Below are 57,671 nucleotides of genomic sequence, written 5' to 3'. Positions count from 1 at the left end.
CGGTGTCCTGGTCGGGCCGTTGCAGGAAGTTATTGCGACCGGTCAGAAAGTAAATTTCGTCGTCTCCTCCTTGGCCGATGTCGAAAATCATGCCGACCCCGAAATAGAATATGCCGAGGCTTTGCATCTGCCCGTTATCCCGGTAGCCGATTTGTTCATCTCCCTTACCGAGAACAAGGCCCTTGTCGTCGAGAGCAATCCGCGTTTTCCCAATCGTATCCTTTCCATTATTTGGCATATACTGCAATCACAGAAACGTAATTGCGATTATCTGACAAAGACTTTTATGCAAGGGCTTTCGCGCAAAGTCGTATTCTCGGAGAATACCCGCATCTGTCTCCTCGACGGTGATTTGTTGCTCCATACCGAAAGCCGCAATTACAAGTCGAATATTCTGATTCTCTCTTCACTCTTGTGGAAAGAGTCTCCCCAATATCCTACCTTTGAGGCTTATCTCGATGTATGGCACAAGGCGGTCAATTCCATCGACCGCGACGGCATACTCATATACAATCAGGCTGTTACCGTGTTTCAGGAGTGGGCCGAGAATGTGCGCGAAGACATTACGGCCATACCTTTCAAGGCACACCCTTATCGCAAGGAGGGCGATGCCTGTTTCTTGACAGGTACAAAAACCGAAATCGCCTTGCCCTATCCCTGCGATGAAGAGTTGCTGTGCGACATCAATGCCGCCCGCTTGGTGTGCCGCCAGTTGGGTGTCGCCGACAAAACATTCTATCAAGTGATTGCTTCGGCCGATTTTCTGAAAAAAAACTGATTCTTCCATGATTATTGCCCGACAGAAGAAACAAGAAAATATCGCCGAATATCTTCTATACATGTGGCAAATCGAAGATATCATACGGGCATTCCATGGCGACATCGATACGATACAGAAACAGATTATCGACGGTTATCGTGACCAGTCGCCCGAGACCCTCAAAGAGATACGCGAGTGGTATGACAACCTGTGCGAAATGATGCGTCTCGAAGGCGTTTTGGAGAAAGGACATTTGCAAATCAACAAAAATGTCTTGATTGACCTTACCGATTTGCACCAGCGCCTGTTGAAATCGACACGAGAACCGTTCTACGGAGCCACCTTTTTCAAAACCTTGCCCTATATCGTGGAGTTGAGAGCCCGCTCGGGAAATACCGAGGCCGGAGAACTCGAAACCTGTTTCAATGCCCTTTATGGCATTCTCCTGTTGAGGTTGCAGAAAAAGGAAATATCGCCCGAGACCGAAAAAGCCGTGCATCAAATCTCCCGGTTCCTTGCTCTCCTCTCGGAAAAATACAAGCAAGAGAAGGCCGGAGAACTCGAATTATAAATCTCCAATCATTCACAACCATGACTACAATTCTTGTTACCGGAGCAAACGGGCAGTTGGGCAATGAAATGCGCAACATGGCCCGAGTCGACCAGACTCGTCGCTATATCTTTACCGATGTGCAGGAACTCGATATTACCGATTTGGCACAGGTGCAGAAATTCCTGACTGAAAATCCTGTCGATTTTGTCGTGAATTGCGCTGCTTATACGGCTGTGGATAAGGCGGAAAGCGAAATTGAGCTGTGTCGTAAAATCAATGCTTGTGCCGTAGAAAATCTTGCCAAAGCCTCAGCGGCGATAGGCGCGAAAATGATACATGTCTCGACCGATTATGTATATAGTGGCACGCATTACATGCCCTATGTCGAGACCGATGCCGTCGCACCGACCTCGGTTTATGGCGTTACCAAGCTCGAAGGCGAGCAGTTGTTGCTGGCCTCCAATCCCGCTTCGGTGATATTGCGCACGTCGTGGTTGTATTCACCCTACGGCAACAATTTCGTAAAGACCATGTTGCGATTGGGGCGGGAAAGAGAAAAACTCTCTGTCGTTTTCGACCAGGTGGGAACACCTACCTATGCGGCCGACCTGGCTGCGGCCATCGTTGCCGTGCTTGGCGCGCCCGAGTTCAAGCCGGGCATCTATAATTTTTCCGATGAGGGAGTGTGCAGTTGGTACGACTTCACGGTGACGATACACCGCTTGGCCGGCATCGATACCTGCCGGGTATCACCCATCAACACGTCCGAGTATCCGACGGCTGCCACACGGCCTTTTTACAGCGTGATGAACAAGAAAAAGATAAAAGAGGCATATCAAGTGGCCATTCCTCATTGGGAAGAGAGCTTACGGAAATGCATCGACATATTGCAGAAACAAAATTAGATAGTACCCACATCATTAAATAATACCCACGCCTCGTGAGCACATTGACCGAAGAAATTCAGAAACGACGCACATTTGCCATTATCAGCCACCCCGATGCGGGTAAAACGACCCTTACCGAGAAACTTTTGCTTTTCGGTGGCGCCATACACGTCGCCGGTGCCGTGAAATCGAACAAGATAAAGAAAACGGCTACCTCGGACTGGATGGAAATCGAGAAACAAAGAGGTATCTCGGTAGCCACTTCGGTGATGGGATTTAACTACGGCGACTACAAAATCAACATTCTCGATACGCCCGGTCACCAGGATTTTGCCGAAGATACCTATCGCACCCTTACGGCCGTCGATAGTGTCATTATTGTGATAGATGTGGCAAAAGGCGTTGAGGCTCAGACGCGTAAGCTGATGGAGGTGTGCCGCATGCGCAAGACTCCGGTCATTGTCTTCGTCAACAAGCTCGACCGCGAAGGGCAGGACCCCTTCGACCTGCTCGACGAGATAGAGTCGGAACTCAAAATCTCCGTGCGTCCCCTCAGTTGGCCCATCAACATCGGTCAACGCTTCAAGGGGGTTTACAACATCTACGAGAAAAATCTCAACCTTTATACTCCCAGCAAGCAGGTTGTGACCGAGGCCATCGAGTTTCGCGACATCGACAGTCCCGAGCTCGAAAAGCATATCGGGGAGGCCGACGCCGCCAAGTTGCGTGCCGACCTTGAATTGATTTCCGGGGTTTATCCCGACTTCGATGTAGAACAATATCTCGCAGGTGATTTGGCTCCCGTCTTTTTCGGCTCGGCGCTCAACAATTTTGGCGTGCGGGAGTTGCTCGACTGCTTTGTCGAGATAGCTCCGTCGCCCCGTCCCGTCCAGGCGATAGAGCGTGTCGTGCGCCCCGAGGAAGAGGCTTTTTCGGGGTTTGTGTTCAAGATACACGCCAACATGGACCCCAACCATCGCAGTTGCATCGCTTTCGTGAAAGTGTGCTCGGGAGTCTTTGTCCGTAACGAAAACTACAAGCACATACGTTTGGGCAAGATGATGCGCTTTTCGAGCCCCACGGCCTTCATGGCGCAGCGCAAGTCGACCGTCGATGATGCCTATCCCGGCGATATTGTGGGATTGCCCGATACCGGAAACTTCAAAATCGGCGATACCCTCACGGCCGGAGAGGAGCTTCACTACAAAGGGCTGCCCAGTTTCTCGCCCGAGATGTTCAAGTATATCGAGAATACCGACCCGATGAAAACCAAACAGCTGAACAAGGGTCTCGACCAGTTGATGGGAGAGGGCGTGGCTCAGATGTTTGTCAACCAGTTCAATGGCCGTAAAATCATAGGCACTGTCGGGCAGTTGCAGTTCGAGGTCATACAATATCGTCTTCTCCACGAGTATGGAGCCCAGTGCCGCTGGGAACCCATCAGCCTCTATAAGGCTTGCTGGATAGAAAGTGACGATGCCGAGGCTCTTGAAAACTTCAAAAAGCGCAAATACCAGTTTATGGCCAAAGACCGCGACGACCGCGATGTGTTCCTGGCCGACTCGGGGTATGTGTTGCAGATGGCCCAGAGTGATTTCCCGAAAATCCGGTTCCATTTCACGTCGGAGTTCTGAGGCTTGCCACCCGGAGCAAACATTTGTGCATGTGCGACAATATGATTATATTTGTCCAACTATCCAATCCTTGCCGAACAAACTTATCTTAAAATATATGCAAGAAAAAATCATCATTCTCGATTTCGGCTCGCAGACGACGCAGCTCATCGGTCGTCGCGTGCGGGAGCTCGACACCTATTGCGAGATAGTGCCTTACAATAAATTCCCGCATGACGACGAGAGCATCAAGGGCGTCATACTCTCGGGCAGTCCCTTCTCGGTATATGACAGCAAGGCTTTCAAGGCCGACTTGTCGCAGATACGCGGTAAATATCCCATCTTGGGTATCTGCTATGGTGCCCAGTTTTTGGCATACAGCAACGGCGGAAAAGTAGAACCCGCCCAAAGCCGTGAATACGGCCGGGCGCATCTCTCGCGTTTCTGCAAAGAAAATCCGCTTTTCAAGGGCGTGCGTGAGAACACTCAGGTGTGGATGTCGCATGGCGATACCATCACGGCTGTCCCCGAAAACTTCAAGACCATAGCCTCGACCGATGAGGTGGCCATTGCGGCATATCAGATAGAAGGCGAGAAGGTGTGGGGCGTGCAGTTCCACCCCGAGGTTTTCCATACCGAAGACGGTACCCAAATTTTGCGCAACTTCGTTGCCGATATTTGCGGGTGCAAGCAAGACTGGTCGCCCGCATCGTTTATCGAGACGACCGTGGCTCACCTCAGGGAGCAACTGGGCGATGACAAAGTCGTGCTTGGTCTCTCGGGAGGTGTCGATTCTTCGGTCGCTGCCGTGTTGCTCAACAAGGCCATCGGGAAAAACCTTACCTGTATCTTTGTCGACCACGGACTGTTGCGCAAGAACGAGTTCGAGAACGTGATGCACGACTACGAACACCTTGGCCTCAACGTTATCGGAGTCAATGCCAAAGACAAATTTTACAGTGAGCTCGCCGGCGTGAAAGAGCCCGAGCGCAAACGCAAAATCATCGGCAAGGGCTTTATCGACGTCTTCGACGAAGAGGCCCGCAAGATAAAAGACGTGAAGTGGCTGGCGCAGGGAACGATATATCCCGACGTCATCGAGTCGCTCTCCATCACCGGTACGGTCATCAAGAGCCACCACAATGTGGGCGGTCTCCCCGAGAAGATGAACCTCAAACTTTGCGAGCCGTTGCGGCTCCTCTTCAAAGACGAGGTGCGTCGCGTAGGACGTGAGTTGGGCATGATGGAACGTCTCATCAACCGCCACCCCTTCCCGGGTCCGGGCTTGGCCGTGCGCATTTTGGGCGACATTACCCCCGAGAAGGTGCGCATACTCCAAGATGCCGACGACATATTCATTCAGGGATTGCGCGACTGGGGCCTCTACGACAAGGTATGGCAGGCCGGCACCATTCTGCTGCCCGTGCAGTCGGTCGGTGTCATGGGCGATGAGCGCACCTATGAGAATGCCGTCGCTTTGCGGGCCGTTACCTCGACCGATGCTATGACGGCCGACTGGGCACACCTGCCGTATGAGTTCCTCGGGAAAATATCGAATGAAATCATCAACAAGGTCAAGGGCGTGAACCGCGTAACCTACGACATCAGTTCAAAACCGCCTTCGACCATCGAGTGGGAATAACACTCACTTTTGCAGATACGCCGGGCGGAGCCTCTACAACAATGGAGGCTCCGCCTTTTTTGTCGCAACCGCTTTCCCGGTCTCGCGTTAGCCTCATTTTTGCCCCATGGAAGTGGGAGAAGAGTTGCCTTTCATGAAAAGAGATGGGAATCGATTCTGCCGCTTTATTGTCCCTCTGTGCTTTGCCCGATTGCCCCGTGGAACTGTGGGCCCGAAGGCTCGATAGGTATCCAAGAAGTTCCCGTGGCAGCTTGTGGGGTTCGGCACGTTCCGGTACCGTTTTTTTGTTATCAACACAAATGCGTATTTTATGAGTCGGGGGCATTTCCTTTGTGAAAAATATATTATATTTGCTTCTTCATAGGGGCGGCTCGTTTCGGGTTGCCGTGGAACTTGCAACAACATAAAAAACTACACATATATGAAATTTGTCGTATCAAGCACCTTGCTGCTCTCGCACCTGCAAACCGTAGGTCGGGTCATCAACTCCAAAAATTCCATGCCTATTCTCGACAACTTCCTTTTCTCGCTCGACGGGAAACAGTTGACGATTACGGCATCTGACCAGGAAACCACCATGACCACCACCATCGAGCTCATCGAAGCCGAAGGCACCGGTCTTTTTGCCGTGTCGGCCAAGATTCTTCTCGACCCGTTGCGTGAGTTGCCCGAGCAGCCATTGACCTTCCAGGTGAATGATGAGAATTTGGAAATCTTCCTCTACTACCAAAATGGAAAATACAATTTTGTGGGTGTGAACGGCAACGAATATCCCCAACGTCCGCCCATGAGCGAAAATGCCACCCGTTTCACGATGCCCGCTTCGGTATTGCTCAACGGGGTCACCCGCAGCCTTTTTGCCGCAGCCAATGACGAGTTGCGTCCGGTCATGAACGGCGTGTGCATGGACATTCACCCCGATGATATCGTCTTTGTCGCTTCTGACGGATATATCTTGGTGCGTTGCCGGAATACGTCGGTAAAATCGGGAATCGAGTCAACCGTCATTCTGCCCAAGAAACCGGCGTCGTTGTTGAAGAATATCCTTGCCAAGGAGGCCGGCGACATCACCGTGGAGTTCGACGAGAAGAATATCTGTTTCCATCTATCCAATTTCGTCCTCGTGTGCCGTCTTATCGAAGGTCGTTATCCCAACTACATGTCGGTTATCCCGCAAAACAATACCAACCGTCTCATCATCGACCGCACCTTGTTCATCAGTGTGTTGCGGCGTATATCGGTCTTCTCCGACCCGGCCAATTCGCTTGTACGTCTCGATTTGAGCCCCAATCGTCTGGTGGTTTCGGCCCAATATGCCGGCCTCTCCACTGCCGCCGATGAGAGCCTTACCTGCAACTATATCGGCGACACGATGTGCATCGGGTTCAGCGCCACCCAGTTGGTCGAGATTCTCAACAACATCAGTTCGCAAGAAGTCTGCGTCGACTTGGCCGATCCCGGTCGTGCCGGCATTCTTCTCCCCGGAGAGAATGAGCCCGACGAAGACCTTCTGATGTTGCTCATGCCCATGATGTTGAAAGACTAAGCAGTCGCCCCATGCAGTTGAATCTTAAAAATCCGTTGGTCTTTTTCGACCTCGAAACAACCGGCATCAACATCTCGACCGACCGTATCGTGGAAATCAGTTATCTGAAAGTCTTCCCCGACGGACGCGAAGAGTCGAAGACGATGCGCATCAACCCTGGCCGGCCCATACCTCCCGAGGCAACCGCCGTGCACAAGATTACCGATGCCGATGTAGCCGACTGTCCCACCTTCAAGGAGGTGGCCAAGACCATTGCCGCCGACCTCGAAGGGTGCGACTTGGCCGGGTACAATTCCAATCGTTTCGATGTGCCTCTGCTGGTCGAGGAGTTGTTGCGAGCCGGAGTCTCCATCGACATCTCCCGGCGCAAACTCATCGACGTGCAGGCCATATTCCACAAGATGGAGCAACGTACCCTCTCGGCCGCTTATAAGTTTTATTGCGACAAGGACCTCAACGATGCGCATGCGGCCGAGGCCGATACACGAGCCACTTATGAGGTGCTCAAAGCGCAGCTCGACCGTTATCCGCAACTCAAAAACGATGTGGCCTCCCTGGCCGATTTTACGACCTATACCCGCAATGTCGATTTGGCCGGGCGTATCGTTTACAACGAGCAAGGGGTAGAGGTATTCAATTTTGGAAAGTACAAGGGCCGTTCGGTCGCCGAAGTATTCAAGGTCGACACCGGCTATTACGGCTGGATGATGCAGGGCGAGTTCCCTCTCAACACCAAAAATGTGATAACCAACATCAAGTTGCGTTCGTTCAACCAGAAATAAAAACCCTCCGGAACGGCAAGACAGTTTACACGTCTTGCCGTTCCGCCCAAACGAAGTTCTCATGTTGCAGGGAAAGAAAATCATACTCGGTATCACGGGAAGCATTGCCGCATACAAGGCGGCGTATCTCACCCGGGCCCTGATAAAGAAAGGGGCCGAAGTGCAAATTGTCATTACGCCTGCGGGAAAGGAATTTATCACGCCCGTGACCTTGTCGGCACTTACCGGCAAGCCCGTGGTGAGTGAGTTCTTCTCGGCGAACGACGGGACGTGGCACAGCCATGTCGACCTCGGTCTGTGGGCCGACCTCCTGTTGATAGCCCCCGCTACCGCCTCCACGATAGGCAAGATGGCCAACGGTATTGCCGACAATATGCTCATCACCACCTATCTCTCGGCCAAGGCTCCGGTTTTTGTCGCTCCGGCCATGGACCTCGACATGTATGCCCACCCCACGACCCAACACAATCTCGAAAAGTTGCGCTCTTATGGCAATCACATCATCGAGCCGACAACCGGCGAGTTGGCCAGCCATCTCGAAGGAAAAGGCCGCATGGAGGAACCCGACCGCATCGTGGAGCGCATCGAGGCATTCTTTGCTTCCCGTCAATCGTTGAAGGGCCGCAAGATTGTCATTACCGCGGGCCCCACTTACGAAAAAATCGACCCTGTGCGTTTCATTGGCAACTACTCTTCGGGGAAAATGGGATTTTCGTTGGCTCGGGTCTGTGCCGAACGCGGAGCACGCGTCGTGCTTGTCACCGGCCCCGTCACCCTGCCCACTCCTTGTGCCTCGATACGGCGCATCGACGTGGAGACCGCCGAGGAGATGTATCGTGCCGCCATGGCCGAATATGCCGATGCCGATGCCGCCATCTGCTGCGCCGCCGTGGCCGATTATGCTCCTGCCGAATATCACGAGACCAAGATGAAACGCAATGCCGACGACCTGACTATTGTGTTGAAGCCCAACAAAGACATTGCTGCCGAGCTGGGCAAGATAAAACGGGACGGACAGCGCCTGGTGGGTTTTGCCCTCGAAACCGACCATGAGGCCGAAAATGCGCAGGCGAAAATGCAGCGTAAGAATTTCGACTTTATCGTTCTCAATTCGTTGCGCGATTCCGGCGCCGGTTTTCGGGGAGATACCAACAAGGTCACGATATGGCACCGCGACGGGCATTCGGTCGAGTATCCGGTAAAAAGCAAGCTCGAAGTGGCTGCCGATATTGTCGATGCATTGACCGCTTGTCTCGACCGGAAATAAAATAAATAACGGTTTTGCCCGTATATAAAAGAAAACTCGCAAGATGAAAAAATGGGGCTTGTTGCTTTTGCTCATACTTTGTCCGGCATGGGTTGTGCCGGCACAGGAACTCTCGTGCCGCGTACAGGTCAACAGTGATAAGATACAAGGCACCAACAAGCAGGTATTCAATACCTTGCAACAGGCAATTACCGAGTATATCAACACACGCAAGTGGAGCGAGGCACAGATTGCCGCCAACGAGAAAATCGATTGCAGCATACTCATCATTGTCAATTCGGTGACCGACACGCGTTACTCCTGCGAGATACAGGTGCAGTCGCGACGTCCCGTCTACAACTCTTCCTACACCACCACGATGCTCAATTTCAGGGATACCGAGTTTGAGTTTACCTATCAGGAGTATGACCCTTTGGTGCACAATGAGATGACGATGGAAAACAACCTTACCGGGGTGCTCGATTTTTATGTCTATATGATTCTCGGCATCGATTTCGACAGCTTTTCACCCAAAGGCGGGGAATATTTCTTCCGGCAGGCCGAGAACTTGGTGACGATGGGGCAGTCGACCCAGGAAATCGGGTGGACGGGATTTGGCAGCAACCGCAACCGGCACGCCCTCATGTCGGCCTTTATCGAGACCCGCAATGAACCGTTCAGGGAATTGTGGTACACCTATCACCGGCTGGGACTCGACGAAATGGCCCTCAGTGTCGACAAGGGACGTGCCAAGGTGTCCGAAGCCCTCAAAAAGTTGGTCGAGGTGTATGAACTCTCCTCGACATCGGTGTTGCTGCCCCTCTTCAACGACAGCAAACTCGATGAGGTGGTCAACATCTATTCCGAAGCTCCCCGGCAGGAAAAAGACGAAGTCTATAAAATCCTCAACCGGCTTTATCCCACCGAGACCAGCCGCATCGAGTCGTTACGCAAATAATCCTTTTGACGAAGGTTTATGATACAAAAACTATTTATCCGTAATTACGCCCTTATCGATTCACTGGAAATCGATTTGCGTCCCGGTTTTACCGTGCTGACCGGAGAAACAGGAGCCGGAAAATCCATCATCATGGGGGCTCTCTCTCTCATTCTCGGACAGCGTGCCGATACCAAAGCCGTCAAGGACTTGACGCAAAAGACGGTGATAGAAGGGACGTTCGATATATCGTCGTATGCGATGCGGCCTTTTTTTGAGGAGAATGATTTGGACTACGATGATTCGGGGCTGTGTGTGTTGCGACGTGAACTTACCCCGGCGGGAAAGAGCCGGGCTTTTGTCAACGACACACCCGTCTCGCTTTCACTCCTCAAAGAACTGGGTGAACAGTTGATCGACATACATTCGCAACATCAGAATCTTCTTCTCGGCGATAACCGTTTCCAGTTGCGCATGATTGACGTCTGGGCCGATGATGATGCACTGCTGACTCAATACCGGACCGAGTACAAGCGCTATCGCGAACTGGGCGACGCACTGCTCCGCCTGCGTCGTGAGAGTGAAGAGAAACGCAAAGAAGAAGACTATCTCCGTTTCCAGTATGAGCAACTGTGCGATGCCCATTTGCAGCCGGGTGAACAATCGGCTCTCGAAGAGGAGCAGGAGATGCTCACCCATGCCGAGGAGATAAAGACGGCACTCTATTCGGTGTCGTGCTCTTTGGGCGACGATGAAGGTGGCCTTCTTTCCAAAATGAAAGAATCCCTCTCGACGTTGCGTTCGTTGCAACGCATCTATCCGGCGGTGGAGCCGCTGGGCGAACGCCTCGACTCTGCCTATATCGAGATGAAAGACATACTCTCCGAGGTCGACGACCGTCAGGAGTCGGTATCGGTCGACCCCGCGCGGTTGCAGCAAGTCGAGGAGCGTCTCGACCTGCTCTATGGCTTGCAGCAGAAACATCGGCTTGCCAATCTCGAAGAGTTGCTGGCCTTGCAGGACGACCTCAAAGAGCGACTCGATGAAATCGACCACTCCGACGAGCAGTTGGCCTTGTTGCAAAAGCAACTCTCTCTCCGGGAAGAGTCGTTGCGCGCGCTGGCCGCCCGGCTTTCAGCGGTGCGCCATGAAGCCTCCGGCCGCTTTACCGAGAAACTCATCGAGCGGGCGCGTCCGCTGGGCATGCCTCATTTGCGGTTTGAAGTCGAATGGCTTCCCAAAGAGGCTTTCGATGCCGACGGGACAGAGTCGGTGAGGTATCTCTTCTCGGCCAATAAAAATCGGCCGTTGGAGTCGGTGGCCGACATCGCATCGGGTGGGGAAATATCCCGTCTCATGCTCACCATCAAGTCGCTGGCGGCCGATGCGACAGCCCTGCCCACCATCATTTTTGATGAAATCGATACCGGCGTGTCGGGCGAGATTGCCGACAAGATGGGCGAAATCATGGCCGGTATGGCCCGTTATATGCAGGTCATCGCCATCACACACTTGCCGCAGGTCGCTTCGCGTGGAAAGACTCATTACCGAATCTATAAAGATGAGGACGGGGAGACTACGCAGACCCGCATCGAACTTCTCGACGACAATCGACGTGTGCAGGAGGTGGCCCGCATGTTGAGCGGTAGCCAGCTTACCGACGCCGCCATGAAAAACGCCCGTGAATTATTGAACCGGAAATAATACATCACACACTCATTTTATATGGAACAAAACAACCTCGTTTTCGGCATCAGGGCTGTCATCGAAGCCATCAAGGCCGGAAAAGAAATCGACAAGATACTTATCAAGAAAGAGTTGCAAGGCGATTTGGTACAAGAACTCTTGAATGAGATAAAAGGTACCAATATTTTTGTGCAGCGTGTACCGATTGAGAAAATCAACCGCATCACCCGCAAGAACCACCAGGGGGTCATTGCCTTTATATCGCCGGTTGCTTATATGCGTCTCGAAGACATTGTGCCGACGCTTTATGAGGAGGGGAAGATGCCTTTCCTGGTATTGCTCGACGGGCTTACCGATGTGCGCAACTTCGGTGCCATAGCCCGCACCTGCGAGTGTGCCGGCGTCGATGCCATTGTCATTCCCGAGCGTGGTAGCGTGTCGGTTACGCCCGACGCGGTGAAGACTTCGGCCGGGGCCCTTTTGCATCTGCCCGTGTGTCGCGAACGCTCCATTGCAGAGGCTTTGCATTACCTCCACAACAGCGGCGTGAAAATCGTGGCAGCCTCGGAGAAGGCGCAAGAATTATATACCGCACCCGATTACACGGGGCCTGTGGCCGTGGTCATGGGCGCCGAAGATGTGGGGCTTTCGCCGCAAACGCTTCGCTATTGCGATACGCAGGTGGCATTGCCCCAAGTGGGGCGCATCGGGTCGCTCAATGTGTCGGTGGCGGCCGGTGTCATGATATATGAAGTGGTGCGTCAGCGCATGCAATAGTCGTTGTCCGCTGTGCCGGAGATGGAAAACATCGAGGCATACCCTTCTTCAAGGGTATGCCTCGATTGCTTATATGCGAAACGCGGTGCATTAAAATTCCGACACCGTTTCTTTCCAGTCGAGCCATGCCGCCATGTTCAGCACGAGAAGATTCCAATTTTGGAAACCCTTATTCAGAACCGGTTCGCCGTTATCGGGCAGATAATATTCGTGCAAGGCGCCGAATCGCTCATAGTCCCGTCCCAGCAGAAGTATGGTTTTCTCGGCCAATTCCCGGGCCTCTTCGGTGTAACCATAATGCAAGAGACCTTTGAAAACAAGGCATTTTTCAATGTTTTCGGGAGTTCGTTCGGGCATTTGCGCCATGGAGGGGAGGAGCAGCAGTACTCCGGCTACAACGAGGCAAAGTCTTTTAAGATTCATGGCATTAAATGATGATGTGCGATAAAGATATGAGAAATAAACGGCATGCCAAAGGAATACACGATGTCGGGTACTTTTTTATCCCGACTCGAACGCTTGCAACGTGTGTGATTGATACCGGTGAAAAATAACAACTCCGGCAGAAGAAAATTCTGTCGGAGTTGTTATTTTATCTATGAGGGAATAAATTCCCGTAACCTTATGAAAAGATAGTGGTAGATAAAACGAAGATTGACTGCATATGTACTCGACATAAAGATGAGAACCTTCTTGTGGGCGAACCAAATGTCGCCGGGGTGTTTTTCAAGTATGAAATGAGGTGAACGAGATTGGGAGGCATATGCCTCTTATTTTTTGCGAAGCAAAGTTAAACTTTAAATTCGAAACACAAAGCATAAAATCAAAAAAAGAAGTGTTTCGCCCTCGTTTTTTATGATAAACCGCTTTTTTGAGAAAGGAAATCGCTCTTTGGCGAAGGCTGTTGAGGAAGGTTCGAGAAAATATCACTAATTTAGTCCCGCCAAAATAGAACTCTGATATATGATAAATCTGCAAATCGAGGGACTCTCCAAGTCGTTTGGTGACCGGGTCCTTTTTTCCGACATAGCCTTTGGCCTTTCCGAGGGGGAACGGGTGGGGCTTGTCGCCAAAAACGGTACCGGCAAGACGACCCTGCTCAATATCATTGCCGGCGATGAAAGTTACGATGCCGGTACCATTACTTTCCGCAACGACATTCGGGTGGGTTATTTGCGACAATTGCCTGTTTTTCAGCCCGAAATGACTGTTTTGCAAGCCTGCTTTGCAGCCGATAGTGGAGTGACTCGCACCATACGGGACTACGAGTTGGCCATGGCGCACAACAACGTGTCGGAGCTTGACCGGTTGATGGCTCGTATGGAGCAATACAAAGCCTGGGATTATGAACAACGGGTGAAGCAAATCCTGTCCCGGCTGAAAATCAACGATTACGAGCAGCCTATGGGGCAACTCTCCGGAGGACAACAAAAACGGGTCGCCTTGGCCAATGTGCTGATTTCGGAGCCCGACTTGCTTATTCTCGACGAACCCACCAACCACCTCGATCTCGAAATGACCGAATGGCTCGAAGATTATCTTTCACATAGCCGGGTGAGTCTGCTCATGGTGACACATGACCGCTATTTTCTCGACCGGGTATGCAATCGCATCATCGAAATCGATTCGCGGGCATTGTATTCATATAAAGGAAATTACAGCTATTATATCGAAAAACGGCAAGAGCGCATCGAGGCCCGGAATGCCGAGATAGACCGTGCCAACAACCTCCTGCGCACCGAGCTCGACTGGATACGTCGCCAACCTCAGGCTCGGGGGACCAAGGCCAAATATCGCATCGATGCCTTTCATGACCTCGAACAGAAAGCGCGTCGGGAAAAGGTCGAGGATAATGTCACTTTGGCTGTGAAATCCTCATATATTGGTTCGAAGATATTCGAAATCAAACATTTGTCGAAACACTTCGATGACAAAAAAATCATTGAGGACTTTTCCTATACGTTTGCCCGGTATGAGAAGGTGGGCATCGTGGGAAACAATGGCGCCGGAAAATCGACCTTCATAAAATTGCTTATCGGGCAGATTGCGCCCGACGGCGGAACGATAGATGTCGGGGAAACGGTTCGATTTGGATATTACAGTCAAGAAGGCATACAGTTCGACAACCAGAAGAAAGTCATCGATGCCGTGCGGGACATTGCCGAAGAAATATCATTGGGTGACGGGAAAAAACTCTCGGCCTCACAATTCCTGCAACATTTCCTTTTCACGCCCGAGACCCAGTATAACTATATTTACAAATTGAGCGGGGGAGAGAAACGCCGCCTCTATCTCTGTACGGTACTCATGAACAACCCCAATTTCCTGGTGCTCGACGAGCCCACCAATGACCTCGACATTGTCACCCTCAATTTGCTCGAAGATTATCTGGCCCATTTCAAGGGGTGTGTCATTGTCGTCTCGCATGACCGTTATTTTGTCGATAAAGTGGTCGACCATGTATGGGCCTTTGAAGGGGAGGGGAAAATCAGGGATTTCCCCGGCAATTATTCCGATTACCGACGTTGGAAAGCCGAACGGGAGAACGAAGAGAAACGGATTGCGGCCGCCAAATCCGCAGAGAAACCGGCGGCAAAACCCGCCCGTCCGGCCAATGCCGATGCCCCGACACAGCGTCGCCGGCTTACGTTCAAGGAGAAAAAAGAGTATGACGAACTCGATGAGGCCATACCTCGTCTCGAAGCTGAGAAAGCCGCCATAGAGAACGCATTGTCGTCGGGAACGCTATCGGCCACGGAATTACAGGAGAAATCTTTGGCCCTGAGCCGTCTCATCGAGGAGCTCGACGAGAAGTCGATGCGCTGGCTCGAATTGGGGGAGTGGATATAATCCGTCCCTGCAACAAGACGTCTTATCGTTCCCGGTATGCCCACCAATAAAGCCCGCCGACAAAAAAGGCTCCTCCCACGATATTGCCGAGCGTAGCGGGAATGAGGTTGTGCAGCACAAAGTCGGCGACACTCACGTCGGCTCCCTGCAACATGCCCAATGGGATAAAGAACATGTTGGCGATGCTGTGTTCATAGCCAAGGGCGACGAAGCACATGACGGGGAACCAAAGCCCGATGAATTTTCCGGCCGCGCTGCGACAAGCAAATCCCAACCATACGGCCAGGCACACAAACCAGTTGGCTCCGATACCTTTTATAAAAATCGTTCCCCAGGGGAGGCTCGTTTTGGCTTCGGCAATTTGTCTGATGGCCGAGTGCCAAGGCTCTGCATCGACGATGCCGGCCGTGTGTGCCATGAGGTAAACAAAGAAGAAGGCTCCGATGAAATTGCCCACATACACCCACAACCAGTTGCGCAAAAGTGGCCAAATGCCATATTTCCGGTTGCAGAGCCCGGGAATTAGCACCGCATTGTTGCCGGTAAACAATTCCGCACCGGCAAAGACCACCAAGATAAGTCCCAGCGGGAACATGGCTCCCGACAAGAGCCGTTGCAGGCCGGGATTGTGGGCCGTGATTCCGGGAAATCCATATCCGATGATGAGCGACAGCAGACCGCCCATGGCGATGTAGATGCCGGCCAGGATAGCCAGAATCAACGTCTTGCGTAAACGAAAAGATATTTTTTGTAATGCGGCGTTCTCGGCCGTAGCGAGAACTTCGGAGGGAGACAATACACTCATAGCCAGGGGAAAGAAGATTTTCAGTACGAGGCAAAGATACTTTTTTTTATTCACTCCTGACAAAAAAAGTGCACGAACAACAAAGTGTCGGCGAACAAATCGGCCGGCACTTTGTTTTATAGACAGAAATGCAACTCAAAAGCGTTTGAGTTTCCTATCAAAACAGTCAAGAAGACATATTCTCGTTTTTGTGTGTTTCATTGGTATTTATCCTACTTATTCTCAATAGAATAAGACTATCCTCTTTCTTGTTTTTGATATATTTCAAGCTCTGGGAAGGTTGGCTCGTGAGAGTCGGGACCTTCTTTTTTTATTTTTTCTCAGCAATGTTTTTGATATATTCCATGACTTCACCAATGCCGTTGGTAAATTTGTCAAAATCTTTGGGATAGAGGAAGATTTTGTGTTTTTCAAATTGAACCATTTGGCTTTCTTCGTTTGTCATGATGCGTTTGCTTTCGGTAATCGCCAAAAATAAATCCCCATTGTTGTTTTTCTTAACGTCGAAATAATAAATGCGCCTACCGGCTTTGATGCTTCTTGAAAAAATAATGTCGTTTTCAAGTGGTGTAACTAATTCATCGTCCATATATTAATGCAATAAATGATAAAGGCAGAACTCCCAATAATTAACAACTGACATCACAAATAACGTGAATAAATTTTTATCGAACAACCTTATAAATATGAAAATTTACTAAAATGTGTCTATTTTCTTGTCATGTTACGCATTACAGAAAAAAAGAATAGGGGGTTGATTGGGAAACTTCAAAAATATTGTACCTTTACGGCCGAAAAATAAATTTGGTGAAATGATCAATCGTGCTTTGATACGGACAAAAGTGGTGCAAATCGTCTATTCCTATCTTATAGACGGTGAAAAAAGTATTGATGTGGCCGAGAAAGAACTCTTTGCGAGTCTTGACAAATCATACGAGTTGTATCATTTGCTGCTGCTTATTCCCGTAGAGCTGACACGCCTTCAACGCTTGCGTCTCGAAAATGCCCGTAGCAAATTTACCGCTACTCCCGAAGAAAAAATGCCCAATACCCGACTGGTCGACAACCGTTTCGTTGCCCAGTTGGAAAGTGACAAGGCATTTGCAAAATATGTGGAGGAGCGTCCGTTGGTATGGAGCGACGACAGCAACTACCTGCGCTCTTTGCTCGACCGCATTCTCTCGTCGGAGATGTATGCCCAATATCTGCAAGCCGAGGATTCCTACGAAAACGACCGCACGTTTTGGAAAAACGTTTATCGCCATTTGATTTTTACCGATGACAATCTGGGAGACATCTTGGAGTCCCAAAGCCTTTATTGGAACGACGATATGCCCATAATCTCGACCTTCGTCCTCAAAACCGTCAAACGTTTCGACGAGTCGGCCGGTGCCGACCAAGAACTTTTGCCCATGTTCAAGGACGAAGACGACCGTGCATTTGCCCGTACCCTCTTCCGTCGTGCCTTGCTCGACAGCCAGGCCAACAAAAACCTGATCGAGCAGTTTACGCGTAATTGGGAAATCGAGCGTATCGCCTTCATGGATATTGTCATCATGATTGTGGCCTTGGCCGAGATTACCTCCTTCCCGTCCATTCCGTTGCAGGTATCGTTCAACGAATATATCGAAATCGCCAAATCATACAGTACGGCAAAGAGCGGGACATTCATTAACGGTGTGCTCGAAGCCATTACCTCTTTGTTAAAAAAAGAGGGACGTCTGGAAAAATAACACCGATAATTGTTATACCCTAAAATTAACTAATACCTATAATAAATAAAAACAACTATGACATTATTGACCATTCTCCTGCAAGAAGCAGCATCTCCTGCATCGAACTATTCGAGTATTATCATGATGGTGGCTCTTATTGCCATATTCTATTTTTTCATGATTCGTCCGCAGAGCAAACGCCAAAAAGAAATCCGCAAATTCCGTGAAGCTCTCACCGAAGGCCAAAAAGTGATTACTGCCGGTGGTATCCACGGAAAAGTAAAAGGTATCAAAGACAATACCGTCATCGTGGAAATTGCCGATAACGTGCGCATTACCGTAGACAAAGGTTCTATTTATGCTTCTACGGCCGATACCGCCAATACGACTCCTGCCAAGTAAGAAATTTTTATTTTTCATGAAGAAGGGCCGGTACGTCTCCCGGCCCTTCTTTTTTGCCCTGCGATGCGTGATGAGATATGACAACGTTTGGGCCTCTGGGAATGTCGCTCTTTTGTCCGGCCGTTGCTTTCGTCATTCGGGCCGGACACTTGGGAACAAGGTCGTGTACCCTCTTTGCCATAAAAATCGTTTCACGAATGTCTAATTTCGATGAAAAACCTTATCTTTACCGACAAAATACAACGAAGAACCTGTAATGACAAAAAGAAAAAAACGGTTGAGGATAAGGGCATTTCTCCGGCAGAAATTTAGTGGTCTGCGGAGCCGTTTGCAGAGTGAGAGGAGTAAAGACATATTGACTTTCCTTCTGTTTGTCGCCCTTTCTTTCTTGTTTTGGATGATGCAATCATTGGGAGAAGACATGAACACGGTCTATCGCATACCCATAAAATATACCAATATTCCCGACAATACCATTATAACCTGTGACCTTCCCACCTCGGTTACGGTGCATTTGAGAGACGAGGGTGCCGTGTTGATGAATTACACGCTCGAAGGAATCCCCGCCTTTGAAGTCGATTTCCGCCAATATGCCAATAATCGGAATGCTTTCATACTTACATCGGAGGAGATAAAAAGCCTTATCTCGAAAAACTTGCGCAACACGACCAACCTGACATCGCTATCGCTCGACACATTGGCGGTTTACTACACCCAGGCGCCCGGGAAAAAGGTCAAGGTGCGTATTGAAGGTTCGGTAACGACGGTTCCCCAGTGCATTATCAGCGGAAAAATCCAGTCCGATGTCGATTCGGTGCAGGTTTACGCGCCCGAATATCTGCTCAATACGATTACAAGTGTCGAGACCGATTCTTTTGCATTCAAGGATTTGTCACAGACTTTGACCCAAACGGTGCCCTTGCATCGAATCAAAGGCGTGAAAATCGTTCCCCATCAAGTAAAACTTACCGTCCCTGTCGAAGAGCTGACTTCCAAGTCGATACCCGTTTCGGTGTCGGTTGTCAACCAACCCCGCAACGTCAACTTGCTGACTTTCCCGGCAACGGTGCGTGTCGATTGCATGGTGCCTGTGAGCCGTTTCTCTCAAATTTCGGCACAAGACGTATCCGTGTCGGTCGATTATAACGAGACGCGTAACGCGCCCGAAAAGTTGCCGTTGAAAATCACGCGCACTCCCGGTGCCGCCTATTATGTGAAAGTCGTTCCCGACAGTGTCGAATATATATTGGAACAGAAACACTGATAGGCCATGAAGCGCATAGGCATTACCGGCGGAATCGGCAGTGGAAAATCGGTCGTGTGCCGATTCCTTCACATGTCGGGCTATTCGGTCTACGACAGCGACCGGCAGGCCAAAATGTTGATGGATACTTCGCCGCAAATCAAAGCCGGGCTTGTGGAGGAGTTCGGTAGCGAAATGTATGATGCCGGCGGACATCTCGACCGCGCCCGTTTAGCCGGACGGGTTTTTGCCGATGAAGCAGCATTGAAGCGCCTGAACGCCATCGTGCACCCGGCTGTGAAAGCCGATTTTGAGAAATGGTGCCGGAGCAGGGCCGATGAGTCGGCCGTCTTTATGGAATCGGCCATACTCGTCGAGGCACACTTTGCCGATGCGGTCGATGAGATATGGTTGGTGACGGCTCCCGAAGAGACTCGCATGGCCCGCATCATGGCCCGCAACGGTTGCTCTCGCGAGGAGGCCGTGTCGCGTATCCGGGCGCAAATGCCCGATGTCGAGAAAGAAAAATTTTCATCACGAATCATTACGAATAGCGATGAAAAACCTATTATCCCTCAAATCCTTAGTGCGCTTGCAACCCTGTGAGGAAGTTTTTGCTGACGGGTTTGTGTCATTGATGGCTTGATTATATCGGGAATCTATATTACATTTGCCTCATCAAATACCAAAACACGAAAAAGAACATGTTGAAGAAAATTTTATCCATATCGGGACGTCCCGGGCTTTTCAAACTGGTCTCGCAGGCCAAAGGTGCATTGATCGTAGAGGCTTTGACGACCGGAAAACGTTCCTTGGCATATAGCCACGACAAGGTAACTTCGCTGGGCGACATCGCCATGTACACCGAGAGTGGAGAAGAACCCCTTTATAAAGTGCTCGAAAGCGTGAAACAGAAAGAGAACGGGGCTGTGGCCTCTATTTCTCCCAAAGCCGACAAGGAGGCTTTGCGTGCCTATTTTGCCGAAGTGTTGCCCGATTTTGACCGCGAGCGGGTTTATCCCACCGACATCAGCAAACTCATCTCGTGGTATAATTTATTGATACAGTCGGGAATTACCGATTTTATCCCCGAAGAGAGTGCCGCCGACGGTGAAGAAAAAAGTGCGGAATAGTTCCCTGCACGGAGAATAAAAAGCTGGGGCGGATAGTAATTGACTATCCGCCCCAGCTTTTGTTTGTTGTCGGGATTATTGTTGCCGACGGTATTTGTAGTAACGTATTATGTCGGATATACCATATAGAATCATTGATATACCGAAAATCGTCATGATGAGATTGGCCGTTCCGAATGGCTTGAATATCATGAAGAGTCCGGCTGCCGCAATGAGAATTGGCGCGACATACATGATTGCAGGAATGGGCATGAGGCTGCTCGAACGGATAAGTGCTACGATTTCGGAAATGCTGGCCAAGAGCAATATGATGCCTAAGGCAATAAGTACGACGGCATTGAAGAAGGCGGGCTGCAACAGCATCCACACGCCGATGATGAGGGCGCCTATGCTTTCGACGAGGACATAGCCCGGTAGCGGGGTTTCTCGATTTTTATAAGTGAAATATCCGATAATCGCCAGTACGGCGGGAATAGCCAAGATGGCACCGATGAGCATGATGACGATGTTGGGACCTAGTTGCGGATTGATGATGACAACTACGCCCAAGGCGATTGCCAGCAGGTTGCGAATGATGGGATTTTTGAAGAGTGCTTCCATAGATGAGGATATATGTTTTTGTATAACAAAGATAGCTCATTGATGTTGAATAAAAATATTTCATACCGAAAAAAAGAACAACGTTTCTATCCCGGAGGATAATTTTCTATGGCTGAAAGTCGTTTTTTTCGGTTATCTTTGTTGCATTAAAAAAACAGCCTCTTTCTGCATGGCGCGAAAAAAAACATTATTTGTCATAAATCCGATTTCGGGAACTCATTCCAAGGCGAATATTCCCACATGGATCGAGACGACTCTCGATAAAGACCTTTTCGAGCCGGAGATTGTCTTTACCCAATACGGCGGTCATGCCTCGGAGTTGGCGCGACAGGCCGTGGAGAAGGGGTATGATATGGTCGTTTCGGTGGGCGGTGACGGAACATGTAACGAAATAGCCGGTTCGCTTGTGCAGACCGATGTCGCGTTGGGTATCATACCCGTAGGATCGGGAAACGGGTTGGCGCGGCATTTGGGAATACCGCTCAATCCCTTGCGTGCATTGCAAATCTTCAATGATGCCATTGTCGACAACATCGACTATTGCATGGCCAACGAACGGCCATTTTTCTGCACTTGTGGCATGGGATTCGATGCTTGGGTGAGTAAAAAATTTGCCGAAGACAAGCATCGCGGCAAGATGACCTACATAAAGAAAGCTGTCGAAGAATACCTGACCTATAAGAATGAGGTTTATCGCATCGAGACGGCCGATGGCGTGATACAAGAAAAAGCCTTTATCGTTGCTTGCGGTAATACCTCTCAATATGGCAACAATGCCTATATTACTCCGCGGGCAAGTCTGCACGACGGGAAAATCGATGTGACGATTATGTTCCCCCTCACACCGATTGACGTATTGCCTATGGCTGTGCAGTTATTTACGAAATGGATTAGTGTCAGCCCGAATGTCAAGACATTTGAAACCCCTGCTTTGACCGTTACGCGTGAGCGTGAGGGTATAATGCATCTCGATGGCGAACCTGTTGAGATGTCGGAGCGCATCGATATTAAATGTGTCAAGGGCGGGTTGCGTGTGTTTGTTCCCCGAGAAGAATTACACAAGTCGGTGATTACCCCCATACAATCGTTGGTTTTCGACGTAGTCGATACCATAAAACATGAGCTCGATATTTGATTCCCCTATGACAGGTTGATGGGTACATGTGCATTCCTTTTGGAATGTCATGTCTTTAAAATGCGCGGGTAGTTTTCATTTCTTGATTCATTATCGTGTAGGCTGATTTCTTGATTTTATAAATTTAGTAAGCCATCTATATTTGTAATATATTGATATATAGGTAGTAAATTTGTTGTTCTGATTGATTTTCAAAATATGGAATGCAGAAAAGTTTTCCAAAATAGAAAACTTTCTGTGAAAATATTTGCTCCGATATTCTCTTCTTTGTACTTTTGTCACACATTCGGTTCTCAAATTCATTCCGAAAAAATGAGATTAAAAGGGAATCCTGTGCAAGACAGGAACTATCCCCGTAGCTGTGAGCTTCGAATAAAGTCTGTTCAATAAAGTCACTGGTCGTTGAACCGCACGACCGGGAAGGCGCAACAGATGGAGCGAGTCAGAAGACCTGCCGGGTGTTGAGTTGTAAACGATGCTTCGGGCCGAAAGCAGGACAACAGGCACTCTCATGCCCTATCCCTTCCGCTTTTTCGTTGCATTTTGTATCGCATAAAATTTTTTTAATGCCCTAATTATGATACAAACCATTATCAAACGTGACGGTCGCATTGTCGGCTTCAACGAAGAGAAAATCATGGCGGCCATTCGCAAGGCAATGCTTCATACCGAAAAAGGTGAAGATGAGCCGCTCATTCGCAAAATTACCGACCGCATTGCTTGCAACGGCCGCGAACAGATGAGTGTCGAGGAGATACAAGACTGGGTGGAGATGGAGTTGATGAAAAGTCCGCGCAAGGAGGTGGCCAAGAAATACATCGCCTATCGCGACCAGCGCAGCATTGCCCGTAAAGCCAAGACGCGTGAGATGTTCCTCGATATTATCAACGCCAAGTCGAACGATATCACCCGGGAGAACGCCAACATGAATGCCGACACGCCGGCCGGCATGATGATGAAGTTTGCCAGTGAGTCCACCAAGCCTTTTGTCGATGATTACCTCCTGAGCGATGAGACGCGCGATGCCCTCCGTCACGGATACATACATATACACGACAAGGACTATTACCCCACAAAGAGTTTGACCTGTGTGCAACACCCGCTCGACAAGATTCTCAAAAAAGGGTTTTGTGCCGGTCACGGCGAGGCGCGTCCGGCCAAACGCATCGAGACGGCCAGCATATTGGGGTGCATATCCATGGAGACGGCACAGAACGAGATGCACGGCGGTCAGGCCATTCCCGCGTTCGACTTTTACCTGGCCCCTTATGTGCGACTCAGTTACATCGAAGAGATAAAAGGGCTCGAAAAATTTACCGCAGCCGACTATTCCCATCTCTATGATGCCCCCATCGATGATTATCTCTATCACGACCTCGACGGTCTCACGGGCGATGCCCGCATCAAACAGCAGGCCATCAATAACACGGTGCGACGCGTGCACCAGTCGATGGAGGCATTTATCCATAATATGAATGCAATACATTCCCGCGGTGGAAACCAAGTGGTTTTCAGTTCGATAAATTATGGAACCGACACATCGGCCGAGGGGCGTTGCATCATACGGGAAATTCTGATTAGCACCTACGAAGGCGTGGGGAATGGTTCTACGGCCATATTCCCCATACAAATCTGGAAAAAGAAACGGGGGGTAAGTTATCTGCCTACCGACCGCAACTACGACCTCTATTGCTATGCCTGCCGAGTGACGGCCCGTCGTTTCTTCCCCAACTTCCTCAATCTCGACGCCCCTTTCAATCACCATGAGCAGTGGCGCGAAGATGACCCCGAACGTTATAAATACGAGGTGGCGACGATGGGTTGCCGCACCCGTGTCTTTGAAAATCGGTTTGGTGAGAAAACCTCCATTGGCCGGGGAAATCTCTCTTTTACGACGCTCAACCTGCCGCGCATGGCCATAGAGTGCATGTCGATAACCAATCGCGAAGACCGCATCAATGCCTTTTTTGCCAAGCTCGATGAGATTCTCGATGTGACGGCCCGTCAGTTGGAAGACCGCTACAATTTCCAGAAAACCACATTGGCCAAACAGTTCCCGTTGTTGATGTCGATGTTGTGGGTGGGGTGTGAAAAACTCAAACCCGGAGAGCCCATAGCCGATGTCATCAATCAAGGGACCTTGGGCATCGGATTCATCGGACTGGCCGAGACACTGGTGGCTCTCACGGGCAAGCATCACGGCGAAGATGCCGACGCTCAGGCACTGGGGTTGCGCATCATCACTTACATGCGCGACAGGGCCAACGAATTTTCTGCGCAGTACCACCATAATTTCAGTATCTTGGCAACTCCGGCCGAAGGTTTGTCGGGAAAATTTACCGCCAAGGACCGCAAGGAATTTGGTATCATACCCGGCGTTACCGACAAGGAATACTATACCAATTCCAACCATGTGCCGGTTTACTATAAGTGCAGCCCCCGCCACAAGGCCGAAGTCGAGGCACCTTATCACGACCTCACGCGCGGCGGACACATCTTCTATGTCGAGATCGATGGCGACGCCACGCACAATCCCGAGGCCATCATGGATATTGTCGACTTGATGGACAAATATGACATCGGCTACGGGTCGGTCAATCACAACCGGAACCGCTGCATGGATTGCGGGTATGAAGACGCACAAGACGGTCTCGACGTGTGCCCCCAATGCGGAAGTCACCACATCGACCGCCTGCAACGCATTACCGGTTACCTCGTTGGGGCGACCGACCGTTGGAATCACGCTAAACTGGCAGAACTGCATGACCGTGTCGTCCATAAATAACGATTCAGCAACGATGCTCTCGGTGCTTGACATCATCGAGGGAACCTCGGTCGACGGGGTGGGGTTGCGCACTTCGATATACTTTGCCGGTTGCGAAAACGGTTGCGTGGGCTGTCACAATCCCCAGTCGTGGGATATGGACAATGGTGTGAGATATTCGGTCGAGTATCTGTACGAGCGAGTTCGTTCCGCCGATATGCCGGTGACTTTTTCGGGTGGCGACCCCATGTTGCAGGCGGCTTCGCTGCTGCCTTTGGCCCGGCGCATCAAGGAGGAGGCGCATAAGAACATCTGGTGCTATACGGGCTATCGGTTCGAATCCCTGTTGGAGAGGCCGGTCACCCGGGAATTGCTGGCCTATGTCGATGTTTTGGTTGACGGCCCTTTCATATTAGCCGAAAGAGACTTATCTTTGCATTTCAGGGGAAGCCGCAATCAGCGTCTTATCGATGTGCCGCGTTCCCTGAAAGAAGCACACACAATAGAATATCTGTTACAAACGCACATTCGATGAGTATGAATATTGTCGTTTTCGCATCGCATGGGGGGTCGAACTTGCAAGCTGTCGTCGATGCCGTGGCCGAAGGTCGCATCGATGCCGATATAAAAGCGGTCATCAGTAACAATTCGGGCGCTTTTGCCCTTGAACGGGCCCGTCAGGCAGGAATCCCCGCCTATCATGTCAGTCTGAAAACCGAGGGCGATGAAGCCGCCCTGTCGCAGAAGTTGTTGACCCTTCTCGCCGAAAAAGAGACCGATATTATCTTGTTGTTGGGTTATATGCGCATGTTGCCGGTCGAGGTGTTGAAGCGTTATCACAACCGCATATTCAACATACACCCGGCACTTTTGCCGCGGTATGGAGGAAAAGGCATGTATGGCATACATGTGCATGAAGCGGTGATTGCTTCCGGCGACACGGTGTCGGGGGTTACCATACATCGGGTCGATGAGGCTTATGACCGGGGAGAGATTGTCGCACAGGCCGAGGTGCCGGTTAGGCCCGGCGATACGCCCGACACTCTTGCGGCTCGCGTTTTGGAGCGCGAACATACCTTCTTGGTCGAGACCCTTGGCCGCATAATCGGCGGAGAAATTCATTTGGGAGACTGATTTTCACCATAACGAAACAGGAAGAGCCCGCAAACTTGTCTTTGCGGGCTCTTCCTGTTTCCGGGCTTTCATTTGTGCCGTATTTTCGAGGAGAGGGGAGACATGAAACAACTTTTTTTGCAGATGGAATAAACTTTTCCCGATGATGCGAGTCTAATCCCGAAAATGCCAAACCATATCATGAAAAGAAAATGTGCAAGGGTGGTTTTGTCGCTCGTCCTGTTGATAGGCTACCCGGTAATTTCCCGAGCCTTTGTGCCCGAAAAACTCGATCGCGGCCTGGTTGCCGTGAAAACTTCCGAAGGAGTTTTTATCAGTTGGCGCTATCTTTCGACCGATAGCGACAGCACCCTTTTTGAACTCTATCGCGACGGAGAAAAGATAGGTGATGCACCTTTTGTCTTGACCAATTATCTCGATGCCGACGGGTGCGATACTTCGCATTATGTCGTGAAGACGTTTTGCGGCGGCAAGGAGTTGGAGTCGTCCCAACCCGTGACCCCGTGGCAACAACCCTATCTGCGCATACATCTCGACCGTTCCGAGGGAGGCGTGACACCTCCGTTCCATGCCATCAACCGCGGGCGTGACTTGAACCGTCCCGATGGCGAACGCTACCGCTATATTCCCGGCGATTGCAGCGTGGGTGATGTCGATGGTGACGGGCAATACGAAATCGTGCTCCGTTGGGATCCTACCAATGCCCGCGACAATTCGTTCCGTGGCTATACCGGTGAGGTCTATCTCGATTGTTACAAGCTCGACGGCACGCGCCTGTGGCGCATCAACTTGGGCAAGAATATTCGTGCCGGAGCGCACTATACCCAGTTCATGGTCTACGACCTTGATGGAGACGGCCGTTCTGAGGTTGCCTGCAAAACGGCTCCGGGCACGGTCGATGGTGTAGGAGCGTATGTCCTGCTCGAAGGTGATGACCCCCAGGCCGACTATCGCACGCCGACCGGCGACCAAGTGGTGGGTACAATTATGGACGGCCCCGAGTATCTTACCGTTTTCGACGGGGAAACAGGAGCCGCCCTGTCGACGGTTCCCTATCAGCCCGGGCGTGACATTACCCGTAAATGGGGCGATGACAAGGCCAATCGCAGCGAACGTTATCTCGCCTGCGTAGCCTGTCTCGACGGTGTGCACCCCAGCTTGGTAATGTGTCGCGGGTATTATACCAATGCCTACCTGGCTGCCTATGATTTTGATGGGACGCAGTTGAAACTTCGATGGTTCCACCGTTCCGAACGAAAAGGGAAAGGTCTCTATGGGGAAGGGGCGCACAGCCTCTCGGTCGCCGATGTCGACGGCGATGGCCGTGATGAAATCATTTACGGGGCGGCGGTGCTCGACCACGATGGCACGGTGCTTCACCGCACCGGTCTCGAACATGGTGATGCGTTGCATGTCTCCGACTTGATGCCCGACCGTCCCGGCCTCGAAATTTTCATGATACATGAGGAGGCGGGAGGAGCTGATGTGCGTGATGCCCGCACCGGAGAAATCCTTTTCCGCGAAGACGACGATAAAGACACCGGCCGTGGTGTCGCTGCCGATATAGACCCTCGTTATCGCGGATTTGAGTTTTGGTCGCTTGCGTCGTCGAATATCTATTCGACCGATGGCTTCAAGGTAATTGCGCGTGGCCGCATTCCGGTAAATTTCCGCATCTATTGGGACGGAGACCTCTGTGATGAGTTGCTCGACGGAACCCGCATTTCAAAATGGATTCCCGAAAAGAACCGTTGTGAGACCTATGTCGATTTTCGGGAGTTGCAACCGGTATCTTCCTGCAACGGCTCCAAGAAAACCCCTTCGATAAGCGCCGACATATTGGGCGACTGGCGCGAAGAGGTCATATTGTGGGACCGCACGACAGCCTCGGATTTGGTGCTTTTCACCACGACGGCACCGACCTCATATCGCATACCCACGCTCATGCACGACCCTGTCTATCGCATGAGCATCGTATGGCAGAATGTCGCATATAACCAACCACCGCATCTCGGGTTTTATTTGCCCGACCGTTATGGCCGGTGATGGGGCATTTGCCCGTTTGTTCGGGGCGACTCCTGCCATAAACGTGACAGGTGCCGCCCCGGATTATTTTTGTCGGCTTCCCCCAAGATTTGCCGGGAGACGATGACGTGATGCCGTTTTGTTGTCGGGCACATTCTGTTTCTGCCTGGCTTATTGCCCCATAGTATAAAAAACGCTAATAATCAAGAAATTTTTCTGCCATTTCACTCACTCGGCATACATTTTGCATACTTATAAATGCGACGTCGCATGACGGCACAGGAAATAGAATCGACCATAAAAAGGAGTAGTATGTCATATATCGATTATTACAAGATATTGGGCGTTGACAAAAATGCCACTCAGGAGGAGATAAAAAAAGCCTACCGTAAATTGGCTTGTGTGTATCACCCCGACCTGAATCCCAATGACCCATCGGCCAAGGAAAAATTCCAGCAACTGAACGAGGCCAATGAGGTATTGGGGGATCCTGAGAAGCGGAAAAAATACGATGCTTACGGTGAAAACTGGAAACATGCCGATGAGTTCGAGGCTCGGAAGAAAGCCTATGGTTCCCAGACTGGCGCTGCGGGCGGCGATGGCGGGTATTGGTATTCGACCGACGGGACGCACTTCTCGGGGGGATTCGGTGGAGAAGGTTTCTCCGACTTTTTTGAAGAGCTTTTTGGAAAACACGATGCCTCTTCGAGAACAGGTCGCCGCAGCCGGTATCGTGGACAGGATATTCAGGCCGAGCTGCCTCTGACCTTGCGTGAAGCGGCCGTGACCCACCAGCAGACTTTTACCGTGGGCGGTGAGAGGTTGAGAATCACGGTCCCGGCCGGAGTAGAGAACGGTCAGGTCATCAAACTCAAAGGTTATGGAGGTAAAGGTGCCGACGGAGCTCCCGACGGAGACCTCTACATTACCTTTGTCGTTTCCGATGATCCTCAGTTCAAGCGCAAAGGCAATGACCTTTATACCGATCTCAACATCGACCTCTTTACGGCCGTGCTGGGTGGTGAGGTGATCGTTAACACCCTGAACGGACAAGTGAAGATGAAAGTCGCTCCCGGAACACAGAGCGAAAGCAAGATGCGACTCAAAGGAAAAGGATTCCCCGTCTATAAGGAAGAGGGACACGCGGGCGACCTGATTGTTGCTTGTCATGTAACCATTCCTACCCATCTTTCGCCACGGCAGAAAGAGCTTTTCGAACAGTTACGGAATAGTTGAAACATCTAAAACGAGAAGATTATGACGAACGATTTCATTATCATAAGCGACTATTGCAAAAGGTGTCACGTCGAGCCCGACTTTATCTTTACGTTGGGCGAAGACGGATTGATAGATATATCTGTTGTCGATGAGTTGAGATGCTTTCCCGAGGCTCAGTTGCCTGAGCTCGAACGCTATGTGCACCTTCATTATGACCTCTCGATAAACCACGAAGGACTCGGTGCCGTGCGTCACTTGCTGTCGCAAATCGAAGATTTGCAGAAAGAGGTGCTCCGCCTGCAAAATGAGTTGCGCTTCTATCGCTCATTCGATTGGGAATAAACTTCCTCTATGAGGAAGTGTGTACCGGCTCTTTCCTTGGACGAGAGATGCCATCGAGATAAAACTCCCCGGTTGCGGTATATGTCCGCGGCCGGGGAGTTTGTTTGGGGGCTGTCGAATCTCCGAAGATGTTATCGAGAAGCAAGCAGGCGTTGCAGAATCTTCCGATATTCATTTTCGAAGTTGGGCGTGAATATTTCTTTGTCGAGCGAGGCTTCGATTTTTTCTATGGGCCAGAACTCGCCCCGTTCCACCTCGTCGTGGTCGGGCGAGATATTCCCGTCGTAGAGGGTGAAAAAGGTGTTGACCAGCTCTTTTTCGATTTTCGACTCGAAAACATACCTGCCGATGAGAACCGGGACAAAACCGGTGATGCCCAACTCCTCGCGGGCTTCCCGATGGAGGGCGTCGGTCACCCCTTCGCCGTAATCGATATGTCCTCCCACGGCCGTGTCCCATTTCCCCGGCTGAATGTCCTTGTCGAGGGCCCGTTTTTGCAGATAGAGTTCGCCGCGGGAGTTGAAGACATGCAGATGCACCACCGGGTGCAGGAGTTTGCTCCCGTTGTGGCATTCGCCCCGGGTGGCTTGCCCGATGGTGTGGCCGCAGGAATCGACAATCGGGAAAATTTCATTCGGATTTGATGGCATGGTGTTTTCTCTTTTATTCGTTTTTTTTGTAGGCAGCAATGGCTTGGCGGAGTTCTTTTTCACCGGCATCTCCGGGGCAGACGTCGAAACTCAGTCTGAACGTGCACCCCGACTGCCATTCCGAACAGCCATAGGCATTCTTCCCTTTCAGGACCTTTCCTTTTCCGCAAAGCGGACATACGAGGGGCTTGGTTCCTGCCGTTTCTTTTTTGCTTTTGCCGGCAGTCGTTTTTTTCTTCCCCTTTTCTTTTTTTTCTTTCCCCTCGGCCGGTTGAGGCTCTTCGGGTTTCGGTTCGATGGTGATGCTTCGGGTCGAGTTGTCGTTGCGCACATCGTTTACGATTTGCGTGACCATGGTTTTCAGTTCCGCCAAGAAGTCCGACGCTTTGTATTCGCCCCGTTCGATGCGGCGCAACTTGTTTTCCCAGATACCCGTCAACTCGGCCGATTTCAATAATTCTTCGCGTATCGTGCCGATGAGCTCGATGCCGGTGATTGTGGCGACGAGGTTCTTTTTCTCTTTGCGTATGTAGTTGCGTTTGAGCAAGGTCTCGATAATGGCGGCGCGGGTCGAAGGGCGTCCGATGCCGTTCTCTTTCAAGGCGTCGCGCAGGCTCTCGTCTTCGACCAGTTTGCCGGCCGTTTCCATGGTGCGCAGCAGGGTTGCCTCGGTGTAGAGTTTGGGTGGCTGAGTCCATTTTTCGCTCAGGGTGGGAGTGTGGGGCCCGCTTTCACCGGGGGTGAATTGTGGCAGGACCCTCTCTTCATTCTCCTCCTTTTCTTTTTCGGCCGGGTCGTTTTCTTTTTCAAAAACCGCTCTCCACCCGGGAAATAGAATCTCTTTGCCCGAGGCTTTAAAGGCAACGCCGTTCACATCGCCCAAAACCGTCGTGGTGGCTATTTTGCAATCGGGATAGAATGCGGCGATAAATCGTCGGGCGACGAGGTCATAGACCTTCCTTTCCAAGTCGGTCAGGTTGTTGGGCTTTACCGGCGTGGGAATGATGGCGTGGTGGTCGGTAACCTTGCTGTTGTCGAATACTTTTTTCGATTTGGGCAGTTTTTGCAGGTTGAGGTTGCCTACCAGTGCCGTGTATGCCGGTTGCGATGCGACCGCCTGCAAGATGGCCGGGCACTTGGGGTAGATGTCGTCGCTCAGGTAGGTGGTGTCGACACGCGGATAGGTTGTGGCTTTTTTCTCGTAGAGGGCCTGTATGAGGCGCAGCGTTTCGTCGGCCGAGAATGCGAATTTTTTGTTGCACTCCACCTGCAACGACGTAAGGTCGAAGAGCCGGGGGGCAAACTCTTTCCCCTCTTTGCGCGATACATTGGTGATGGTGAAGGGGTGGTTTTCGATTTCGGCCAGTTTTTTCTCTCCCTCTTCGATGGTGGCAAACCGTCCGCTTGTGACGGAAAAGGTCGTTTCCCGGTAGAGCGTTTTCAGTTCCCAGTAAGGTTGCGGTACGAAATTCTCGATTTCGTGTTGTCGGTTGACGATGAGGGCCAGGGTAGGGGTCTGCACGCGGCCGATGGAGAGAATCTGTCGGCGTTGCCCGTATTTCATCGTGTAGAGCCGGGTGGCGTTCATGCCCAGCAGCCAATCGCCGATGGCCCGCGAGAGGCCGGCTTCATAGAGCGAAGCAAAGTCCTCTTGCGGTTTGAGGTTCTCGAAACCCTCCCGGATAGCCTCCTCGGTAAGGGACGAAATCCACAACCGGTATACCGGACATTTGCACGAGGCTTTTTGCATCACCCAGCGTTGTATCAGTTCTCCTTCTTGTCCCGCATCGCCGCAGTTGATGACGGCGTCGGCCTTCGCAATGAGATGTTCAATGACGGAGAATTGCTTCTCGATGCCTTTGTCGTCGATGAGCTTGATGCCGAAACGTGGTGGTATCATCGGCAAGCTCCACAACGACCATTGTTTCCATTGGGGCGTATATTCGTGCGGCTCTTTCAGGGTGCATAGGTGCCCGAAGGTCCAGGTCACGCAGTAGCCGTTACCCTCGAAGAAACCGTCGCGTCGCGTCTTGGCTCCGATGACTTCGGCTATATCTTTGGCCACACTGGGCTTTTCGGCAATGCAGACTTTCATTCGGCCTCGTTTTTGCGGGTGAAGCGATACATGCACACGATGTCGCGAATGTCGTTTCCGCGGCGTTCGCTTTTCCACATCTCCTCGAAGTCATAGTCGGCGTGGCGGGCTGCAAAGGCCGGGTATTCTCGTTCGCCCACCAGCAGGTAACCCTCTTCGGGCGTGTGTTCTTCAAAGTCGACGACGCGGTTGTGGGTATAAAAATTGATGACAAAGAAACGCATCATCGGTGACCCGATGTAGGAGTAGACAGCTCCTTCGGGGACAATCTCCTCGACCCTTTGTGCCAACGCATAGTCCGACTTGCGGTTGAGTACATCGGGGAGCACGGCCGTGTCGACGGTAAACTGCACCCAGAAGAAGAGGGTGATGACCGAATAGGAGTACCGGTTGCTTATCGACTGTATGTCGCGGCTCTTGTAAACCTCATGCACGAGCAGAACCAATACGATGAGGGCGATGACGTCCCACGCGTTCCAACCTTTGAGCCCGGCCAGGAAATCTTGTGTGTCGGCGGGAATCCAAGAGTCGAACCACCCGGCTTTCACACCGATGAAGACCAGGAAGAAGAGCACCGATATGCCCGACAGGAGAATGCCGAATACGCGCCATGTCTTGCGATGTTCCTGCACGAGATAATGCATGTATCCGGCCAGAAAGTAGCTGAGGAAGGGGTATATAGGCAGCAGGTAGACCGAGCGTTTGCTGTCGGGGATAAGGTAGAAAAACAGAATCACCAAAATGGCCGTGAGGGAGAAGAGACGTACGGGCGACAGGTCGGATATTCTTTCGCAAAGCTCTTTCCACCAACTCCTTATCGGTCGTTTGAGCCCTTTGTATGAGAGCGCGAAAAGGGAGAAAACAACCAGCAGCGTCCAAGGCAAGAACCCGGCCAGGGTGATATAGAGGTAGTAAAATGGCGGAGCGTTGTGCGAACTGTATGACATGTTGCCGGTGAAGCGGTCGAAATTTTCTTCAATGACGAGGTCGAGAAATTCTTGTCCGGCTTGCAGGTAGGCCACATAATACCACACGGCAGGCAGCAGGCAGGCAGCGACTGCGGCACCCAAGAGCTTGTAACAGACCCTGAAAAACGGTTCCTTGCGCAGCAGCAGGAATACCCCGGTCACCAGGCACGGCAGGACAATGCCCACGGGCCCTTTGGTGAGGGTGGCTCCGCTCATGAACAGAATGGCCCACAGCGGGACTCCCTTCAACCCCTTTTCATACCATCGGTACAGTTGGAAGAGTGCCAATACGATAAATACCGTCAGTACCATGTCGACCCGTGCTGCGGTTGCAGCCCGGTGTACCTCAAAGGCCGACAGGAACAAAATGGCCGACAGGAATGCCGTGTTGAAATTGCCCTCGCGCCGGGCATAAAAGAGAAACATCATCGAGGCGATGATAATCGTGGCCAGTGCCGACGGCAGGCGAGAGGTATATTCGTTGACCTCCCCCTCGTTGAAGATTGCCGAGCCAAGAGCCGTAATCCAGTGATACATGGGCGGCTTGTAGGCAATATCGCCTCCGTTATTGCGCGGGAGAATCCAGTTCCCGTCTTGCAGCATGCTCACCGCCACGATGGCCTCACGCGGTTCGCCTTTGGTGTGGAAGTGCGTCAATCCGAGAATAGGCAGAAGCGTCGAAATGCAGATGATGAACAGCAGCCCGAGGAGAATATTTTTTGATGCGGGTTTCATGTGAAGTTCCTGTTTATTTTTTGAATGTGACGTATCGGTTGAGCAGGTAGTTTACCAATGTGTAGACCGCCATGGCCGGGAGTTGTGCCCAGTTGGGGTTGATTCCTAAACCTTCGACCAGTCCCCGCAGAAAGAGGTATTGTATGCCGTAACTGACGGCGAACACCAGCAGGAAAACGAGGCTCTCACGCAGCATGTTGCCGGCACCGCGGCGGAATACCCACAATTTGTTCCAGAAAAAGCTGTTGATTACCCCCACGATGTAACTCAGCAGGTTCGATGCCGTGTAATTGACCGAGAACAGATTGTATAATATATAAAACGTGGCCAGGGAAATCGCTGTGTTGAGAATCCCGACGACGATAAATTTGCTGAATTGGGCGATGGTCTCTTTGGGTGGAATAAGGGAGTGTATCGACATTGTACGAGTGGAGAATTGTGGCAATATAAAGATGAGCAAGGCCGGTCTTGTTTGAGGCCGTATCCGCAGTCCATTTCCTCGGGAAAGGACGGTGGAATGTTATGAATGAGCCGATTCGTCGTCGTTTTTACCGGAATCGGCCAAAAGGCTGTCTGCTGCGGCAATGTCCTTTTCAAAAAGATGCAACCGCACACCGCCGAGGTTTGAGTCGAACATCGGATAAACGCACGCCATGTTTTCGTTGGAAATGAAGCAGTCGATGCCATTTCTCTCCAACAGGTTCTTGGCTTCGTAGGCTTCGGACAGGGTGTTGTAGTAACTGTAAATGACCACTTTTTCGTTGTTCCTGTTTTTCTCTTCTGCCATAATATGATTATTTATGATTGTGGAGAGGTTTGTTGGGTCGGATAGTGCAGGTTCTGAGGCGTAATTACCTCCAACACTTCGCGCAGATATTTGTCGGCTTCGTAGCGGGCCATCGGCAGGTCGTGCAGCAGGTAGTTGCCGCAGTCCTGCGGTGCCGCGCCGGGTACCTCGCCTTCGAAGTCGCGGATAAACCGGAATGTCTCTTTCATCAGTTCCACGATGTCTTCGGCCGCGAGATCGCCCTGCATCAGGAAATAGTTGCCGGTGCAGCAGCCCATGGGTCCCCAAAATACGATTCTGTTGCCATAGACGGGGTGGTTGCGAAGGTAGGTCGCCGCCAGGTGTTCGATGGTGTGCAAGGCTCCATAACCGATGGCCGGCTCGCGGTTGGGCTCTTTCATGCGTATGTCGAATGTCGTTACGACATCTCCGCCGATGTAGTCTTTGCGGGAGACATAGATACCCCTGAGCAGATGCAGGTGGTCAATGGTGAAACTGGGAATTTTTTTCATCGGTTTTTTCGGTTTTTAGAGTTGGGCGAGAATCTCTTTCAATATGGTAAATGATTTCTCGGGGGCTTTCTCCCAAAACTGGTTGTATTGCGCCATGTGGTTTTCTACCCCCGGGGTGTCGCTGATGATGCGCGTCGAGATGAATGGGGTATGGCAGAGGTAACAAGTCTGCGCGATGGCGGCCGATTCCATATCCACGGCCATGCCCTCGGGAAAGTTTCTCTTGATGGCTTCGAGTTCTCGCTTGTCGGTGATGAACTGGTCGCCGCTGCATATCAGTCCGCTGTATATGCGACTCTCGTTGGCAACCGCCGTCTCGACTTTTTGCAGTAACTCTTTGTCGGCCGGGAAGCGAGGCGGCAGACCTTGTATCTGTCCGATGACGTTTCCTTCGCCAAACCAAGCATCGTGATAGACCGTTTCTTGTCCGATGACCACATCGAACACGCGTGTTGAGGGGTCGATGCCACCGGCAACTCCCGTGTTGATGATGCAGTCGGGGGCGTAGTTGAGGATAAGGGTTTGAGCCCGCAAAGCGGCATTGACTTTGCCAATGCCGCTTTGCGTGAGAATGATTTCGTGTTGTCCGTTGCTGCCGACGAGGAAGGTGGCGTTGTGCCGAGTCTCTTCGCGGGCGTCTTTGAGCAGCGTGCGCACGCAGGCCAATTCCGATGTCATGGCCACGATGATGCCTATTTTCATAGCGTCGTGGTTATGCTTTTTTTATCAGCTCCATTCCTTTGAGAATGGCCTGTTCGTTCATGGGGATAAGTTTGTGGTGTCGCTCCGGCAACGATTTTTTCAATCCTTTGAGCACATTGTCGAGCGAAACCATGGGCTTTATTTTGAGCAGACCGCCCAGGACAATCATGTTGAAAGCCTTGGCATTGTTCATTTCGGTGGCAGCGTCCATGGCATCGATGCGATAGATGTCGATGTCGGTGCGCGAAGGAGCATGGTGTATGCCATACCCATCGTATATGAGTATGCCGCCGGGCTTTACTTTGCTCTCGAATTTGTCGAGCGACGGTTGGTTGAGAATGATGGCGATGTCGAACTCGTTGAGTACCGGCGAACTGATGCGCTCGTCACTCAGAATGACGGTCACATTGGCCGTCCCGCCTCGTTGCTCGGGACCGTAAGACGGCATCCACGTCACCTCTTTGTTTTCCATCAGTCCCGAATAGGCCAGGATTTTACCCATCGAGAGAACTCCTTGTCCGCCGAATCCGGCGATGATTATTTCTTCTTTCATCGATGTTGCGTTTTACGGTTATTCATTTTTTAAATCGCCTATCGGGTATTTGGCAAACATGTGTTCTTCCATCCACTTGTTGGCCATTTCGGGCGACATTTTCCAACCCGATGCACAGGTCGACACGATCTCTACGAGCGATGCGCCTTTCTTGGCCATGGAGTTTTCGAAAGCCTGACGTATGGCTTTCTTGGCCTTTTTCACGGCAGCGGCCGTGTGTACGCTTTGGCGGGTCACATAGCAGGCGCCATCGAGTTTGGCGACGAGGTCCGATATTTTGAGCGGGTAGCCATAGAGGTCGACATTGCGGCCGTAGGGGCAGGTCGACGTCACCATGCCTTCGAGGGTCGTGGGGGCCATTTGACCTCCCGTCATGCCGTAGATACCGTTGTTGATGAATATGATGACGATGTTCTCGCCACGGTTGCACGCATGAATGGTCTCGGCCGTACCGATGGCTGCCAAGTCACCGTCGCCCTGGTAAGTAAATACCATTTTGTCGGGATTGAGCCGTTTGATGGCGGTAGCGATGGCAGGTGCACGGCCGTGGGCGGCTTCTTGCCAGTCGATGTCGATATAATTGTAGGCAAATACGGCGCAACCTACGGGTGCGACGCCGATGGTTTTTTCTTCCATGCCCATTTCGTCGATGACCTCGGCAACGAGTTTGTGAACGACGCCGTGGCTGCAACCCGGGCAGTAGTGCATGGGATTGTCGTTCATCAAGCGGGGCTTGCTGTAAACGAGATTTTCGGGTTTTATGATATCATTTGTATCCATAGCTTGTCGCGTTTTTTACATGAGTTTCTCTTTGACGGCATTGAGAACTTCGTCGGGGGTGGGAACTATGCCGCCCAAACGGCCGAAGTGCTCGACTTTTACCCGTCCGTTTACGGCCAGGCGCACATCTTCTATCATTTGCCCGGCATTGAGTTCAGGAACCAATATGCCTTTTACTTTATCGGCATATTTCGATATGGCATCGGCGGGGAAGGGCCAAAGGGTGATGGGGCGCAGCAGCCCGAGTTTGATGCCTTCGGCGGCGGCCATCTCCTGCGTCTTCTGGCAGATGCGGGCCATAGAGCCGAAAGCGATCATCAGGTAGTCGGCATTATCACAGTCGATTTCTTCGTAACGTACTTCGTTTTTCTCGATTTCGCGGTATTTGGCTTGGAAACGCAGGTTGTTCTCTTCCATGCGGGCCGGGTCGAGTTCGAGCGATGTGATGACGTTGCGTTTGCGTCCGGCCGGTTTCCCTTGGGTGGCCCAAGGACGGGCTTCGCGTATCTCTGCTTCGGTGAGGCGCGGTTGGAACGGCGGCAAAACGACTTTTTCCATCATCTGTCCGATGACGCCGTCGGCCAAGATGATGGCCGGGTTACGGTATTTGAAGGCCAAGTCGAATCCCAATTTCACAAAGTCGGCCATCTCCTGCACCGAAGCCGGGGCCAAGGTTATCAGGCGATAATCTCCGTGCCCGCCGCCTTTAACGGTTTGGAAATAGTCGGCTTGGCTCGGTTGAATGGTGCCCAGACCGGGACCTCCGCGCATGACGTTGATGATGAGGCAGGGCAGTTCGGCTCCTGCCATATAGGAGATGCCTTCTTGTTTGAGGCTCACGCCGGGGCTCGACGATGAGGTCATGACGGCTTTTCCGCAGCCGGCACCTCCATAAACCATATTGATGGCGGCAACTTCGCTCTCGGCTTGCAGCACCACCATTCCGGTCGTTTCCCATGGTTTTTCTTCCATGAGCGTTTCCATGATTTCCGATTGCGGGGTGATGGGATAACCGAAATATCCATCGGCTCCATAGCGTATTGCAGCATGTGCAATAGCTTCATTGCCCTTCATCAGTTTTACTTCTTCTGCCATATTTGTGAGAGTTTTTACAATTTGACTTTATATACCGATATGCAGCCGTCGGGGCATACATATCCGCAACTGGCACAACCGATGCAGTTGTCGGGGTTTTTCATATAGGCGTAGTGATAACCTTTATCATTCACCTCTTTGGGTTGCAGAGCCAATACGTCGGCCGGACAGGCCACCACGCACAGATTGCAACCTTTGCAGCGTTCGTTATTGACGACGACGGTACCTTTTACTTTTGCCATAGCTTAGGATTTGTAAGTTTTATACAAAGGTAGTTTTTTATTTTCTATTTGTGCATATCCGAAGCGATTTTCTTGTGTCTCGGGAAAGCTGATATAGATGATTGGGGGTTACGACCCACGACATGGCGACATCGTGGGGGAGAGAGGGTATCTCGGCGACGATTTGGCAGTCATAGGCTACGCCCGTCAACGGTGCGGAAATTTTTTTGAGCAGCCGGTCATAGAATCCTTTGCCACGACCCAGTCGATTGCCGTGCGGGTCGAACCCGACTCCCGGCACAATTACCAAATCGATGTCAGAATAGTCGGTCACATCTTCTCCCGCAGGTTCGGCAATTCCATAACTGCCCGTAGACATCTTGTCGGGGGCATAAGGGCGCACGACAAGAGTATCGCCTTTTACGACCGGAAGCAAAATTTTTTTTCGAGAATGCCAGTCGGCAATCCATTCGTGGGTACACACTTCATCGGGTAGGGAGTGAAAGAGTAGAATGGTGCGGGCTTCGACAAAAAACGACGACGTTTCGATGCGTTTTTTCAGGGCCACGGCAGCCGCCTTCTTCTCTTCGGGCGAGAGCTGGGCCACGGCCTTTTTAATCTGTTTCCGCAGAATATCTTTTTCTTTCATACGTCTCTATTTGTCGGGGGCCTGTGGAAAACCTTGGTTGGCATTCAGCACGTCAAGGGCTTTTTGGAATGTCTTGTCTTCTTGTAGGAATATCGGGTAGAAAGCATTGTCGCCGATGATGTTGCGGGCAATGTAGCTTTCGATGTAGTTGTTGAGCAGCACGGCCGACTCCTTGATTTCTTTCGGCTTGCGTTTTACCTCATGAGAAGCCGCAAATGCCGTGAACTCTTGGAGCAAGGGTTGTCTGCGCAAGAATTGTTGCAAACTCTTGTAGTCCTTGTATTGGGAGAGGAGTTCGCGTTTTTCGTCGGCATATTTGAAGGCAAACTGGTAGAGGAGCCCTTTATTGACAACTTCGTTGAGGTAGGGGGTCACCCCGATGGTGTCGCGGGGTACGAAGATGTCGGGCATGATGCCGCCTCCTCCATATACCGTGCGTCCCAACCGGGTCTTATACATCAAGGTGTCGTTTTGTTTGATGCTGTCGGGGTGGTCAAATTCGCCGTGCATGAAGCGGTTCAGAATGTCTTTTTCGTAGTCGTCGCCGTGGCCCAGCTCATATTCCTTCTGAATGGAGCGCCCCGACGGAGTGTAGTAGCGGGCTATCGTGAGGCGTATGGCCGACCCGTCGGCAAACGGCAGTTGGTTCTGTACCAATCCTTTCCCGAAAGAGCGGCGCCCGATGATGATACCTCGGTCATTGTCTTGTATGGCTCCTGCAAAGATTTCACTGGCCGATGCCGACCATTCGTCGATGAGGACGACGATTTGCGCCTCTTTGAATGCTCCGCTGCCGTTCGATATGGCCTCGCTGCGCGGGAATGCCTTGCCCTCGGTGTAGACAATGAGTTGCCCTTTGGGCAGGAATTCATTGATCATGTTGATGGCGATGTCGAGTATCCCGCCCGAATTGCCGCGCAGGTCGACGATATATTTTTGCGCATTGTCGTTTTTCAGTTTGGCGAGGCCGTTCATGAATTCGGAGTAGGTCGTACGGCCGAATTTGTTGATTTTGATGTAACCGATTTCATCATTCACCATAAAGGCAACGTCGACGCTGTTGACGGGAATGTCGTTGCGGGTCACTTCATAGGTGAGCATCTCGGGAGCGGTGGTGCGCAAGACTCCCAGTTTTACTTTGGAGCCTTTGGGTCCGCGAAGTTTCTTCAATACTTTGTCGTTCGATATAACCTCTTTGCCCACGAATGCGGTATCGTCGACTTCCACGATACGGTCACCGGGCATCAGACCAATCTTTTCCGACGGTCCTCCGGGGACTACGGCAACCACGGTGATGGTGTCGTTCAGGATACTGAACTGTATGCCGATGCCGCTGAAACTGCCTTCCAACTCTTCGTTTACGGCTTGCAGGTCTTCGGCCGGAATGTAGGCCGAGTGGGGGTCGAGTTCCCCTACGATTTGGGGCATGACATCTTCGATGAGGTCTTTCATGTTGACGGTGTCGACATATTGCGACTCGATGATACCCAAGAGGTTGTTGATTTTGTTGCCGGAAGACCCGGCGGCCGGTTTCACAATATGATGTTGAGGATAGCGGTATCCGATGATAATGCCGATGATGATGGCAAAGGCTATGATGAAGGGTAACCAGACAATGGATTTCTTTTTCATTATGCGCTGACTGTGATTTTGTTATAAGATGTTGGGAATTATTTGACTTCGACGAAATCGACCTTGATGCCGGCTTCCCGTAGTAAATCGATACCGTCGCTCAACCGGTAGTATTCCGAGAAAACCACGCGGGCGATGCCGGCCTGGATAATGAGTTTCGAGCATTCGATACACGGCGATGTCGTTACATACAAGGTGGCACCTTCGCTGCTGTTTCCCGAGCGGGCGATTTTGGTAATGGCATTGGCTTCGGCATGCAGGACATAGGGGAGCGTGTGCCCGTCTTCGTCTTCACATACATTTTTGAATCCGGCCGGGGTACCGTTATATCCGTCGGAAATGATGGTGTTGTTTTTCACCAGTAGGGCACCTACCTGACGGCGTTTGCAATAAGAATTTTCGGCCCATATTTTCGCCATGCGAATGTATCGGCCATCAAGAGCCGCTTGCTTGTCTTGTGTTTCTGATGACATATTACCTGTGTCGTTTTCAAATGAATACAAAAGTACGACAATTATCGCAATCCAAGTATAATGAAATGTGAAAAACCCTTATTATTGGATATGAGTGTAAATTCCTCGCTGCTTTTAAGTTTTTTTTACGAAAAACATTTGCCCGGAATTTATTTTATATCTAATTTTGTGTCGAATAAAAAAATGTACTTATTATAATGTTTGCTTACGACGGATACAACCATTTGCTGGCGCATCGCATAAAACCCTCGGTGCAACGGGTAGCCATCATGGACTACCTCATGCAGCACCGCACGCACCCCACGGCCGATGGCATCTATTCGGAGTTGAGCGAGAAGATACCCACGCTGTCGCGCATGACGGTCTACAACACCTTGAAACTCTTGGTGGAGCAGGGGGCCGTGCAGCAGTTGTCCATTGACGACAAGCAGGCGCATTACGATGCCGACACGACGCCGCACGCCCATTTTCGCTGCAATGTTTGCGGAATGATATATGATGTGCCGGTCCCGCCCATGTCGCCTACGGTCGCTGCCGATTTTGTCGTTACCGAGACGCACCTCTACTATCGGGGTATCTGTAAGAAATGTTCACAAAACGATAAAGAATAAACACCTATTATTAAACCCCAAAATCCAAACAATTATGAAAAAGAAATTTATCTGCACCGTATGTGGTTATGTACATGAAGGCGATCAAGCTCCCGAGCGTTGTCCCCAATGCGGTGTGCCTGCATCGAAATTCAAAGAAGTCGTAGAGAACGGTGAAGCTCTCCAATTCATCACCGAACATCATATCGGCGACGGTGTTGTAGAAGACGCCGAAGTCATGGAAGGTCTCAAAGCTCACTTCATGGGCGAATGCACCGAAGTCGGCATGTACCTGGCCATGAGCCGTCAGGCCGACCGCGAAGGCTATCCCGAAATTGCAGAAGCTTTCAAACGCTATGCTTGGGAAGAAGCCGAACACGCCTCGAAATTTGCCGAACTTCTCGGTGAAGTAGTTTGGGATACCAAGAAAAACCTCGAAGCCCGTAAAGATGCCGAATGTGGTGCTTGTGCCGACAAGATGCGCATTGCCAAACGTGCCAAAGAACTCGGTTACGATGCCATTCACGATACCGTTCACGAAATGGCCAAGGACGAGGCCCGTCACGGTAAAGGTTTCGAAGGTCTCTACAACCGTTACTTCAAGAAATAACCTGAACCTCGATTATGAAATCGACAAAAGGCAAGGCTTACACAAGCCTTGCCTTTTATTTTTATTGCCTAGCCCCCATCTGCTTAGTGACGGCGCTTCGGGTGCAGGGCAAAGAGTAATTTCATAAATTTCAGTACGCGCCGTTTGGTGTGCGGGTGACTGTCGAGTAGGGAGAACGGTTCATGATTCTTTTTCAGGGCGTATAGCATGCGCAACTCTTCTGTGATGGCGGGAGAGAGAAGACGATAAAGAGTTTCTTGCCTCTCTTTTTGGCACAATTCGCTCATGGTGCAGCTGATACCGTCGGTCATAAACGTGCTGATGAAAATCGGTGAGTGTTTTACACTGCACCTTTCCATTACGATTTTCCGGAATAAGAATTCCCAGTCGGAGACAATTTTCAAAGATTCGTTATACGCATATTTTTCAAACAGGTTCCGACGGAAAAATGTGGCGGGGTGCCCCAAAGACTTTTCAAAGAGATATTCCGTAGTCGGTTTCTCGGGATAGAGCATAGGGGTGCGATTCCCTTTTAAGTCTTGGAAATAGAGGTCTCCATATACAATATCTTCTCCCGAAAGTTGATTGCCGACTTTGACAATGGAATCGGGTTCCAGAAAATCGCCCGAGTTCAGAAAAAGCAGATATTCGCCCGTGGCATGGGCGATACCCTTGTTCATGGCATGATATATGCCACGGTCTTTTTCGGAGCATTGGTAGGCGATGTGGGTTTGGTATTTGTCGATAATCTCCCGGCTGTTGTCGATGCTGCCTCCGTCTATGACAAGGTGTTCGATAGAGAGGCTATTGTCTTGGTTGATGACGCTTTGTATGGTGCGTTCCAACCCCTCTCCATTATTGTAATTAATGGTGATGATGGAAATTTTCATGAAAGGTGATTTTGGTCGGACAAAGATAGGTGGACCGGCAGAACCGACAAAACTTTTGGTCATGAAAAACGGCCTTGTCACCAAGAGTCAAGGCCGTTTATTCATGAGAAAGAGGGACGATGTTGATGTTATTTGATGCCGTCGCGTTGCATCAGGGCGTCGATTTGAGGTTCGCGGCCTCTGAACCGCACATAGAGCGACATCGGGTCTTCGGTATCCCCCTTTTCGAGAATGTTTTTGCGGAACGAGGCGGCTGTTTCGCGGTCGAAAATTCCTTTCTCCTGGAAAAGCGAGAAGGCATCGGCATCTAAGACCTCGGCCCATTTATATCCATAATATCCGGCCGCATATCCGCCTCCAAAAATGTGCGAGAATTGGGCACTGAAAAGCGTGCCGTCGATAGCCGGGAGCAGTTGCGTCGACGCCGTGGCGTTGCGCTCGAAGGCTGTAATGTCGTCGACACGGGCATCGGTGGTGTGCCAAGCCATGTCGAGCAGGCCGTAGGTGAGTTGGCGCACGCATTGGTATGCGACGTGGTAGCGTTGTGTGTCGCGTATTTTTTGAGTCAGGCTGTCGGGCAGCACCTCACCCGTGAGGTAGTGATGGGCAAAGGTGGCGAGGAATTCTTGTCGGGGCAACCAGTTCTCCATCAGTTGCGAGGGGAGTTCCACAAAATCGCGATAGACGTTGGTGCCAGAGAGCGATTCATATTGCACGTTGGTCATCAAGCCGTGCAGGGCATGGCCGAACTCGTGCAGGAAAGTCTCGACTTCGTCGTAGGTGAGCAATGCCGGGGCCGATGCCGTGGGGCGTGTGAAGTTCATCACCAGCGAGATGTGGGGACGGCTGTTGGTGCCGTCGCGCGTGATCCACTGGTCTTTGAACGAAGTCATCCATGCGCCGCCCTGCTTTGTTGGGCGCGGATAGAAATCGGTGTAGAGAAGTCCCAGATAATTATTGTTTTCGTCATATACTTCGAAGGTCTCCACTTCTTTGTGGTAAACCGGTATCTCGGTGGTTTTCTTGAAGGTGAGTCCATAGAGGCGGGTAGCCAGTCCGAAGACCCCTTTTTTCACCTGTTCCAACTCGAAGTAGGGTTTCAACATTTCATCGTTGAGGTCATACAGCTCGTTTTTTTGCTGGGTTGAGTAGTAGGAGTAGTCCCATGGCATCAGTTCCACGGGGTGTCCCTCTTTCTTCTCGGCAAAGGCTTGCAACTGTCTTATCTCTTTTTCGGCCACGGGTTTGTAGGCGTCGAGCAATTGGTTCAGTAGCGTGTAGACCCGTTCGCTGTTTTGTGCCATGCGGTGTTCGAGTACATATTCGGCATAATTCTTATATCCCAGTAAATGTGCCGCTTCATTGCGCAACTCGACAATGCGCACGACGATGTCGCGGTTGTCATACTCACCGCCTACGCAGCGGGTATTGTAGGCCATGTAAATCTTTTCCCGGAGGTCACGGCGTTCGGCATATTTCAGGAATGCGGACAAACTGGGATAGGAGAGGTCGAAGAGGTAGGCATTTTCGTGCCCCTTTTCCTGGGCTCTCATTGCGGCGGCGTCGAGTGCGCTTTGGGGCAATCCCTTCACTTCGTCGGGAGAGGTAAGAATCATTTCGAAGGCATTGGTCGCTTTCAGCAGGTTCGATTCGAATTTGAGGCTCAGTTGGCTCAGTTCCCGGCTCACTTCGCGGTATCTGTCGCGGGCCTCGCCTTCGAGGTTGGCTCCGCTGCGGGCCATGCCGTTGTAGGTCTCGGTAAGCAATCGCATCTCTTCGGCCGAGAGCGATAGGGAATCGCGTTGCTCATACACGGCCTTCACCCGTTTGAACAGGGTCTCGTTGAGGTTGATGTTGTTGCTGTGTTCGGTCAGCATCGGAGAGACGCGTTCCGACACGGCAATCATTTCGTCATCGCCGTTGGCGCTGAGCAGATTGAAGAATATCGACGTGATGCGACTGAGGGTGCTTCCCGACAGTTCCATCGCCTCGATGGTGTTTTCATACGTCGGTGCATCGGTTTGGCGGGCGATGGCATCTATTTCCGATTCGTGCAACTCGATGGCTTTGGTGATGGCCGGTTCGAAATCGTCGGTTTTTATACGGTCAAAGGGGGCGGCGCCGTGTGGCGCGGTGAAAGGCGAGAGTAGAGGATTTGTATTATTATTCATATTACAGCATGAAAAATTAAAAAGCAATACACAGGAAAAGAGCGAACAGAGGAGTTTTTTCATTGCGATAAGAGTTGTTTTTGCGAAAGTAGCAATAATAAAAATATGCCTTGCGGCTTCGGAATTAATTTGTGTTAAGAGAAAAATTCTCGTCGAAGTTTTATCTTTGTCCGGGAAATAATTTTTATGGTATGAGTCGGCTGAAATATCTTGTGGCAACCTATTTTGCCTTTGTCCTGCTGTTTATGTTGCAAAAACCCCTGTTCATGTTGTGGCAGGGCGACTTATATTCCGATGCCTCCGTCGGCGAATGGTTTCAAGTGATTGCCCATGGAATCCCGCTCGACTTGTCGGTGGCCGCCTACATTTTGGTATTGCCCATGTTGCTCACCCTCGTGTCGGTATGGTTGCCGGGACGATGGTACTTGTCGGCGTTGCGGGTTTATGGTGCCATCATCGTTTTGTTGCTGGCCGTTATCTGTGTGGCCGATGCCGAGTTGTATGGGTATTGGGGGTTCCGCATCGATGTGACGCCGCTGTTTTATTTGCAATCTCCGGCCGATGCGATGGCCAGTATTCCTGTCGCGCTCTTTTTTGTGGCCTTCATGTTTATTGCCGTTTATGCCGGATTGGTAGGTTTCCTTTTCGACCGTTATATCTTGTGTCCCATGACCCGACCCGTGCATGAGCGCAACCGGTTGCTTACGACGGTTGTCTATCTCGTGCTCACCGCCTTCTTGTTCTTGCCCATACGCGGGGGCGTTTCGGCCTCGACCATGAATGTGGGCTGGGCCTATTTCAGTGAGCGCATCGAACTGAATCACGCCGCGGTGAATCCGGCTTTCAGCCTGATGGCCTCGCTCTCGAAAGGGGAGGACTTTTCTTCGATGTATCGTTTTATGTCGCCGGCCGAGGCCGACGCCGCCTGCCAGCCGCTGCTGCCGCACCCGGTCACTTTCCCCGATGAGGCGAATGCGTGGCTTACGACTCCGCGTCCCGATGTCGTGTTGGTGATTTTGGAGAGTTTTACCAAGCATGTCCTCGACGAGCCGGGTGTCATGCCGTGCTTCAATGCCTTGATAGAAGAGGGGATATGGTTTCCCCATTTTTATGCCAACAGTTTCCGCACCGACCGCGGACTGGTGGCCGTGCTGAGCGGTTACCCCGCGCAACCTACGGCTTCGGTGATGAAGTACCCTTCGAAGTCGCAGTCGCTTCCCTCGATAGCCCGTTCTCTGCGACAGGCCGGATATGGTACCGAACTTTGGTATGGAGGTGATGTCGATTTTACCAATATGCGCTCTTATTTTTATGCGACCGGATATGGCAAGGTGATTTCGGGCGAGGATTTCTCTTCTTCGGAAAATTCGGCTCGGTGGGGAGTGCCCGACCACATAACGTTCTCCCGGTTTTCGCAGGAGATTCTGGCGCAGGAACAGCAACCTTATTTCAAAACGCTGCTTACGCTGAGCAGCCATGAGCCCTTTGACGTGCCGATGCACCGCATCGACGAGCCTTTTCTCAATTCGGTCGCTTATACCGACAGTTGCTTGGGCGCTTTTGTCGACACGTTGCGAAATTCTCCCCGTTGGGACAATCTGCTCCTTGTCTTCGTGGCCGACCACACGATGCGCTATCCGGCCGGGATTCAGGAGCATGAGGTGAAACGGCACCATATACCCATGCTCTGGTGCGGGGGTGCGGTCAAGGAGCCCCGTGTCGTGGAGAATTACGCTTCGCAAATCGACTTGGCCGCTACGCTATTGGCCCAAATGAAAATTGATTATTCCGATTTCGCATTCAGCAAAAACATGGCCGACACGACGCAGCCCCCGTTTGCCTATTATACCTATAACGACGGGCTGGGCTATGTCGATGCCGGGAATCGTGTCGTCTATGACTGCAATGCCGATGCGTGGCTGCTCAAAGAGGGACCGCAAGCCGACGCTTGTGGCCGTGCGGCTCAGGCTTTTTTGCAGAAACTGTATGACGACTTGGGAACTCGCTGACAGTTACGAAATTTGGTAAAGCAGTTGGTCGAGCAGTATGGGAATGTCGTGTTCGGCAACCCCGGCGCGCACCAGCTCGGGAATGTCTTGCTTGAAATTCTCGACAAATGTGCGGCTGTCGTTGTTGCCCTGTGAGATGCTTTCGCGGTACAGTTCCAATGCGCGACGAGTGTGTTTGAGGACCAGTTCCACATGTCCGGCGTTCATATAATCGAGTGCCGATGGGGTGGCCGACAGGATTTTCTCATAATAACGCATTGCCTGTTCATACTTGCCGGTGAGGAAAGAGCACCAGGCAATGGGGCGCCATGCTTTCCCGCCGTCGGGTTTGAGGTAATCGACCTTGAAGTAATATTTCAGCGCCTCTTCATAATTCTTTTCTTCGACGTAACAGTGGCCGATGAGCAGTCCGATAGAGAGATTATCGGGTTGCATGGCTTCGGCTCGCAGGTAATATTCGAGCGCCTTTTGGGATTGTTTCAGGTTGCGGTAACAAGCGGCGATGCGGCGCACGGTCCACATGTTGTCGGGTTGTATCATCTCGGCTTGCAGGTAGGCTTCGAGCGCTTTGTCATATTCTCCGGCCGCTTGCAGGCAATAGCCTATTTTCTGGTAGAGGCCGTTGTCGGTCGTGTGTCGTTCTACCAGTCGGCGGAAGAGGGTGAGGGCATCGGCATAGAACTCTTTCTTGAAATAGAACTCGCCGATGATGCGGAGTGTCTCGTCCCGGTCGAGAATCGATTGCAGGCTGTCGACCTGCATCAGGTCGATGGGGCGGGCAAACAGGTCGTCGAACTCGTTGCGGCGATTGTGCAGCTTGAAAAATCGGTACAGGTCTTGGATATACTGGTTGGCCACGCTCGTTTTTACTTCGTCGGCCGATGACGCTTGCCGTTCTTTTTCGATTTGAGCCAGGTCCGCCCCTTCGGCATTGAATTGCATCGTCATCATTTGTCGTTGCGATTCGGGTACCTGTTTGAGGCTTAGGCAGAAAGAGTATTTGTCGGAGTTGCACAGGAAACGGGAGTAACCGATGAGTTGCAGGAAGTTGTTGGGCTTGTTTTCCCCCTCGGGAAAGAGCCCTTGCAGCGCACTGTGTTCGGTATTGAAGAGCCGGAACCAATTGCCTATCTCGCCGAAAAACGGAAAGCTCTTCAAGCCCGAGAAGGTCGACAGGAATACGTCGGCTCCTTCCATTTGCAGGTCGTTCAGTTCTTTTATCTTATCGGCGATACCCGATTTTTCGAGCAGTTCCTGCCATTCGGGATTGGGGTCGGGCGAACCGCTTTCGGGGTCGAAGTCGGCAGGATTTATTTTGTTGTAAAGCGACGGACTGAGTTTCATCATTTCGGGAAGCAGCTCCTCGGTGAATTTGCGGGAGATGCGTTCGGTTTCCCGGCTTTTTATCAGTTGCAGGAAGATGTTGCGAACGTCGCGAGGAAAATCTTCACGCTCTTTCAGGGCATCGATGTGGGCGGTGAGTGATGACGACAAGTTCACACGTTCCCGATAAATATGGAGCAGGATCAATGCGCTGCACAATGCCCGTTGGCGCACTTCTTCCTCGTCGAACGAGGTGTAGGCCGAAAGCAACAGGTCGAGTTTTTTCTCGTCGTAGCGTTGCAGAAGGTTCAACAGGAGTGCCGCGACGATGAGAGCCGATGTCTCGGTCGAGAATCGGGTGGGTGACAATCCCTCTTCGAGAGCCGAATAGTCCCATTCCGTAGCCGGATAGTTGCACCAGATGCGCACAAACAGTTCTTCCTCGGCCTGCTCCTTCTTCTGTCTTAGCGACGATGCCACCTCGGCATTGTGGTCGATGTCACTGAGCAGGCTGTGGAGTGAGAGGTCGCTTGTCGCCTTGTCGACCGCATCGAGGGCGGCTTGTATGGTATCGTCGGTATGGAGTCTGTAATATCTTTTCTTTTGGTAGTAGAGATGGGCCGACTCTTTTTCGAGCAGGCTCTCGATTGTTTTGTCGGCCAGCGTGTAGGTCGTCAGGAGCAGGTTGTCATAAAATGCTTGACGGTTGGGGTCGTCAAAACCGTCGAGCATATATTGTATCATGTAACGATATGACGATTCCACTTCCGACAATTTGTCCGAAATCGGCCATTCGTCGGGGAGATAGGAGAGCAGCTCCGAGATTTCGTCCAAAGCCTCTTTCAGGCGTTTTTCTTTCAGTAAAGAGGTGATTTTACCGTATGTCGTTTGTATTTCGGCGGTTGTCATGGAAATGGTCATTTTTTTATGGCAAGGGTTATAATATGAGAGATGTGCAAATAGTGTGCCAAATGATTGTTCATAGAGCGAAAGGGCAAAAGCCGAGGCAAACATAGCGGCGGTTTGTCGGTGCTGAGCCGATTCCTATGTTCTACAAATATAGCAAAAGAGAATGTAGAACTCAAAAGTGAAAACAAAATTTTAGCCCTCGGAGCCTCCTCCAAGCCATTTGTCGATTCTGTGATGCTTCCCCGTTTGCTTTCGTCGTTTCTCGCCATCGAGTGGGAATCCGGTCGCTCGGGCGACAGGAGCCCAATAATAGATTCCCCGTCAGTGGGACGGAATATCAATGCTCGTTTTTCCCCTCTCTCTGAATATAATTTTATCTTCCATTTTCCATCCATTTGACTGTGAACCAGTCAAGTAATGTCTGTTTGTTGATTTTACAAGAGTCAGGGCGGCCGAATACCCAAAGCGCGTCGGCTTGTCCTGTGAGAGCGTATTCCGCGGCGTTTCAAGTGTGTCTAAAATCTCTCTTTGGTCGATTATGAACAGAACTTTTTTGTCGCCTTTCTGTTATACCAGCACAATCATTTATGAGTTATAGTATATGAAAAAGTTTTTCACATTGATTCTGGCAGCGACCTGCGTGGTCGGCTGTCAATCGCGCAAGGAGCCTGTTGCGACGATGGAATTGGAAGAGCAAGGTGTCGCCGGCGATACGCTGGTGTCGGTTTATGAGGGGTGGGCCGAATCTCAGGACGGAGCTTCGGTCCTTTATGATTTGGTGGTTCTGACACCGCCGGACGGCGGCGACATCTCTTATGAGATGATGATGAGCTATTACGATGCGACCCGCAAACAAGATACGACGGTGTTGACTCCGGCTCTCTTGGTGGTAGAAGAGGGTACGATGGCTCAACAACCCGATTCGATGATACAGTTTACCGGAAAGAACGGCGAACGGGTGTCGTTGTGGGTGCGGGGTGATTCTTTGCTCGTGATGACGGGTCATGACATCAAAAAGGAGTGGACGAAGGTCAAGGACAAGGCTGCTCATGTTTTGAAGCGAGTGAAATGACTTCGTGCCGATCTCTTGCGACAAAGGCTGCCAACTATTGTTGGCAGCCTTTGTCGTGTTGGGACAGTCTTATTGTTGTATAATGACGAATATCAGTTGTTTTTATCGGTTGTTTTTTGGGGATTTCCACCAGAAATTTCGGGCTCCGGTATACGGTAAAACGGAATTTCGGGTTCGAAGTCGAGCATGAGTTGGTCGATGACCACACCTTCGTCGAGGGCTTTTATCTGCACGGTGTGAAATGACTTTTTATGCAACTCGTGTCGCGTCGATTGGAGGGAGAGGTTGCGCAGCACATTGATTTTCCACGCTTCCGAGCGTCCGACGGTCTTGAACGATACCACTTGCGGCGTATCGCCGTCGACCGATATTTCATATCGCAGGTCCCCTCCATTTACCGGGTGTGTGGGCAAGAGCGACACCCACACGGCCACATCGCCTTCTTGCTGTGTATCAAATAGGTATGAGAGAGCCTTCCCCTTGGGAAGCACAATGGCCCGGCGACTGTAACCCAGTCCTTCGACACAATAGGCGCCATGAGGACGTTTCCCGTTATGGTCGGCAGCGTCGCGGGCGATGATATTTACCTTTTCGGGTCGCGGGGAGAGATTGTCGCGAGGCGAAAAATCATCGGGCAGTTCAAATTTCTCGAAGACGAGCCGGTTGTTTTTCATGCTGATGATGCCGTTCCATTTCCCCTTGTTCATGTCGAAGTTGTAGTGGCGGTCAAGTGCCGCTATGGCATTGTAGGCGTTGATGCTTGCCGTTTCGTAACGTCGGGCGTCGTCGAGTGTTGTCGCGTTGCGGGCCATTTGAGCATACAACCATTTGTAGTTCATAAGGGCGGCACCCGAAACGGGATACTCTACAAGTTGGAAAAATGCGTCTTTCAATTCGCTGGGAATCTGCTTTTTGATTGATTTTACCTGTCTCTCCAATTTTTGGTAACGAGCGATGCGCTCCGTTATTTCCCGCGGCGAAAACTCGGTGTCGATGACCGGCGTTTTCCCGCCTTTGATTTTGCCGTATTCCTCTTCGCGGCTCCACCCCATGAACTCGGGTCGCCGTATGTTGGCCAAGTGGTAATATTCGTTCATGATACAGGTAAGCTCTTGTGCCGTTTGCGGGGTGAAGGTGCGGCACATGAAGTCGTGCAGGTGGCGGTAAATGTTGTCGGGAGTTATGGCGTCGATGTTCCAAGCCATGTCCATGAAAAATTCCATGTCATATTCGGCCGGTTTTATGTCGCCCACATTGAGCGCCCATATCTTGCGGGCTCCGTAGTCCCAGGCACGGCGCATCTCGTAGTAGATTTGTGCCGGAGCCGTTGTGCACAACCACAGGTAGGAGTGGGGACGTCCCCAGTAGGAAATGTGGTAATAGATGCCCGAGCCCCCCTTGCGGCGTTGCTCTTCTTGGTCGCTAAGGCGGGTGATGTGCCCGTAGTTGTCGTCGCACCACATGAGGGTCACGTCGCCGGGGAGGTCGATTCCTTTATTATATACGTCGAGCAATTCTTTATAAGGGACGAATATCTGCGGGACCTTGCTGGCCGGCGAGTCGACATACTGGGTGAGCAGGTTGCGCTGGTCTGCGATGACTTGGGGCATGACCCGGGCCATCTCCGATATGTTTTTGCAGCCCTCCATTTTCCCGTCATGTATGCCGCGCATGCCGATGGTGTAGATGTTCTCGCCCTTTCCGACTTCGGCCAGTCGTTCTGCCCAGTATGCCAATACCGAATCGCGGTTTGAAATGTAGTTGTAGCCTCCGCGTCGCTTGCTGTCCCATTCCCCCACATTATTCCGCATGAGCGGCTCGCAGTGCGATGTGGCCATGACGATTTGGTATTTCTCGGCCATTTCCTTGTTGCCCTCGACCATATAGAAGGGGACGCTGCAATCGTGCATGGCCGGCATGAGCATGTTGGCTCGCAGTCGCAGCAGGAGCTGGAAGATGCGCTCGTATGTGCGGGGGCCTATCTCGCCTTTGTCCGACTCCGGTTCGTGGGTTTTCCAGCTCCACGGGTTCAATCCGTAATCTTCATCGTTGATAAAGATGCCCCGGTATTGCACCGACGGTTTCTGTCGGTTGCGGTAGCCGGCAGGTAATGTGTAGTCGCCGTGTTTTTGGGGCGTCACGTCGGCCCACCATATCCAGGGAGAGATGCCGATGAGGCGGGAGAGTTCGAGTATGCCGTATGCGGTGCCGCGCGGGTCGCTACCCTCGACAAGCAACCGGCCATCGTTCGATACCGTAAGGGTGAATTGTTCCCAAGCACCGTCGGATACGCATTTGATGACAATGTCGGCTTCGGGGAGGTCGCATATCTGCACTGTTGTGCCGAAAAGTTGCTGATAGTCGTTGCAGAACATGTCCAGGGCGCACTGAGCAACCGATGGGGCTTCTTCATCGATGTAAATGGTGAGTGGGCGTCCTTCGGGAGTGAATGTGAATGATTCGGCTCTTGATTGAAGAACCATAAAGCAGAGGAGAATAGCAAAAATATGTTTTTTCATGACAGTATCCGTATAGCGTTTAAGAGAGAAGCCGGCGTGATCTCAGTTATAAGAATTTGTAGGTGATTGAAACCCAATATGGTTTTGTAGCTTTATATATTGTCAGAATAAAAAGTCGAGAATGAGTGTTTGACTTATCTTGTGGATAATTTGAAGCAAGTTATGAAAAATATAGCGGCGGTCAAAGAAAAAGATTAGGAAATATTTTGTTGAAGAGTTTTTGATGGAAAAATTTAAAATATCGTGTAGGTTGAAAAACGTAATTTGGATTTTTAGAAAAAGGAAAGGAGAAAATCTCTTGATTTTCTCCTTTCCTGCGGTGCGGACGGGACTTTAACTTACACAATCAAGAAATCTCATAAGATTGCAATATACTGATAATAATCAAGTTGTTACAAACCAACTATATTACTAAATATCATTAAACACCTTTTGCTGTTTCAATTATTGGGTGTATATTTGGGTGTTGAATTTCAAACGCACCCAATTATGAATATCAAACGAAACATCATCTTTTCATTGGAAAGCCGCAAGAAGAACGGAGTGCCAATCGTGGAGAATGTCCCCATCCGTATGCGTGTGGTTTTTGCCAGCCATCGCATCGAGTTCACAACGGGCTACCGCATAGATGTCGCCAAATGGGATGCCGACAAGCAGCGTGTAAAGAACGGATGCACCAACAAGCTGAAGCAAAGCGCATCGGAAATCAATGCGGACTTGCTGAAATACTACACCGAAATTCAGAATATATTCAAAGAGTTCGAGGTGCAGGGATTCATGCCCACTACCGAGCAGGTTAAAGATGCATTCAACAGATTGCATGACGGGAAAAAGGAAGATGAGGAACAGGCTCCGGTGGTGTTTCTGCCTTTGGAGGTGTTTGACGAGTTCATCAAGGAATGCGGCACGCAAAACGGCTGGTCTGATGCCACCTATGAGAAATTTGCCGCAGTCAGGAAGCATCTTGAAAAGTTTGACAAGGGGCTGACCTTTGAATCGCTGGATGAACCTAAACTGACAAAGTATGTGAATTTCCTGAAAGATAGCGAAGATATGCGGAACACGTCCATCATGAAACAGGTCGCATATCTGAAATGGTTCCTGCGTTGGTGTACCAAGAAAGGGTATTGCATGAATAATGCCTACGAAGATTTCAATCCCAAATTGCGAAGCACTCCGAAAAAGGTGATATTCCTCACTTGGGAGGAACTGAACAAACTCAAGAATTATCAGATACCCGAAACCAAGCAGTATCTGGAACGGGTGAGGGATGTCTTTCTGTTCTGCTGCTTCACCGGACTCCGGTATTCGGATGTGCATAACCTGAAGAAAAGCGACATCAGGGATGGATATATAGAAATCACCACGGTAAAGACCGCCGAAAGGCTTATCATCGAGCTTAACAACCACAGCAAGGCAATACTCGACAAATACAAGGATGTGGAATTCGAGGGGCATAAGGCTCTCCCCGTCATCAGCAACCAGAAGATGAACGATTACTTAAAGGAGTTGGGCGAGCTTGCCGAAATCAACGAGCCTGTAAGTGAAACCTATTACAAAGGCAGTAAGCGTATAGACACCATTATGCCCAAATACGCATTGCTGGGCACCCATGCCGGAAGGAGGACTTTCATCTGTAACGCTTTGGCTCTCGGTATTCCGGCACAGGTAGTGATGAAATGGACAGGACATAGTGACTACAAGGCTATGAAACCCTACATCGACATTGCTGATGATGTGAAAGCCAATGCGATGAACAAATTCAACCAACTATAAAAAAACAATCATCAAGTTTCATAGAAAGCCTGTAATTTGGCTTATCTTTGTAACTTTCAATACCTATAACAATGAGCAACAACGATAACAATATAGAAAAAAGAAGTTTCGAGGCTTTTGTCAATGCCATCGGGTCAGAAATAGAGCAGGCGCAAGTCCGGCTCATCAGTGCAGCCAATGCGCAGATGCTGTTCCACTACTGGAAAATGGGCAATTACATATTGTACCACCAGAACCGACAAGGCTGGGGCGGCAAGGTCATCAAGAAACTGGCGCAGGCGATACGGTTCAACTATCCTGAAAAGAAAGGGTATTCGGTCAGAAACTTGGCTTATATGTGCCAATTCGCACGCTCCTATCCATTGGGCGCATTACGGAGTTTTATAGAAACCGATGCGAAATTACTTACTCCAAGTGTGCAGAAAATCACGGATGAACTTCAAAGCCTGAACAATATGACATTTACGCAAGAGCCTCTTGCGCAAATTCAATCCACAGACAACAAGGAAGTTGCAATTATGCAAGAACCTCTTGCAAAAATTCAGGATGTAGTCCAAACAGTAGCCGCCGTTTATCAAAAAACGATTGAGGACATAGAAAAACTGTTTCTTGCATCGCCTGTCGCAAGAATCAATTGGGCGAGCCATGTGATTCTGTTGAACAGTTCTCTTCCGTTGGGTGTCGATTACTGGTATATGAAGCAATCCGTGGAAATGGGCTGGAGCAGCAATGTCCTTAAAATGCAGATTGAAAGCAAATTGTTTGAACGGCAAATCAACAGCCGCAAGGTCAATAATTTTACCGCCACGCTTCCCACACCCCAAAGCGACCTTGCCAACTACCTGTTGAAAGACCCGTATATCTTCGACTTGGCAGGAGCCAAAGAACGTGCGGACGAAAGGGACATAGAGGAACAACTGGTGAAGCACGTCACCCGTTATCTGCTGGAGATGGGCAACGGATTCGCCTTTGTCGCAAGGCAGAAACATTTCCAGATAGGCGACAGCGATTTCTATGCCGACCTGATTCTGTACAACATAAAGCTCCATGCATACGTAGTTGTGGAACTGAAAGCTACCCCGTTCAAACCGGAATACGCAGGACAGTTGAACTTCTACATCAATGTGGTGGACGACAAACTGAGGGGAGAGAATGACAACAAGACCATCGGGCTGCTGCTATGCAAGGGCAAAGATGAGATTGTAGCGCAGTATGCGCTGACAGGCTATGACCAGCCTATCGGTATCAGCGACTACCAACTCAGCAAAGCAGTACCCGAAAATCTGAAATCTGCGTTGCCGAGCATAGAACAGGTGGAAGAAGAACTGACGATGCTTCTTAACAATGAGAAGAATAAACAAAAGTAAGACACCTATGGCAGACAAGATACAGACGATGATTCCCCGATACGGAGAACTCAACAGAATATACAGAGACTATATAGACAATCGCGTTTTCTCTTTTGACAGGCAAAAATTCATTTCCGATTTCTGTAAGGAATACAATGACATGAAGTCTTTTGAGGCTGCTATCCTTGAACTGGTGCTTGACAGGCAAAAAGAACAATACACCTTGATACTCAACAGCCTGAAAACCGAAATAGAAAAGAGCATACAGGCTTATGAGGTGTGCCCGTTGAGTGATAGTGCCGTAGAGCGTGCTTGCTATCGACACATGGAAAGGTATTCCTTTGAAATTGAAGCCCAACTGGATGTAACAAGGAGCCTGAGCAAACCGCTGAATGAAGCCAACAACAGGTATGATTCCATTGGCTACAGGGAACATACTGCCGAAGAGGAAAAACAGGCTGAAAAAGAATATGAACGCTGCAAGGCTGAATATGACAAGGAAAGAGCCAAACTGAATGAACTCTATGACCAGCAAAAGGCAGCAAGGAAAGAGGCATTCCAATATATGAAGAACCGTTGTGAGGACATGTACCGCCAAAGCTGCCTTTTTCTGGATATATTGAAGAAATACATTTCTGACGGGAACCGACAGGACGAGCCTGGCAAGCCAATCAGTCAGCAGGAAGCGGCGGATGAACAACAAGAGTATTTCAGCATGAAATTGCTTTCGCTCATTCATGAGGTATGTGTTGGAGAACAGTTCGAGGAAATTTCCGCACCGGATTTCTATGCCAATATGAACCTGC

The 57,671-nt window shown here is 50.8% G+C and carries 52 protein-coding genes, 1 pseudogene and 1 riboswitch (1 of these 54 running past the window's edge); of the genes and pseudogenes, 31 read left to right on the top strand and 22 right to left on the bottom strand.

Translation table 11 applies throughout. The features are described 5' to 3' along the window. The 11 genes from IAD09_06950 to rlmB form a co-directional block, all read left to right on the top strand. On the top strand, positions 1–778 hold the 3' portion of the coding sequence (locus IAD09_06950) for a hypothetical protein (protein HIT81959.1). 134 nt of this gene lie to the left of the window's left edge; only the last 778 of its 912 coding nucleotides appear in the window; the start codon falls outside the window, past its left edge; the stop codon is at positions 776–778. Between the two features lie 7 nt (positions 779–785). After that, complete coding sequence (locus tag IAD09_06945; GenBank protein HIT81958.1) at positions 786–1,331, top strand: DUF4924 family protein; 546 nt, start codon at positions 786–788, stop codon at positions 1,329–1,331. A 20-nt stretch (positions 1,332–1,351) separates the two neighbouring features. Beyond that, positions 1,352–2,218: a dTDP-4-dehydrorhamnose reductase gene (gene rfbD / locus IAD09_06940; GenBank protein HIT81957.1), complete on the top strand. Its 867-nt coding sequence runs from the start codon at positions 1,352–1,354 to the stop codon at positions 2,216–2,218. Between the two features lie 35 nt (positions 2,219–2,253). Then, positions 2,254–3,834, top strand: a complete 1,581-nt coding sequence (locus IAD09_06935; protein HIT81956.1) for a peptide chain release factor 3 — start codon at positions 2,254–2,256, stop codon at positions 3,832–3,834. A gap of 97 nt (positions 3,835–3,931) precedes the next feature. Then, positions 3,932–5,455, top strand: a complete 1,524-nt coding sequence (gene guaA, locus IAD09_06930; GenBank protein HIT81955.1) for a glutamine-hydrolyzing GMP synthase — start codon at positions 3,932–3,934, stop codon at positions 5,453–5,455. Between the two features lie 421 nt (positions 5,456–5,876). Then, positions 5,877–7,001: a DNA polymerase III subunit beta gene (gene dnaN / locus IAD09_06925; GenBank protein HIT81954.1), complete on the top strand. Its 1,125-nt coding sequence runs from the start codon at positions 5,877–5,879 to the stop codon at positions 6,999–7,001. 11 nt (positions 7,002–7,012) lie between these two features. Next, positions 7,013–7,783, top strand: coding sequence for a 3'-5' exonuclease (locus tag IAD09_06920; protein HIT81953.1), 771 nt, complete (start codon positions 7,013–7,015; stop codon positions 7,781–7,783). A gap of 61 nt (positions 7,784–7,844) precedes the next feature. Beyond that, positions 7,845–9,050 (top strand): bifunctional phosphopantothenoylcysteine decarboxylase/phosphopantothenate--cysteine ligase CoaBC, encoded by a 1,206-nt coding sequence (coaBC, locus tag IAD09_06915; protein HIT81952.1) that lies wholly within the window; start codon positions 7,845–7,847, stop codon positions 9,048–9,050. A gap of 43 nt (positions 9,051–9,093) precedes the next feature. Continuing rightward, the gene (locus IAD09_06910; protein HIT81951.1) at positions 9,094–9,987 is read left to right on the top strand and encodes a DUF4835 family protein; all 894 of its coding nucleotides are present in this window, start codon (positions 9,094–9,096) and stop codon (positions 9,985–9,987) included. Positions 9,988–10,005: 18 nt separating this feature from the next. Continuing rightward, on the top strand, positions 10,006–11,670 hold the full coding sequence (gene recN / locus IAD09_06905; GenBank protein ID HIT81950.1) for a DNA repair protein RecN: 1,665 nt from the start codon (positions 10,006–10,008) through the stop codon (positions 11,668–11,670). Positions 11,671–11,691: 21 nt separating this feature from the next. Beyond that, positions 11,692–12,429, top strand: coding sequence for a 23S rRNA (guanosine(2251)-2'-O)-methyltransferase RlmB (gene rlmB, locus IAD09_06900; GenBank protein HIT81949.1), 738 nt, complete (start codon positions 11,692–11,694; stop codon positions 12,427–12,429). Between the two features lie 90 nt (positions 12,430–12,519). On the opposite strand, the pseudogene IAD09_06895 reads toward rlmB, so the two are convergent. Continuing rightward, positions 12,520–12,750, bottom strand: a pseudogene (locus tag IAD09_06895) (glycoside hydrolase family 37). Positions 12,751–13,392: 642 nt separating this feature from the next. Between IAD09_06895 and IAD09_06890 the strand changes: the two are divergent. Further along, on the top strand, positions 13,393–15,279 hold the full coding sequence (locus IAD09_06890; GenBank protein ID HIT81948.1) for an ABC-F family ATP-binding cassette domain-containing protein: 1,887 nt from the start codon (positions 13,393–13,395) through the stop codon (positions 15,277–15,279). 22 nt (positions 15,280–15,301) lie between these two features. Here the strand turns inward: IAD09_06890 and IAD09_06885 are convergent, their stop codons facing one another. Continuing rightward, positions 15,302–16,084: a formate/nitrite transporter family protein gene (locus tag IAD09_06885; protein HIT81947.1), complete on the bottom strand. Its 783-nt coding sequence runs from the start codon at positions 16,082–16,084 to the stop codon at positions 15,302–15,304. A gap of 310 nt (positions 16,085–16,394) precedes the next feature. Continuing rightward, positions 16,395–16,673 carry a DUF3276 family protein gene (locus IAD09_06880; protein HIT81946.1) on the bottom strand — a complete coding sequence of 93 codons (279 nt, stop codon included), beginning with the start codon at positions 16,671–16,673 and terminating at the stop codon, positions 16,395–16,397. Positions 16,674–16,896: 223 nt separating this feature from the next. On the opposite strand from IAD09_06880, the gene IAD09_06875 reads away from it, so the two are divergent. The 5 genes from IAD09_06875 (at position 16,897) to IAD09_06855 (ending at position 20,577) form a co-directional block, all read left to right on the top strand. Continuing rightward, positions 16,897–17,817, top strand: coding sequence for a transcription antitermination protein NusB (locus tag IAD09_06875; protein HIT81945.1), 921 nt, complete (start codon positions 16,897–16,899; stop codon positions 17,815–17,817). Positions 17,818–17,874: 57 nt separating this feature from the next. Continuing rightward, complete coding sequence (yajC, locus tag IAD09_06870; protein HIT81944.1) at positions 17,875–18,201, top strand: preprotein translocase subunit YajC; 327 nt, start codon at positions 17,875–17,877, stop codon at positions 18,199–18,201. A gap of 421 nt (positions 18,202–18,622) precedes the next feature. Further along, complete coding sequence (locus IAD09_06865) at positions 18,623–19,465, top strand: hypothetical protein (protein HIT81943.1); 843 nt, start codon at positions 18,623–18,625, stop codon at positions 19,463–19,465. Between the two features lie 6 nt (positions 19,466–19,471). Continuing rightward, a complete protein-coding gene (locus tag IAD09_06860) occupies positions 19,472–20,050 on the top strand; it encodes a dephospho-CoA kinase (protein ID HIT81942.1) in 579 nt (192 codons plus the stop codon). A gap of 98 nt (positions 20,051–20,148) precedes the next feature. Then, a complete protein-coding gene (locus tag IAD09_06855; protein HIT81941.1) occupies positions 20,149–20,577 on the top strand; it encodes a DUF5606 domain-containing protein in 429 nt (142 codons plus the stop codon). A gap of 75 nt (positions 20,578–20,652) precedes the next feature. Here IAD09_06855 and IAD09_06850 read toward each other — a convergent pair whose 3' ends face one another. Continuing rightward, on the bottom strand, positions 20,653–21,177 hold the full coding sequence (locus tag IAD09_06850) for a DUF308 domain-containing protein (protein HIT81940.1): 525 nt from the start codon (positions 21,175–21,177) through the stop codon (positions 20,653–20,655). 169 nt (positions 21,178–21,346) lie between these two features. Between IAD09_06850 and IAD09_06845 the strand changes: the two genes are divergently transcribed. The 7 genes from IAD09_06845 (at position 21,347) to IAD09_06815 (ending at position 29,795) form a co-directional block, all read left to right on the top strand. After that, positions 21,347–22,312 (top strand): diacylglycerol kinase family lipid kinase, encoded by a 966-nt coding sequence (locus IAD09_06845; protein HIT81939.1) that lies wholly within the window; start codon positions 21,347–21,349, stop codon positions 22,310–22,312. 270 nt (positions 22,313–22,582) lie between these two features. After that, positions 22,583–22,786: riboswitch (cobalamin riboswitch) on the top strand. Between the two features lie 103 nt (positions 22,787–22,889). Beyond that, complete coding sequence (locus tag IAD09_06840; GenBank protein ID HIT81938.1) at positions 22,890–25,097, top strand: anaerobic ribonucleoside triphosphate reductase; 2,208 nt, start codon at positions 22,890–22,892, stop codon at positions 25,095–25,097. A gap of 13 nt (positions 25,098–25,110) precedes the next feature. Beyond that, positions 25,111–25,611, top strand: coding sequence for an anaerobic ribonucleoside-triphosphate reductase activating protein (gene nrdG / locus IAD09_06835; protein HIT81937.1), 501 nt, complete (start codon positions 25,111–25,113; stop codon positions 25,609–25,611). Between the two features lie 2 nt (positions 25,612–25,613). Then, positions 25,614–26,210 (top strand): phosphoribosylglycinamide formyltransferase, encoded by a 597-nt coding sequence (locus tag IAD09_06830; GenBank protein HIT81936.1) that lies wholly within the window; start codon positions 25,614–25,616, stop codon positions 26,208–26,210. A gap of 180 nt (positions 26,211–26,390) precedes the next feature. Continuing rightward, positions 26,391–28,256, top strand: a complete 1,866-nt coding sequence (locus IAD09_06825) for a rhamnogalacturonan lyase (GenBank protein HIT81935.1) — start codon at positions 26,391–26,393, stop codon at positions 28,254–28,256. A 291-nt stretch (positions 28,257–28,547) separates the two neighbouring features. Next, positions 28,548–29,471 carry a J domain-containing protein gene (locus IAD09_06820; GenBank protein ID HIT81934.1) on the top strand — a complete coding sequence of 308 codons (924 nt, stop codon included), beginning with the start codon at positions 28,548–28,550 and terminating at the stop codon, positions 29,469–29,471. Positions 29,472–29,492: 21 nt separating this feature from the next. Beyond that, on the top strand, positions 29,493–29,795 hold the full coding sequence (locus IAD09_06815) for a chaperone modulator CbpM (protein HIT81933.1): 303 nt from the start codon (positions 29,493–29,495) through the stop codon (positions 29,793–29,795). Between the two features lie 131 nt (positions 29,796–29,926). Here the strand turns inward: IAD09_06815 and IAD09_06810 are convergent, their stop codons facing one another. From IAD09_06810 to IAD09_06745, 14 genes are all read right to left on the bottom strand, one after another. Beyond that, the gene (locus IAD09_06810) at positions 29,927–30,445 is read right to left on the bottom strand and encodes an NUDIX domain-containing protein (protein HIT81932.1); all 519 of its coding nucleotides are present in this window, start codon (positions 30,443–30,445) and stop codon (positions 29,927–29,929) included. Between the two features lie 13 nt (positions 30,446–30,458). Then, positions 30,459–32,540, bottom strand: coding sequence for a DNA topoisomerase 3 (locus IAD09_06805; GenBank protein ID HIT81931.1), 2,082 nt, complete (start codon positions 32,538–32,540; stop codon positions 30,459–30,461). Continuing rightward, positions 32,537–34,243: a glycosyltransferase family 39 protein gene (locus IAD09_06800; GenBank protein HIT81930.1), complete on the bottom strand. Its 1,707-nt coding sequence runs from the start codon at positions 34,241–34,243 to the stop codon at positions 32,537–32,539. The genes IAD09_06805 and IAD09_06800 overlap by 4 nt, the downstream gene beginning before the upstream one ends. 13 nt (positions 34,244–34,256) lie before the next feature. After that, positions 34,257–34,664 (bottom strand): GtrA family protein, encoded by a 408-nt coding sequence (locus tag IAD09_06795; GenBank protein ID HIT81929.1) that lies wholly within the window; start codon positions 34,662–34,664, stop codon positions 34,257–34,259. Positions 34,665–34,763: 99 nt separating this feature from the next. Continuing rightward, on the bottom strand, positions 34,764–35,030 hold the full coding sequence (locus tag IAD09_06790) for a DUF2007 domain-containing protein (GenBank protein HIT81928.1): 267 nt from the start codon (positions 35,028–35,030) through the stop codon (positions 34,764–34,766). Positions 35,031–35,041: 11 nt separating this feature from the next. Continuing rightward, positions 35,042–35,542 (bottom strand): S-ribosylhomocysteine lyase, encoded by a 501-nt coding sequence (locus tag IAD09_06785; GenBank protein HIT81927.1) that lies wholly within the window; start codon positions 35,540–35,542, stop codon positions 35,042–35,044. Between the two features lie 15 nt (positions 35,543–35,557). After that, positions 35,558–36,244 (bottom strand): 5'-methylthioadenosine/adenosylhomocysteine nucleosidase, encoded by a 687-nt coding sequence (locus IAD09_06780; GenBank protein HIT81926.1) that lies wholly within the window; start codon positions 36,242–36,244, stop codon positions 35,558–35,560. 10 nt (positions 36,245–36,254) lie between these two features. Continuing rightward, the gene (locus tag IAD09_06775) at positions 36,255–36,797 is read right to left on the bottom strand and encodes a 2-oxoacid:acceptor oxidoreductase family protein (GenBank protein HIT81925.1); all 543 of its coding nucleotides are present in this window, start codon (positions 36,795–36,797) and stop codon (positions 36,255–36,257) included. Positions 36,798–36,815: 18 nt separating this feature from the next. After that, positions 36,816–37,577 carry a 2-oxoglutarate oxidoreductase gene (locus IAD09_06770; GenBank protein HIT81924.1) on the bottom strand — a complete coding sequence of 254 codons (762 nt, stop codon included), beginning with the start codon at positions 37,575–37,577 and terminating at the stop codon, positions 36,816–36,818. A gap of 15 nt (positions 37,578–37,592) precedes the next feature. After that, positions 37,593–38,672: a 3-methyl-2-oxobutanoate dehydrogenase subunit VorB gene (locus IAD09_06765; GenBank protein ID HIT81923.1), complete on the bottom strand. Its 1,080-nt coding sequence runs from the start codon at positions 38,670–38,672 to the stop codon at positions 37,593–37,595. Positions 38,673–38,686: 14 nt separating this feature from the next. Continuing rightward, positions 38,687–38,914, bottom strand: coding sequence for a 4Fe-4S binding protein (locus IAD09_06760; GenBank protein HIT81922.1), 228 nt, complete (start codon positions 38,912–38,914; stop codon positions 38,687–38,689). A gap of 37 nt (positions 38,915–38,951) precedes the next feature. Further along, entirely contained in the window at positions 38,952–39,542 is a 591-nt protein-coding gene (locus IAD09_06755; GenBank protein ID HIT81921.1) for a 5-formyltetrahydrofolate cyclo-ligase, read from the bottom strand. Between the two features lie 6 nt (positions 39,543–39,548). Next, the gene (locus tag IAD09_06750) at positions 39,549–41,174 is read right to left on the bottom strand and encodes a S41 family peptidase (GenBank protein HIT81920.1); all 1,626 of its coding nucleotides are present in this window, start codon (positions 41,172–41,174) and stop codon (positions 39,549–39,551) included. Between the two features lie 38 nt (positions 41,175–41,212). Then, positions 41,213–41,647 carry a dCMP deaminase family protein gene (locus tag IAD09_06745; GenBank protein ID HIT81919.1) on the bottom strand — a complete coding sequence of 145 codons (435 nt, stop codon included), beginning with the start codon at positions 41,645–41,647 and terminating at the stop codon, positions 41,213–41,215. A gap of 197 nt (positions 41,648–41,844) precedes the next feature. Between IAD09_06745 and IAD09_06740 the strand changes: the two genes are divergently transcribed. Further along, positions 41,845–42,258: a transcriptional repressor gene (locus IAD09_06740; GenBank protein ID HIT81918.1), complete on the top strand. Its 414-nt coding sequence runs from the start codon at positions 41,845–41,847 to the stop codon at positions 42,256–42,258. Positions 42,259–42,292: 34 nt separating this feature from the next. Further along, entirely contained in the window at positions 42,293–42,847 is a 555-nt protein-coding gene (locus tag IAD09_06735; protein ID HIT81917.1) for an NADH peroxidase, read from the top strand. A gap of 83 nt (positions 42,848–42,930) precedes the next feature. Here IAD09_06735 and IAD09_06730 read toward each other — a convergent pair whose 3' ends face one another. Both IAD09_06730 and IAD09_06725 read right to left on the bottom strand, forming a co-directional pair. Continuing rightward, on the bottom strand, positions 42,931–43,737 hold the full coding sequence (locus tag IAD09_06730) for a glycosyltransferase (GenBank protein ID HIT81916.1): 807 nt from the start codon (positions 43,735–43,737) through the stop codon (positions 42,931–42,933). 128 nt (positions 43,738–43,865) lie between these two features. After that, entirely contained in the window at positions 43,866–45,971 is a 2,106-nt protein-coding gene (locus IAD09_06725) for a M3 family metallopeptidase (GenBank protein ID HIT81915.1), read from the bottom strand. A 128-nt stretch (positions 45,972–46,099) separates the two neighbouring features. On the opposite strand from IAD09_06725, the gene IAD09_06720 reads away from it, so the two are divergent. Then, positions 46,100–47,917 carry a sulfatase-like hydrolase/transferase gene (locus IAD09_06720; GenBank protein ID HIT81914.1) on the top strand — a complete coding sequence of 606 codons (1,818 nt, stop codon included), beginning with the start codon at positions 46,100–46,102 and terminating at the stop codon, positions 47,915–47,917. 3 nt (positions 47,918–47,920) lie between these two features. Here the strand turns inward: IAD09_06720 and IAD09_06715 are convergent, their stop codons facing one another. Beyond that, positions 47,921–50,149 carry a hypothetical protein gene (locus IAD09_06715; protein HIT81913.1) on the bottom strand — a complete coding sequence of 743 codons (2,229 nt, stop codon included), beginning with the start codon at positions 50,147–50,149 and terminating at the stop codon, positions 47,921–47,923. A gap of 601 nt (positions 50,150–50,750) precedes the next feature. Between IAD09_06715 and IAD09_06710 the strand changes: the two genes are divergently transcribed. Next, entirely contained in the window at positions 50,751–51,221 is a 471-nt protein-coding gene (locus IAD09_06710) for a hypothetical protein (protein HIT81912.1), read from the top strand. Between the two features lie 92 nt (positions 51,222–51,313). On the opposite strand, the gene IAD09_06705 is transcribed toward IAD09_06710, so the two are convergent. Then, positions 51,314–53,740, bottom strand: coding sequence for a glycosyl hydrolase 115 family protein (locus IAD09_06705; protein HIT81911.1), 2,427 nt, complete (start codon positions 53,738–53,740; stop codon positions 51,314–51,316). A 489-nt stretch (positions 53,741–54,229) separates the two neighbouring features. Between IAD09_06705 and IAD09_06700 the strand changes: the two genes are divergently transcribed. From IAD09_06700 to IAD09_06690, 3 genes are all read left to right on the top strand, one after another. After that, positions 54,230–55,516 carry a site-specific integrase gene (locus IAD09_06700; protein ID HIT81910.1) on the top strand — a complete coding sequence of 429 codons (1,287 nt, stop codon included), beginning with the start codon at positions 54,230–54,232 and terminating at the stop codon, positions 55,514–55,516. Positions 55,517–55,587: 71 nt separating this feature from the next. Beyond that, positions 55,588–56,883, top strand: a complete 1,296-nt coding sequence (locus IAD09_06695; protein HIT81909.1) for a DUF1016 family protein — start codon at positions 55,588–55,590, stop codon at positions 56,881–56,883. A gap of 7 nt (positions 56,884–56,890) precedes the next feature. Then, positions 56,891–57,671 (top strand): hypothetical protein (locus IAD09_06690; GenBank protein HIT81908.1); only part of this gene is annotated, 781 nt, incomplete at its 3' end.

It is taken from the genome of Candidatus Caccoplasma merdavium, from assembly GCA_018715595.1.
Classification (GTDB): Bacteria; Bacteroidota; Bacteroidia; order Bacteroidales; family UBA11471; genus Caccoplasma; species Caccoplasma merdavium.
This window is presented reverse-complemented; position numbering and strand designations above follow the sequence as displayed.

Bases quoted from the DNA above. Each gene is read 5' to 3' on its own strand.
- IAD09_06770 (HIT81924.1), bottom strand. From the start codon at position 37,577: ATGGATACAAATGATATCATAAAACCCGAAAATCTCGTTTACAGCAAG.
- IAD09_06755 (HIT81921.1), bottom strand. From the start codon at position 39,542: ATGAAAGAAAAAGATATTCTGCGGAAACAGATTAAAAAGGCCGTGGCC.
- IAD09_06785 (HIT81927.1), bottom strand. From the start codon at position 35,542: ATGAAAAAAATTCCCAGTTTCACCATTGACCACCTGCATCTGCTCAGG.
- IAD09_06740 (HIT81918.1), top strand. From the start codon at position 41,845: ATGTTTGCTTACGACGGATACAACCATTTGCTGGCGCATCGCATAAAA.
- IAD09_06705 (HIT81911.1), bottom strand. From the start codon at position 53,740: ATGAAAAAACATATTTTTGCTATTCTCCTCTGCTTTATGGTTCTTCAA.
- IAD09_06920 (HIT81953.1), top strand. From the start codon at position 7,013: ATGCAGTTGAATCTTAAAAATCCGTTGGTCTTTTTCGACCTCGAAACA.
- IAD09_06715 (HIT81913.1), bottom strand. From the start codon at position 50,149: ATGACAACCGCCGAAATACAAACGACATACGGTAAAATCACCTCTTTA.
- IAD09_06845 (HIT81939.1), top strand. From the start codon at position 21,347: ATGGCGCGAAAAAAAACATTATTTGTCATAAATCCGATTTCGGGAACT.
- IAD09_06880 (HIT81946.1), bottom strand. From the start codon at position 16,673: ATGGACGATGAATTAGTTACACCACTTGAAAACGACATTATTTTTTCA.
- IAD09_06910 (HIT81951.1), top strand. From the start codon at position 9,094: ATGAAAAAATGGGGCTTGTTGCTTTTGCTCATACTTTGTCCGGCATGG.
- IAD09_06765 (HIT81923.1), bottom strand. From the start codon at position 38,672: ATGGCAGAAGAAGTAAAACTGATGAAGGGCAATGAAGCTATTGCACAT.
- IAD09_06710 (HIT81912.1), top strand. From the start codon at position 50,751: ATGAAAAAGTTTTTCACATTGATTCTGGCAGCGACCTGCGTGGTCGGC.
- IAD09_06720 (HIT81914.1), top strand. From the start codon at position 46,100: ATGAGTCGGCTGAAATATCTTGTGGCAACCTATTTTGCCTTTGTCCTG.
- IAD09_06860 (HIT81942.1), top strand. From the start codon at position 19,472: ATGAAGCGCATAGGCATTACCGGCGGAATCGGCAGTGGAAAATCGGTC.
- IAD09_06945 (HIT81958.1), top strand. From the start codon at position 786: ATGATTATTGCCCGACAGAAGAAACAAGAAAATATCGCCGAATATCTT.
- yajC (HIT81944.1), top strand. From the start codon at position 17,875: ATGACATTATTGACCATTCTCCTGCAAGAAGCAGCATCTCCTGCATCG.
- IAD09_06855 (HIT81941.1), top strand. From the start codon at position 20,149: ATGTTGAAGAAAATTTTATCCATATCGGGACGTCCCGGGCTTTTCAAA.
- dnaN (HIT81954.1), top strand. From the start codon at position 5,877: ATGAAATTTGTCGTATCAAGCACCTTGCTGCTCTCGCACCTGCAAACC.
- IAD09_06830 (HIT81936.1), top strand. From the start codon at position 25,614: ATGAATATTGTCGTTTTCGCATCGCATGGGGGGTCGAACTTGCAAGCT.
- rlmB (HIT81949.1), top strand. From the start codon at position 11,692: ATGGAACAAAACAACCTCGTTTTCGGCATCAGGGCTGTCATCGAAGCC.
- IAD09_06760 (HIT81922.1), bottom strand. From the start codon at position 38,914: ATGGCAAAAGTAAAAGGTACCGTCGTCGTCAATAACGAACGCTGCAAA.
- IAD09_06735 (HIT81917.1), top strand. From the start codon at position 42,293: ATGAAAAAGAAATTTATCTGCACCGTATGTGGTTATGTACATGAAGGC.
- IAD09_06805 (HIT81931.1), bottom strand. From the start codon at position 32,540: ATGAAAGTCTGCATTGCCGAAAAGCCCAGTGTGGCCAAAGATATAGCC.
- IAD09_06850 (HIT81940.1), bottom strand. From the start codon at position 21,177: ATGGAAGCACTCTTCAAAAATCCCATCATTCGCAACCTGCTGGCAATC.
- IAD09_06730 (HIT81916.1), bottom strand. From the start codon at position 43,737: ATGAAAATTTCCATCATCACCATTAATTACAATAATGGAGAGGGGTTG.
- IAD09_06775 (HIT81925.1), bottom strand. From the start codon at position 36,797: ATGAAAGAAGAAATAATCATCGCCGGATTCGGCGGACAAGGAGTTCTC.
- IAD09_06815 (HIT81933.1), top strand. From the start codon at position 29,493: ATGACGAACGATTTCATTATCATAAGCGACTATTGCAAAAGGTGTCAC.
- IAD09_06865 (HIT81943.1), top strand. From the start codon at position 18,623: ATGAACACGGTCTATCGCATACCCATAAAATATACCAATATTCCCGAC.
- guaA (HIT81955.1), top strand. From the start codon at position 3,932: ATGCAAGAAAAAATCATCATTCTCGATTTCGGCTCGCAGACGACGCAG.
- IAD09_06780 (HIT81926.1), bottom strand. From the start codon at position 36,244: ATGAAAATAGGCATCATCGTGGCCATGACATCGGAATTGGCCTGCGTG.
- IAD09_06700 (HIT81910.1), top strand. From the start codon at position 54,230: ATGAATATCAAACGAAACATCATCTTTTCATTGGAAAGCCGCAAGAAG.
- IAD09_06840 (HIT81938.1), top strand. From the start codon at position 22,890: ATGATACAAACCATTATCAAACGTGACGGTCGCATTGTCGGCTTCAAC.
- IAD09_06725 (HIT81915.1), bottom strand. From the start codon at position 45,971: ATGAAAAAACTCCTCTGTTCGCTCTTTTCCTGTGTATTGCTTTTTAAT.
- IAD09_06890 (HIT81948.1), top strand. From the start codon at position 13,393: ATGATAAATCTGCAAATCGAGGGACTCTCCAAGTCGTTTGGTGACCGG.
- IAD09_06820 (HIT81934.1), top strand. From the start codon at position 28,548: ATGTCATATATCGATTATTACAAGATATTGGGCGTTGACAAAAATGCC.
- recN (HIT81950.1), top strand. From the start codon at position 10,006: ATGATACAAAAACTATTTATCCGTAATTACGCCCTTATCGATTCACTG.
- IAD09_06695 (HIT81909.1), top strand. From the start codon at position 55,588: ATGAGCAACAACGATAACAATATAGAAAAAAGAAGTTTCGAGGCTTTT.
- nrdG (HIT81937.1), top strand. From the start codon at position 25,111: ATGCTCTCGGTGCTTGACATCATCGAGGGAACCTCGGTCGACGGGGTG.
- IAD09_06810 (HIT81932.1), bottom strand. From the start codon at position 30,445: ATGCCATCAAATCCGAATGAAATTTTCCCGATTGTCGATTCCTGCGGC.
- IAD09_06790 (HIT81928.1), bottom strand. From the start codon at position 35,030: ATGGCAGAAGAGAAAAACAGGAACAACGAAAAAGTGGTCATTTACAGT.
- IAD09_06875 (HIT81945.1), top strand. From the start codon at position 16,897: ATGATCAATCGTGCTTTGATACGGACAAAAGTGGTGCAAATCGTCTAT.
- IAD09_06800 (HIT81930.1), bottom strand. From the start codon at position 34,243: ATGAAACCCGCATCAAAAAATATTCTCCTCGGGCTGCTGTTCATCATC.
- IAD09_06750 (HIT81920.1), bottom strand. From the start codon at position 41,174: ATGAAAAAGAAATCCATTGTCTGGTTACCCTTCATCATAGCCTTTGCC.
- coaBC (HIT81952.1), top strand. From the start codon at position 7,845: ATGTTGCAGGGAAAGAAAATCATACTCGGTATCACGGGAAGCATTGCC.
- IAD09_06745 (HIT81919.1), bottom strand. From the start codon at position 41,647: ATGTCATCAGAAACACAAGACAAGCAAGCGGCTCTTGATGGCCGATAC.
- IAD09_06885 (HIT81947.1), bottom strand. From the start codon at position 16,084: ATGAGTGTATTGTCTCCCTCCGAAGTTCTCGCTACGGCCGAGAACGCC.
- IAD09_06825 (HIT81935.1), top strand. From the start codon at position 26,391: ATGAAAAGAAAATGTGCAAGGGTGGTTTTGTCGCTCGTCCTGTTGATA.
- rfbD (HIT81957.1), top strand. From the start codon at position 1,352: ATGACTACAATTCTTGTTACCGGAGCAAACGGGCAGTTGGGCAATGAA.
- IAD09_06795 (HIT81929.1), bottom strand. From the start codon at position 34,664: ATGTCGATACACTCCCTTATTCCACCCAAAGAGACCATCGCCCAATTC.